The organism is Neorhizobium sp. NPDC001467 (genome assembly GCF_050275975.1).
GTDB lineage: Bacteria > Pseudomonadota > Alphaproteobacteria > Rhizobiales > Rhizobiaceae > Neorhizobium.
The window spans coordinates 166,805-224,318 of sequence record NZ_JBNNPS010000001.1; the positions used below are offsets into that span (position 1 = coordinate 166,805).

General features: G+C 61.2%; 50 protein-coding genes and 1 tRNA gene (1 of these 51 only partly in view). 23 read left to right on the forward strand and 28 right to left on the reverse strand.

The genetic code is table 11. The features are described 5' to 3' along the window. Positions 1-92 precede the first annotated feature (92 nt). Positions 93-1,259, forward strand: a complete 1,167-nt coding sequence (locus tag ACQKKX_RS00850) for a GGDEF domain-containing protein (protein ID WP_427567905.1) — start codon at positions 93-95, stop codon at positions 1,257-1,259. 39 nt (positions 1,260-1,298) lie between these two features. On the opposite strand, the gene ACQKKX_RS00855 is transcribed toward ACQKKX_RS00850, so the two are convergent. The 5 genes from ACQKKX_RS00855 to ACQKKX_RS00875 all read right to left on the reverse strand — a co-directional run bounded on the left by ACQKKX_RS00855 (position 1,299) and on the right by ACQKKX_RS00875 (position 5,167). Further along, positions 1,299-2,285, reverse strand: a complete 987-nt coding sequence (locus tag ACQKKX_RS00855) for a WD40 repeat domain-containing protein (protein WP_427567907.1) — start codon at positions 2,283-2,285, stop codon at positions 1,299-1,301. A gap of 59 nt (positions 2,286-2,344) precedes the next feature. Further along, entirely contained in the window at positions 2,345-3,502 is a 1,158-nt protein-coding gene (locus ACQKKX_RS00860) for a CobW family GTP-binding protein (protein WP_427567909.1), read from the reverse strand. Positions 3,503-3,644: 142 nt separating this feature from the next. Next, positions 3,645-4,049, reverse strand: coding sequence for a PIN domain-containing protein (locus ACQKKX_RS00865; RefSeq protein ID WP_427567911.1), 405 nt, complete (start codon positions 4,047-4,049; stop codon positions 3,645-3,647). Next, on the reverse strand, positions 4,049-4,300 hold the full coding sequence (locus ACQKKX_RS00870) for a type II toxin-antitoxin system VapB family antitoxin (RefSeq protein WP_427567913.1): 252 nt from the start codon (positions 4,298-4,300) through the stop codon (positions 4,049-4,051). Before ACQKKX_RS00870 ends, ACQKKX_RS00865 begins: the two co-directional genes overlap by 1 nt. A gap of 51 nt (positions 4,301-4,351) precedes the next feature. Then, on the reverse strand, positions 4,352-5,167 hold the full coding sequence (locus ACQKKX_RS00875) for a creatininase family protein (RefSeq protein ID WP_427567914.1): 816 nt from the start codon (positions 5,165-5,167) through the stop codon (positions 4,352-4,354). A 133-nt stretch (positions 5,168-5,300) separates the two neighbouring features. Between ACQKKX_RS00875 and ACQKKX_RS00880 the strand changes: the two genes are divergently transcribed. The 3 genes from ACQKKX_RS00880 to ACQKKX_RS00890 all read left to right on the forward strand — a co-directional run bounded on the left by ACQKKX_RS00880 (position 5,301) and on the right by ACQKKX_RS00890 (position 7,920). Next, on the forward strand, positions 5,301-5,783 hold the full coding sequence (locus ACQKKX_RS00880) for a MarR family winged helix-turn-helix transcriptional regulator (protein WP_427567916.1): 483 nt from the start codon (positions 5,301-5,303) through the stop codon (positions 5,781-5,783). Between the two features lie 111 nt (positions 5,784-5,894). Continuing rightward, entirely contained in the window at positions 5,895-6,914 is a 1,020-nt protein-coding gene (locus ACQKKX_RS00885) for a LacI family DNA-binding transcriptional regulator (protein ID WP_427567918.1), read from the forward strand. A 40-nt stretch (positions 6,915-6,954) separates the two neighbouring features. Further along, positions 6,955-7,920 (forward strand): 2-hydroxyacid dehydrogenase, encoded by a 966-nt coding sequence (locus ACQKKX_RS00890; RefSeq protein WP_427567920.1) that lies wholly within the window; start codon positions 6,955-6,957, stop codon positions 7,918-7,920. 47 nt (positions 7,921-7,967) lie between these two features. On the opposite strand, the gene ACQKKX_RS00895 is transcribed toward ACQKKX_RS00890, so the two are convergent. Further along, positions 7,968-8,753 carry a gamma-glutamyl-gamma-aminobutyrate hydrolase family protein gene (locus ACQKKX_RS00895; protein WP_427567922.1) on the reverse strand — a complete coding sequence of 262 codons (786 nt, stop codon included), beginning with the start codon at positions 8,751-8,753 and terminating at the stop codon, positions 7,968-7,970. Positions 8,754-9,059: 306 nt separating this feature from the next. Between ACQKKX_RS00895 and ACQKKX_RS00900 the strand changes: the two genes are divergently transcribed. Continuing rightward, a complete protein-coding gene (locus tag ACQKKX_RS00900; RefSeq protein ID WP_427567924.1) occupies positions 9,060-10,166 on the forward strand; it encodes a TRAP transporter substrate-binding protein in 1,107 nt (368 codons plus the stop codon). Positions 10,167-10,561: 395 nt separating this feature from the next. Here the strand turns inward: ACQKKX_RS00900 and ACQKKX_RS00905 are convergent, their stop codons facing one another. Both ACQKKX_RS00905 and ACQKKX_RS00910 read right to left on the reverse strand, forming a co-directional pair. Beyond that, complete coding sequence (locus ACQKKX_RS00905; protein ID WP_427567926.1) at positions 10,562-12,073, reverse strand: TRAP transporter large permease; 1,512 nt, start codon at positions 12,071-12,073, stop codon at positions 10,562-10,564. 20 nt (positions 12,074-12,093) lie between these two features. Further along, positions 12,094-12,633, reverse strand: a complete 540-nt coding sequence (locus ACQKKX_RS00910) for a TRAP transporter small permease subunit (protein ID WP_427567928.1) — start codon at positions 12,631-12,633, stop codon at positions 12,094-12,096. A gap of 244 nt (positions 12,634-12,877) precedes the next feature. Between ACQKKX_RS00910 and ACQKKX_RS00915 the strand changes: the two genes are divergently transcribed. Next, entirely contained in the window at positions 12,878-13,102 is a 225-nt protein-coding gene (locus tag ACQKKX_RS00915) for an aa3-type cytochrome c oxidase subunit IV (protein WP_427567930.1), read from the forward strand. Positions 13,103-13,183: 81 nt separating this feature from the next. Here ACQKKX_RS00915 and ACQKKX_RS00920 read toward each other — a convergent pair whose 3' ends face one another. Then, complete coding sequence (locus ACQKKX_RS00920; protein ID WP_427569311.1) at positions 13,184-14,059, reverse strand: tetratricopeptide repeat protein; 876 nt, start codon at positions 14,057-14,059, stop codon at positions 13,184-13,186. A 146-nt stretch (positions 14,060-14,205) separates the two neighbouring features. Next, on the reverse strand, positions 14,206-14,445 hold the full coding sequence (gene rpsU, locus ACQKKX_RS00925; RefSeq protein ID WP_112728665.1) for a 30S ribosomal protein S21: 240 nt from the start codon (positions 14,443-14,445) through the stop codon (positions 14,206-14,208). Between the two features lie 273 nt (positions 14,446-14,718). Between rpsU and ACQKKX_RS00930 the strand changes: the two genes are divergently transcribed. The 6 genes from ACQKKX_RS00930 to ACQKKX_RS00955 all read left to right on the forward strand — a co-directional run bounded on the left by ACQKKX_RS00930 (position 14,719) and on the right by ACQKKX_RS00955 (position 21,996). Continuing rightward, entirely contained in the window at positions 14,719-15,693 is a 975-nt protein-coding gene (locus tag ACQKKX_RS00930) for a zinc-binding dehydrogenase (RefSeq protein ID WP_427567932.1), read from the forward strand. A 190-nt stretch (positions 15,694-15,883) separates the two neighbouring features. Then, positions 15,884-16,630: a hypothetical protein gene (locus tag ACQKKX_RS00935; protein WP_427567934.1), complete on the forward strand. Its 747-nt coding sequence runs from the start codon at positions 15,884-15,886 to the stop codon at positions 16,628-16,630. A gap of 166 nt (positions 16,631-16,796) precedes the next feature. After that, positions 16,797-18,050: a sarcosine oxidase subunit beta family protein gene (locus ACQKKX_RS00940; protein WP_427567936.1), complete on the forward strand. Its 1,254-nt coding sequence runs from the start codon at positions 16,797-16,799 to the stop codon at positions 18,048-18,050. A 19-nt stretch (positions 18,051-18,069) separates the two neighbouring features. Beyond that, on the forward strand, positions 18,070-18,426 hold the full coding sequence (locus ACQKKX_RS00945; RefSeq protein WP_427567938.1) for a sarcosine oxidase subunit delta: 357 nt from the start codon (positions 18,070-18,072) through the stop codon (positions 18,424-18,426). Beyond that, on the forward strand, positions 18,423-21,431 hold the full coding sequence (locus ACQKKX_RS00950) for a sarcosine oxidase subunit alpha (RefSeq protein ID WP_427567940.1): 3,009 nt from the start codon (positions 18,423-18,425) through the stop codon (positions 21,429-21,431). Before ACQKKX_RS00945 ends, ACQKKX_RS00950 begins: the two co-directional genes overlap by 4 nt. Beyond that, positions 21,424-21,996: a sarcosine oxidase subunit gamma gene (locus ACQKKX_RS00955; RefSeq protein WP_427567942.1), complete on the forward strand. Its 573-nt coding sequence runs from the start codon at positions 21,424-21,426 to the stop codon at positions 21,994-21,996. The genes ACQKKX_RS00950 and ACQKKX_RS00955 overlap by 8 nt, the downstream gene beginning before the upstream one ends. Positions 21,997-22,029: 33 nt before the next feature. Here ACQKKX_RS00955 and ACQKKX_RS00960 read toward each other — a convergent pair whose 3' ends face one another. From ACQKKX_RS00960 to cpdR1, 15 genes are all read right to left on the reverse strand, one after another. Beyond that, positions 22,030-23,271 (reverse strand): class I SAM-dependent methyltransferase, encoded by a 1,242-nt coding sequence (locus tag ACQKKX_RS00960; protein ID WP_427567943.1) that lies wholly within the window; start codon positions 23,269-23,271, stop codon positions 22,030-22,032. Between the two features lie 94 nt (positions 23,272-23,365). Next, complete coding sequence (locus ACQKKX_RS00965) at positions 23,366-23,854, reverse strand: MaoC family dehydratase (RefSeq protein WP_427567945.1); 489 nt, start codon at positions 23,852-23,854, stop codon at positions 23,366-23,368. Positions 23,855-23,959: 105 nt separating this feature from the next. Next, positions 23,960-25,900, reverse strand: a complete 1,941-nt coding sequence (gene glgX, locus ACQKKX_RS00970; RefSeq protein WP_427567947.1) for a glycogen debranching protein GlgX — start codon at positions 25,898-25,900, stop codon at positions 23,960-23,962. Further along, positions 25,897-26,304, reverse strand: coding sequence for a GFA family protein (locus ACQKKX_RS00975; RefSeq protein WP_427567949.1), 408 nt, complete (start codon positions 26,302-26,304; stop codon positions 25,897-25,899). Before ACQKKX_RS00975 ends, glgX begins: the two co-directional genes overlap by 4 nt. 26 nt (positions 26,305-26,330) lie before the next feature. Further along, positions 26,331-27,959 carry an alpha-D-glucose phosphate-specific phosphoglucomutase gene (locus ACQKKX_RS00980; RefSeq protein WP_427567951.1) on the reverse strand — a complete coding sequence of 543 codons (1,629 nt, stop codon included), beginning with the start codon at positions 27,957-27,959 and terminating at the stop codon, positions 26,331-26,333. Between the two features lie 2 nt (positions 27,960-27,961). Beyond that, on the reverse strand, positions 27,962-29,404 hold the full coding sequence (gene glgA, locus ACQKKX_RS00985) for a glycogen synthase GlgA (protein WP_427567953.1): 1,443 nt from the start codon (positions 29,402-29,404) through the stop codon (positions 27,962-27,964). A gap of 24 nt (positions 29,405-29,428) precedes the next feature. Then, positions 29,429-30,691: a glucose-1-phosphate adenylyltransferase gene (gene glgC, locus ACQKKX_RS00990; RefSeq protein ID WP_427567955.1), complete on the reverse strand. Its 1,263-nt coding sequence runs from the start codon at positions 30,689-30,691 to the stop codon at positions 29,429-29,431. Positions 30,692-30,725: 34 nt separating this feature from the next. Then, complete coding sequence (glgB, locus tag ACQKKX_RS00995) at positions 30,726-33,005, reverse strand: 1,4-alpha-glucan branching protein GlgB (protein WP_427567957.1); 2,280 nt, start codon at positions 33,003-33,005, stop codon at positions 30,726-30,728. After that, positions 33,002-35,467, reverse strand: a complete 2,466-nt coding sequence (locus ACQKKX_RS01000; protein ID WP_427567959.1) for a glycogen/starch/alpha-glucan phosphorylase — start codon at positions 35,465-35,467, stop codon at positions 33,002-33,004. Before ACQKKX_RS01000 ends, glgB begins: the two co-directional genes overlap by 4 nt. Before the next feature lie 219 nt (positions 35,468-35,686). Beyond that, positions 35,687-36,934 carry a vWA domain-containing protein gene (locus ACQKKX_RS01005; RefSeq protein WP_427567961.1) on the reverse strand — a complete coding sequence of 416 codons (1,248 nt, stop codon included), beginning with the start codon at positions 36,932-36,934 and terminating at the stop codon, positions 35,687-35,689. Positions 36,935-37,143: 209 nt separating this feature from the next. After that, positions 37,144-38,331 carry a vWA domain-containing protein gene (locus ACQKKX_RS01010; RefSeq protein WP_427567963.1) on the reverse strand — a complete coding sequence of 396 codons (1,188 nt, stop codon included), beginning with the start codon at positions 38,329-38,331 and terminating at the stop codon, positions 37,144-37,146. Between the two features lie 117 nt (positions 38,332-38,448). Beyond that, a complete protein-coding gene (locus tag ACQKKX_RS01015) occupies positions 38,449-39,327 on the reverse strand; it encodes a transglutaminase family protein (RefSeq protein ID WP_427567965.1) in 879 nt (292 codons plus the stop codon). 21 nt (positions 39,328-39,348) lie between these two features. Then, positions 39,349-41,763, reverse strand: coding sequence for a circularly permuted type 2 ATP-grasp protein (locus ACQKKX_RS01020; protein WP_427567967.1), 2,415 nt, complete (start codon positions 41,761-41,763; stop codon positions 39,349-39,351). 324 nt (positions 41,764-42,087) lie between these two features. After that, positions 42,088-42,162 (reverse strand) — tRNA-Val (locus tag ACQKKX_RS01025). A gap of 102 nt (positions 42,163-42,264) precedes the next feature. Further along, a complete protein-coding gene (cpdR1, locus tag ACQKKX_RS01030) occupies positions 42,265-42,627 on the reverse strand; it encodes a response regulator CpdR1 (RefSeq protein WP_153357686.1) in 363 nt (120 codons plus the stop codon). Positions 42,628-42,828: 201 nt separating this feature from the next. Between cpdR1 and ACQKKX_RS01035 the strand changes: the two genes are divergently transcribed. Together ACQKKX_RS01035 and hisN are read left to right on the forward strand one after the other, a co-directional pair. Continuing rightward, positions 42,829-43,713 carry an N-formylglutamate amidohydrolase gene (locus ACQKKX_RS01035; protein ID WP_427567969.1) on the forward strand — a complete coding sequence of 295 codons (885 nt, stop codon included), beginning with the start codon at positions 42,829-42,831 and terminating at the stop codon, positions 43,711-43,713. A 285-nt stretch (positions 43,714-43,998) separates the two neighbouring features. Beyond that, positions 43,999-44,772 carry a histidinol-phosphatase gene (gene hisN / locus ACQKKX_RS01040; RefSeq protein WP_427567971.1) on the forward strand — a complete coding sequence of 258 codons (774 nt, stop codon included), beginning with the start codon at positions 43,999-44,001 and terminating at the stop codon, positions 44,770-44,772. A 9-nt stretch (positions 44,773-44,781) separates the two neighbouring features. Here hisN and ACQKKX_RS01045 read toward each other — a convergent pair whose 3' ends face one another. Beyond that, positions 44,782-45,774: an alpha/beta fold hydrolase gene (locus ACQKKX_RS01045; RefSeq protein WP_427567973.1), complete on the reverse strand. Its 993-nt coding sequence runs from the start codon at positions 45,772-45,774 to the stop codon at positions 44,782-44,784. A gap of 752 nt (positions 45,775-46,526) precedes the next feature. On the opposite strand from ACQKKX_RS01045, the gene ACQKKX_RS01050 reads away from it, so the two are divergent. Genes ACQKKX_RS01050 through mazF form a run of 3 tightly spaced genes read left to right on the forward strand, consistent with a single transcriptional unit; the run spans position 46,527 to position 47,732 of the window. Beyond that, positions 46,527-47,012 carry an Hsp20 family protein gene (locus ACQKKX_RS01050; protein ID WP_427567975.1) on the forward strand — a complete coding sequence of 162 codons (486 nt, stop codon included), beginning with the start codon at positions 46,527-46,529 and terminating at the stop codon, positions 47,010-47,012. Positions 47,013-47,052: 40 nt separating this feature from the next. Next, positions 47,053-47,406, forward strand: coding sequence for an AbrB/MazE/SpoVT family DNA-binding domain-containing protein (locus tag ACQKKX_RS01055; protein WP_427567977.1), 354 nt, complete (start codon positions 47,053-47,055; stop codon positions 47,404-47,406). Further along, positions 47,406-47,732, forward strand: coding sequence for an endoribonuclease MazF (gene mazF / locus ACQKKX_RS01060; protein WP_427567978.1), 327 nt, complete (start codon positions 47,406-47,408; stop codon positions 47,730-47,732). The genes ACQKKX_RS01055 and mazF overlap by 1 nt, the downstream gene beginning before the upstream one ends. Positions 47,733-47,753: 21 nt before the next feature. On the opposite strand, the gene ACQKKX_RS01065 is transcribed toward mazF, so the two are convergent. After that, complete coding sequence (locus ACQKKX_RS01065) at positions 47,754-48,752, reverse strand: bile acid:sodium symporter family protein (RefSeq protein ID WP_427567980.1); 999 nt, start codon at positions 48,750-48,752, stop codon at positions 47,754-47,756. Positions 48,753-48,851: 99 nt separating this feature from the next. On the opposite strand from ACQKKX_RS01065, the gene ACQKKX_RS01070 reads away from it, so the two are divergent. Next, positions 48,852-49,694, forward strand: a complete 843-nt coding sequence (locus ACQKKX_RS01070) for a LysR family transcriptional regulator (RefSeq protein WP_427567982.1) — start codon at positions 48,852-48,854, stop codon at positions 49,692-49,694. Positions 49,695-49,958: 264 nt separating this feature from the next. Here the strand turns inward: ACQKKX_RS01070 and ACQKKX_RS01075 are convergent, their stop codons facing one another. Then, on the reverse strand, positions 49,959-51,011 hold the full coding sequence (locus tag ACQKKX_RS01075) for a low specificity L-threonine aldolase (RefSeq protein ID WP_427567984.1): 1,053 nt from the start codon (positions 51,009-51,011) through the stop codon (positions 49,959-49,961). A 517-nt stretch (positions 51,012-51,528) separates the two neighbouring features. Here ACQKKX_RS01075 and gltB point away from each other — a divergent pair. The 5 genes in view from gltB to ACQKKX_RS01100 are tightly spaced (at most 58 nt apart) and all read left to right on the forward strand, a layout consistent with a single transcriptional unit that may run on beyond the window. Further along, positions 51,529-56,229, forward strand: coding sequence for a glutamate synthase large subunit (gltB, locus tag ACQKKX_RS01080; RefSeq protein ID WP_427569312.1), 4,701 nt, complete (start codon positions 51,529-51,531; stop codon positions 56,227-56,229). Between the two features lie 58 nt (positions 56,230-56,287). Further along, positions 56,288-56,560: an antitoxin gene (locus tag ACQKKX_RS01085; protein ID WP_427567986.1), complete on the forward strand. Its 273-nt coding sequence runs from the start codon at positions 56,288-56,290 to the stop codon at positions 56,558-56,560. Continuing rightward, positions 56,560-56,955 carry a type II toxin-antitoxin system VapC family toxin gene (locus ACQKKX_RS01090; RefSeq protein WP_427567988.1) on the forward strand — a complete coding sequence of 132 codons (396 nt, stop codon included), beginning with the start codon at positions 56,560-56,562 and terminating at the stop codon, positions 56,953-56,955. Before ACQKKX_RS01085 ends, ACQKKX_RS01090 begins: the two co-directional genes overlap by 1 nt. Before the next feature lie 20 nt (positions 56,956-56,975). Next, positions 56,976-57,134, forward strand: coding sequence for a hypothetical protein (locus ACQKKX_RS01095; protein ID WP_427567990.1), 159 nt, complete (start codon positions 56,976-56,978; stop codon positions 57,132-57,134). A 13-nt stretch (positions 57,135-57,147) separates the two neighbouring features. Beyond that, positions 57,148-57,514, forward strand: partial view of a glutamate synthase subunit beta gene (locus ACQKKX_RS01100; protein WP_427567992.1) — the 5' end (the start) only. It continues 1,088 nt past the right edge of the window; 367 of the gene's 1,455 nt are visible here — the first part of the coding sequence; the start codon lies at positions 57,148-57,150; the stop codon falls past the right edge of the window.

The window sequence follows — 57,514 nt, forward strand, 5'->3', positions numbered from 1 at the left end:
CAATCGATAATTGCTCGCATTAAGCGAGTTAGTGTCATCTTTTGTAAAGGACAGGTTGCCTACACTTTGCGGCCGGAAGCTGGGGTGACGGAATGGAATTCGATCTACGTACGATCTACGCGATGACGGGACTGGCCTGTGTGATCATGGGCACGGTGCAGGCCGCCGCGTTTCTGACCCGCCGCTTCGGCCGCTGGCTGGCATGGTGGAGCGCCAACAATATCCTGCTGGGGCTCGCTTCCTTTCTAATCGTGCTGCGCGAGATCGCTCCCGACATCCTGTCCATCTCGGTCGGCAACATGATGACCATTGTCGGCAGCGCGTTGCTGCCGGTGGCGATCCGCGAATTTGCAGGGCGCAAGACCAGTCCCTGCATCGTGCTGCTGATGGCAGGCCTGCCCAGCCTGCCCTATTTCCTGATCTTTACCGATCCCTCGCAATCCATGCCCCGCATCGTGTTCTGCTCGGCAATCTGCGCGCTGTTCGACATGGCGGTGGCCTGGGAGGCGCGGCGGATGGCGCGCGAGGAGCGGCTTTATTCAGCCGAGCTGGCTTCAGGGCTGTTTGCCCTGACGGCCACGCTGTATGGTGCGCGTGCGATGATGGGCTGGTGGGGCAGTCTCGGCGGTGGTCCCTTGTTCCATAACGGCGATCAATTGCATGCCACGCTCGGGCTCGTCGCCATGCTGCTTCTGACGCTGCGCTGCATGGTGATCATGATGATGGCGACCGAGCGGACGCAGATACAGCTTGCCAATGCGGCCTATCACGACCCGCTGACCGGCGTTCTCAACCGGGCCGGCATGAGCCGTGCCTTCAGCGCGCTGCCGAAGCAGCCGATCGCGGTGCTTTTGATCGATGTCGATAATTTCAAGCAGCTGAACGACAGTCTGGGTCATGCCACAGGCGACGACGTTCTTGGTGCCTTCGCCTCGGCGGCGACAGGAGCAACGGGCGCTGATGACCTGATCGCACGCTATGGCGGCGACGAATTCGTCGTCGTCCTGCCGGGTCGGACATTGGCGGAGGCGGCCGCCATGGCACAGGCGATCCGCGAGGCCTTCCGTGCCGCAGTGGTGGACCTGGTCACGGGCACAAGCCCCCGACCGACGCTCAGCATCGGCGTTGCGACCGGACACAAGGCCGAGGCAGAAACGCTGCAGGCTATTCTGCACAAGGCAGATCAGGCGCTCTACCGGCGCAAGCGCGATGGCCGTGACGGTGTCGACGTGTTCGACGAGCCGTTGCAGGCCGCTTAGGCAGTCTTTCGGATGTCGCACCCCTGACCACGGAAGGGATCAGGCCGAGATGTCCACCACGCCGCAATCGCCGGCCTCGGACGCGAAGGCGAGGCGCTTGCCGTCGGCACTCCAGCTGAAGCCGGTAATGCCGCCCTTGCCGGGACGGCGCAGCAGCGCTTCCTTGCCATCAGCCAGCCGCACGCCGAGAATCATGCCGTCGATGAAGCCGATCGCCAGCACTTCCTCTGCCGGGTGAAAGGCTACCTGCGTGACCATGATGTTGGCACGCGTGCCGAGTTCCTGCGGTGCCTTGCCCATCGGGCCGTCCTTGCCGGCAAACGGCCAGACGATGGCAGCCGGCGCACCGGATGATGCGAGCCATTTGCCCTTGGGCGACCACGACAGTGATTTCACCTTGGCCGGATAGCCGGTCATGCGCATGTGGCGGGCGTCCCCAGCCTTGCCGTCGAGCTTCCAGCCGTGCAGGGCGTTTTCGACCATCATGGTGACGAGGAAACGGCCATCCGGCGAGAAGGTGACGCCGGTATGGGCACCTTTCCATTCCAGATCCTGCGCCGGCGCATTGGTGCCGACCCAGTGCATGGACACGCCGTTATACCGGGCGGCCGCGATGCGCATGCCTTTCGGTGCAAAGGCAATCGCCTCGACGCTGCGTTCCTCGGTAAATTCCTTGGTCGTGCCATCGGCGAGCGTGACGAAGCTGGACTTGCCATAGGCGTAGGCCACCGCCTTCTGCGGGCCGCCGGCCACGACATTGATCCATTTGCGCGGCGCTTCGGCCACCAGCGTCGTCGAACCATCCGGCGCAATGCGCAGAACCTTGCCGTCCTCGCCGCCCGTCAGCAGCGTGTTGCTGAACGGATCGCGCACGAAGGTGATCAGCCCCTGGTGGGCTTCCTCGACCTTTTCGCCGCCATCAAGGCGGTGGATCGTGCCGCTCGCGGTGGCGAAGAATGGAGTGTCGCCGAGGAAGTGAACCCCGACGACATGGCCTTCAAGATCAAGCGGTGCAACGGTCGGCATCAGTATTTCGTTCTTTCATGCATGGATTTCGTCGATGACCGCTTGGTCGATCCGGGTAATCAGGCCGGTGTCTTTTCCGTCGCCTGGCAGGCGAGGAAGCTTTGCTCGATCTTGGCGAAATCGAGATTGCGGCCGATGAAGACGAGGCGGCTTTCGCGCTTTTCGCCATCCTTCCACGGGCGCTGGTGATCGCCTTCCACGATCATGTGCACGCCCTGGACGACATAACGCTCCTCGTCACCCTTGAAGGCGATGATGCCCTTGAGGCGCAGAATGTTGGGGCCTTCCGTCTGCGTGATCTTCTGGATCCAGGGGAAGAAGCGCTCCGGGTTCATCTCGCCGCCGCGCAACGAGATCGACTTGACCGTCAGGTCGTGGATCGCCGCAACCGCGCCCTGCGAATGGTGGTGGTGATGGCCGTGGTCATGGTGGTGATGATCGTGGCCGCAATCTGGACCGCAGGTGTGGTCGTGCCCATGATCGTGATCGTGATGATGATGGTGCCCATGATCATGGTCATGATCGCAATCCGGGCCGCAGACATGATCCTCATGGCCATGCTCGAGGAAATGCGGATCGTTTTCCAGCGCGCGCTCGAGGTTGAAAGCGCCCTGGTTGAGGACGGCGCTCAGATCGACGCGCGAACGGTTGGTCTTGTGGGTGCGGGCTGTCGGGTTGATGGCGCGCACGATTTCTTCAATTACGGACAGTTCTTCCGCCGTGACGAGATCGGTTTTGTTGATGATGACGACATCGGCAAAGGCGATCTGGTCTTCGGCTTCGCGCGAATCCTTCAGGCGCAGCGGCAGATGCTTGGCGTCGACGAGAGCCACGACCGCGTCGAGTTCGGTCTTGGAGCGAACGTCGTCATCCATGAAGAAGGTCTGCGCAACCGGGACAGGATCGGCAAGGCCGGTGGTCTCGACGATGATGCCGTCGAAACGGCCGGGGCGGCGCATCAGGCCTTCCACGACGCGGATCAGGTCGCCGCGCACGGTGCAGCAGACGCAGCCATTGTTCATTTCGTAGATTTCTTCGTCCGACTCGACGATCAGGTCGTTATCGATGCCGATCTCGCCGAATTCGTTGACGATGACGGCGTATTTCTTGCCGTGGCTTTCGGAGAGAATGCGGTTGAGGAGCGTCGTCTTGCCGGCGCCGAGATAGCCGGTCAGCACGGTAACGGGAACGGGCTTAGCGGTGGCTGCTTCGGTCATGGAAACCTCGAGAGATTTTGGGGCGCTGATCGCGCGGAATTTTGGGACCCGGACATCCGGTCCGCCCCATATAAGAGCAAGCCGGGAGGAGTTCAAAGGGTTTAATGTTATAAGATGACGGTGGGGTGATCCGAGTGGGTTTTCATGGAAGAACCTCCGCATCGGTTACCCGCAGCAATTTGTCCATCGTCAAGAGCGGTCTCTGGGTCGTTTTGGCGTAGGCGTAGTGGAAGCAATCGAAATTACTAAGATGACGTTTTCCGATGCCGTGTTTTCCAGCCACCTTAACGGCATATCTCAGCAATTCGCGCGGAAGGCCGGACTCCCTTATTTCTATCCCGCGCGCGTCCAGCCATTCGAAGACAACGTCGGCTGATTGTTCGTAGCTGCAATCCAACTGATCGGCGCGTGCCAGAACGATGATTGCTTCCCAGGCGGCGAGTGGCGATATGTATGACGAGGAAGCCGCTGACAAAGCCTCTTCATAATCCGCAGCGGTATCTTCACCTGCCATTATCCAGATGACAGCGCAGGCGTCGATAAACATCAGCTTTTGCCCATGTCGTGGTCGAGGTCGTGGTAGGCACTCGGCGGGACCGGTCTACGGCCGTGTTTGAACGACAGGCCGTGTTCCTGCAGAATCCGGCGGGCGGTTTCTGTCGGCCTCTCGTGAAAGTTCCGCCGGTTCAAAGCTTCCTGCAGGGCGACAATAACTGCCTGGGTGACAGAAGTTCCATCTATCCTTGCCAGTTCCTGCGCAAGAGCATCTGCTTTTTCACTGCTAATATTCAGCGTCATCGGTCTGACCTCAGGGAAATGCTGCATTCTCTCATATCGGACCGTTGGCGACTACATTAAAACGGAGGGGTCAAACCGCGCCACATCCTCCAGCAACTCGATGATCCCGGTCACCGCATGCGCCACCAGATGCTCACCGCGTTCGGCGGTGGCGGCCCTCGCGTCGCCGGCCGCGCCCTGTGCGTTGAGGTCACTCATCTTCCACCCAAAGGCATGTGGTCCGTAGGCGCGCAGGTGCCTGTAATCACGGATAAACTCGGCCTGCCGCGAGGCGAACTTTTCCGCCTTTGCCATGTTCACCTTGTCCGGCCACAGAGCCAGCATGACCGAGGTTTCGATATCGCCGCCATGGATATCGATCGCCTTGTCAGCGGGCGCAATCCAGCCGTCCGGCTGGCCGAAACGGGTCCAGCTTGTCGCCACCGCCAGCATGTCGAAGCGTATGCGCGCTTCCGTTGCCACGATGGTGAGAAGCGGAGAATTGCCGCCATGGGCGTTCAGCATCACGAATTTGCGGATGCCTTGTTTGTGCAGATCCTGGGCAATGCCGAGCCACCGGTCGATCGCCTGCGCATAGGCGAGCGTTTTTGTGCCCGTCACATCCATGTGCTCTATGGAATAACCAACCGGTTCGACCGGCAGAAAGGTCACCGGCAGGTCTTGCGGCAATTTTAGGATGACACGCTCCACTAGACCTTCAGCAATCAGCGCATCGGTTTCGAAGGGCAAATGCGGGCCGTGCTGTTCATGGGCGCCGAGCGGCAGGACGGCGATCCAGTCGCGCCGCGCCTCTGCCGAAAGCCCCGGATCGTTTTCGGCAAAGCGGGGTGCTGGAGGACGGGCGGGGGAAGACTGGATACTGGACATCTGGCGATGGTTCCCGGCTTTCGCTATGGATGAGCTTCCTATATCGGCAAGCCATCGCCGTGGCAAAGTCCGGCGAGAGAGGGCCAAGCTGCCAAGCTTCGGGCGGGTCGGAAAAGCAGGGTGGATCAGGCGAATGAGCAAGAAGAAGACGGACAAGAAGACCAAGCCGCCGAAGAAGAAGGGCGCCTATGAGGCTGTCGACATCGCTCCCGCGATCACCCAGGCGGCGCGCTCGATGCGCACGGCGCTCAGCCACATGTTGTCGGAAAGCGGGCTTTATGCCGGGCAGGACGGCGTCATCACGCTGCTTGCCGACGAGGACGGGTTGACGCCCGGACATCTGGCCGAAAAGCTCGGGGTCAAGGCGCCCACCATGACCCGCACGATCGGTCGCATGGAGGCACAGGGTTTTCTGCAGCGCCGTGCCGACGACAGGGACGGGCGGCTCGCCAAGGTGCATCTGACCGATCTTGGCCGCGAAAGCGTCGAACAGATCAGGCGCTCCGCCGCCGGTTGCGGCGAACGCGCGGCAAAGGGCCTTTCCGACAAGGACGTCAAGACGTTGATCAAGCTTCTGCGCACGGTCGACGAAAACCTGCAGCCGCGTGAGGAATGACCCGGCTGTCACGAAACGGATTTCAACTCTTGCGAATGGGAATTAAACTGTTTTAAGAATTTAATTCCTGATTGCGCCTCCTGTCTGGTGCGCTTAAGCCCCGGAGGACATGTGGCCCAAAAGATAAAACTGTCGACCATTGCCGAAAGCCTCGGGCTTTCTACCGCCACGATTTCCCTGGCCCTGCGTGACAGCCCGCTCGTCGCGGCCGATACCCGGGAAAAGATCAAGGAACAGGCGCGCGCGCTGGGCTATATCTACAACCGCAGAGCTGCCAGCCTGCGCACGTCGCGCTCCGGCATTATCGGCGTCGTGGTGCATGACATCATGAACCCGTTCTACGGCGAAATCCTGAAAGCCATCGAGACCGAACTCGACCGCAACCGCCAGACCTTCATCCTTTCCAACCATTACGATTCGGTCGAAAAGCAGCGCAATTTCATCGAGACGCTGCTGCAGCTCGGCGGAGACGGCGTCATCATGTCGCCGGCGATCGGAACGCCGATCGAGGATGTCCGGCTTGCGGAAACCAACGGCATGCCGCTCATTCTGGTCGCGCGTTCGCTGGAAGGCACGGCATTGCCGACCTATCGCGGTGATGACAGCTACGGCATTTCTCTGGCCACCAACCATCTGATCGGGCTTGGCCATCGGTCGATCGCCATGATCGGCGGCACCGACCAGACGTCGACCGGCCGCGACCGGTATCATGGCTATGTCAACGCGCTGCGCAAGGCTGGTATCGAGGTCGATCCGGACCTGCGTATTCCGGGCCCGCGCTCGATGCAGGGCGGTTTCGAGGCAGCGGTGAATTTCCTGTCGCTGCCGCAAAAGCCGACCGCCGCCGTCTGCTGGAACGATCTTGTCGCCATCGGCCTGATGAACGGCATTGCCCGTGCCGGTCTCGTGGTCGGGCAGGATATCTCGGTCACCGGCTATGACGATCTCGAACAGGCCTCGATCGCGCTGCCGGCGCTGACCACGGTTTCCAACCAGCAGGCGGAAGTCGGGCGGCTGGCGGCGCGCGCGCTGCTCGATCGCCTGGCCGGGAGCCACGAGCCGGATGGCATCCACCTGATCAAGCCGGAAATGCGCATTCGCCAGTCCACGGGGCCGCACCGGCCGCGCTGACATCTTTTGCCTTTCATCGAACCAGCACAGGAAGAACAGCATGACCGACAAATCCGTCACCGTCCTCATTCCCGGCCGCATTCATCCGCGCGTGCTGGAGCGGCTGGAACGCGATTTCGACATCGTCCGGGTGCCGGAGCAGGGCGGCGAACTGGAACTGGACGAAGCCACACGCGCGAAAGTGCGCGGCGTTGCCGTGAGCGGGACCTTGCAGAGAGCCTGGATGGACGCGCTGCCCAATCTCGAGATCGTCTCGAATTTCGGTGTCGGCTACGATGGCGTCGATGCGGACCATGCGGCAACCAAAGGCATTATCGTCACGCATACGCCGGATGTGCTGAACGACGAGGTGGCCGATACCACGATCGGTCTTCTGCTCAACACGGTGCGGCGCCTGCCGCGGGCCGAGGCATGGCTGCGCGACGGCCGCTGGAAATCGGAGGGGGCGTTTGCGCTTTCGCCGCTGTCGCTGAAGGGGCGCCATGTCGGCCTGCTCGGTCTCGGCCGCATCGGGCTGGAGATCGCGCACCGCCTGGAAGCCTTCAAGCTGAAGGTCAGCTATCATACGCGCACGCCGCGCAGCGACGTATCCTACACCCATTATTCATCGTTGCGGGAAATGGCGCAGGCGGTCGACACGCTGATCTGCATCGTGCCGGGCACGGCCGCAACGCACAAGATCATCAATGCCGAGATCCTGTCCGCTCTCGGTCCGAACGGCGTATTCATCAATGTCGGGCGCGGTTCGAGCGTCGATGAAGCGGCGTTGGAAGCTGCGCTGCGCAGCGGCACGATCGCCGCGGCCGGTCTCGACGTGTTCTATGAGGAGCCGACAACGGCTTCGGCTTTCCTCGATCTCGACAACGTCTCGTTGCTGCCGCATGTCGCCTCCGCCTCGGTGCCGACCCGTAACGCGATGGCCGATCTGGTTGTGGACAATCTGATCGGCTGGTTCACTGACAAGACGGTCATCTCCCCGGTGCCGGAAACGCCGGTCAAGAAATGAGGTTCTCGACTGACCGGCGGCGGACCTTGCCTTACCGGGCCGCAGGATCAGCCGGTGGCGCGGTCGTAAGAGGGGCGGGCCTGATCTTTCTGCGCTGCATAGGTCCGCACCGCCTCGCCGAACGCCTCGAACAGATGCCGTGAAGGCCTGTCCGTGGCGGCCCAGTATTCCGGATGCCACTGTACGCCGACGGCGAAGTTCTTGGCGCCAATGACGGAAACGGCCTCGATCGTGCCGTCTGCGGCCGTCGCCTCGACCTGAAGCGCCGGGGCGGTTCTGGCGATGGCCTGCCGGTGCAGCGAATTGACCTGAATTTCGCCGGCGGTGCCGAGATAGGCTGCGATACAGGACCCTTCCCTGACGAAGACCGGCTGACGGATCGAATACATCACGTCGCGATCGCCCTCGGGCTTGCGGTGGTCCCACATGCCCTCAGCCTCTTGTATCTCGCTGGCAAGCGTGCCGCCCAGCGCAACATTCAGTTCCTGGATGCCACGGCAGATGGCAAGGAGCGGAATGCCGCGGTCGATCGACCGGCGGATCAGTTCCAGTGAGGTGGCGTCGCGGGCCAGATCGAAGAGGCCGTCCGCGTCCGTCGCCTGCCGGCCGTAACGCGATGGATGGACGTTGCTGGCCGCGCCCGAGATCAGCACGCCGTCGACGCGGTCAAGCAGCGTGTCGATATCGTTGCCATCCTCGAAGGCGGGCACGATGATCGGCATGGCCGCTGCGACATCGAGCGCCGCCCTTGCATATTGATTGGGCGTGGCATGCCAAAGCGCGCCTTCGATCTCCTTGATGTCGGCGGGAATGGCGACGATCGGCTTGGGCATGCGGGAGGCTCCGAAAGGCTGCATGGAATGCGCCTTTTTGGCTTTGCCGACGGACGGAAGTCAAGGAGCGATGTCGCGGGCGCGGCATCGCCACCGGGTCTTTGACGGATGTGCACGCCGGCCAAGGCGCCGCTGGCCGGCGTTTACGACGAAAGTCTCATAGGGCCCCTCGCGTTCGAAGCGTCAAAATCATGGTCGCGCGCTTGCCAGCGTTCAAACGTCATGGTTGTCTCGCCCGTGGCAGCGGAAACGGGAGAATTCCGCAGCCATTGGTCGATTCGACGCATGAGCCAACGGGAGGTGAACATGGATCGTCGTACATTTTTCAGGAAAGCGGCTGTAACGGGCACGGGTGCTGCCGCCGCAGGTCTTCTTGCGGCGCCTGCCATCGCGCAGGAAAATCCCAAGGTCAACTGGCGTCTGACATCGTCGTTTCCGAAATCGCTGGATACGATCTACGGCGGTGCCGATGATGTGGTGAAACACGTGGCCGAGGCCACCGACGGCAAATTCACCATCCAGCCGTTTGCGGCGGGCGAAATCGTGCCCGGCCTGCAGGCTCTCGATGCCGTGACCAACGGCACCGTGGAAATGGCCCATACCTGCGCCTACTATTTCGTCGGCAAGGACCCGACCTTTGCGATCGGCAGCGCCATCCCCTTCGGTCTCAATGCACGTCTCACCAATGCCTGGTTCTATCAGGGCAATGGCAACACGCTGATGAACGAATTTTTCGCCAAGCATAACGTTTACGGCCTGCTGGCGGGCAATACCGGCGCGCAGATGGGCGGCTGGTTCCGCAAGGAAATCAATACGGTGGACGATTTCAAGGGCGTGAAGATGCGCATTGCCGGCTTGGCCGGCCAGGTTCTCGAAAAGCTCGGCGCGGTGCCGCAGCAGATCGCCGGCGGCGACATCTACCCTGCGCTGGAAAAAGGCACGATCGACGCCGCGGAATGGATCGGCCCCTATGACGATCACAAGCTCGGTTTCTACAAGGTTGCCAAATACTACTATTACCCGGCCTTCTGGGAAGGCGGTCTGGCGATCCATTCGCTGGTCAATCTGGAAAAATGGAAGAGCCTGCCGAAAGCCTACCAAGCAGCGCTGACCGATGCCTGCGCCTTCGCCAATACCAACATGATGGCGAAATACGATCTGAAAAACCCGACCGCGATCAAGCAGATCGCAGCGCAGGGAACGACTTTGCGGCCGTTCAGCCAGGAAGTGCTCGAAGCCTGCTACAACGCATCGCTCGAGGTCTACAAGGAAATCTCGGCGACAAATGCCGATTTCAAGAAGATCTACGAGGATCAGGTGGCCTATAAGAAGGAAGCCTATCTCTGGCTGCAACTGTCGGAATACACGTTCGACACGTTCATGATGATCCAGCAGCGCAGCGGCAAACTCTGATCGGATATTGCCGCCGACGTGGTCATGCCCCGGCCGCAAGGTTCGGGGCATTTTTTACGACCTGCAATGCAAGTTATGCGTGTTGTCGGTTGCGTTTTGAACGCCCTGCAATACGGTGTGGATGTTGGAGAGCAGAAGCAGAACGCTCCGAGGCCAGCCGGAGCATCGGTGAAGACGGGCTTCACCGACTTAGGCATAAGCCTTGCTCTCGAACCGGAGGTAGTGCCGATGTGGTTACCACTAAGCATTACACTGCATTTTAGGAAGACCCGGACAGGCTGGTCGGTCTCGTTCCGGATCAACTTCCTCATTAGCTAGTAAATGAGGGCAGAGCTCCAACTCTGCCCTCACTCCGTCAATATACCCTCCGATGTCGTTGCCGACAATAGCAACCCTTACGGGTTTATTTTCGGTGGCTCGCCCAGGTTCGGCATTCCTGGCAAGCCCGGGCCCGGCAATCCGCCGGGTTGCGCCGGTGCGCCATCCATCGGCGGCAGGCCGAAATTGGGCATCTGGTTGCCGCCGCCGTTGCCGAAGCCGGGCACCTCGATCTTGATCGTGTCGAGATCCACTTCCGGCGCCTTGTCGATCCAGTAGGTGACCGATTCCGGCCAGAAGATCACCACGGCCACCAGGATCAGCTGCATCCCGAGCCATGGGATGGCGCCGAGATAGATATCCTTGGTCCTTACAGATTTCGGCGCGATCGAGCGCAGGTAGAACAGCGCGAAGCCGAAGGGCGGATGCATGAAGCTCGTCTGCATGTTGATGCAGATCAGAACGCCGAACCAGATCAGGTCGATGCCGAGCGCGTTGGCGACCGGCACCAGCATCGGAATGACGATGAAGGCGATCTCGAAGAAATCGAGGAAGAAGGCGAGAAAGAAGATGAAAATATTGACGAAGATCAGAAAGCCCAGCGCCCCGCCGGGGACGTGAGACAGCAGATGCTCGATCCACAGGCCGCCGTTCATGCCCTGGAAGACCAGGCTGAAACATGTGGCGCCGACGAGAATGAAGACCACCATGGAGGTGATCTGCATGGTCGTGTGCATGCCCTGGCGGGTCAGGTCCCAGGTCAGGCGGCCATGCAGGGCGGCAATCCCCATGGCGCCGACGACGCCAAGCGCGCCGGCTTCCGTCGGCGTGGCAAGGCCGAGAAAGATCGTGCCGAGCACGAGGAAGATCAGAACGATCGAGGGGATCATGCCCCAGAGCACGCGCATGATCAGCGCGGCATTCATCTCGCCGCGGGCCTCGGGGGGCAGGGCGGGGACATCCTTGGGCCGGAGGATGGAGAGCGCCAGAATGAACAGCAGGAAGATGGTGACCTGCAGGATCGAAGGGCCGATTGCCCCCAGATACATGTCGCCGACCGAACGACCGAGCTGGTCGGCCAGAACGATCAGCACCAGCGAGGGCGGGATGACCTGGGTGATCGTGCCGGAGGCGGCGATAACGCCGGTGGCAAGGCGCGGGTTATAGCCATATTTCAGCATGATCGGCAGCGAGATCACGCCCATGGTGATGACAGAGGCAGCGACCGTGCCGGTAATGGCGCCAAGAATGGCGCCGACCACGATGACCGCATAGGCAAGGCCGCCCGGAACGGCACCGAACAATTTGCCAGTGCCTTCCAGCAGGTCTTCCGCCAGCCCGCATCGCTCGAGGATCGCCCCCATGAAGGTGAAGAAAGGGATGGCCAGCAACAGGTCGTTGGAGACGATGCCGAACACGCGGAAGGGCAGGGCCTGCAGGAAGACCTGCTCGAAATGGCCGGTGAAAACCCCCAGCACGCCGAAGAACAGACCGACTGCCGCAAGTGAAAAGGCGACGGGAAAACCGTAGAGCATGAATATGATCATGCCGACGAACATGAGGGGCGGCATTACACCGTAAGCGAACATGGTCTCTCTCCCGGGATGCCTTATTGCAGCGGTTTTTCGTAGGTCGTGTCGACGGCGGCCAGCCCCATCAGCGCGGCAATGCGCTTGAACAGTTCCGACAGACCCTGAAGCACGAGCAGAGCGAAACCGGAAAAGATGATCAGCTTGACCGGCCAGCGGATCAGCCCGCCCGCATTGGAAGAGACTTCACCCTGAACCCATGACAGCCAGAAGAACGGAAAGCAGATCCAGGCGAGATAGGTGCAGGCCGGGATCAGGAAGACGACGAGGCCGATCACGTCGATCCACAGCCGCTTGCGTTCCGATACCGCGCCGTAGACGAGGTCGACGCGCACATGCTCGTTCAGGCGCAGCGTATGGGCCGCGCCCATAAGCACGATGAAGGCGAACATGTACCACTGGATTTCCAGCCAGCCGTTCGAACTGATGTTGAACGTATAGCGAATGAGCGCATTGCCGGCGCTGACGAGGCAGCACAGCAAAACCAGATAGCCCGAGAATTTCCCAAGAATTTCGCTCAGCCTGTCGACCAGGCTGCTGATCCGAAGCAGTATCGCCATTCGTCCCCCCGGATGGACTCCTCCTCCATCCTTTTCCTCTTCTGGCGATGTAACAAAACGATCATCAAATTGAAAGACGGTGCTTATGCAACTTTCGTTGCTGCGGCGGCAAGGACACACCGCAGAGGGCCAACGGGCGCATACGCCGCTCTTGACAGGAGTTCGCCTTGCATCGGACAAATGAATGATCGAACCGGGCACCGCAGCAACGACCGGTCGTCCGGCTTGTCTTGGAGGAGTGGGCATGGAACATCACGATAACGCACCGGTCGAAACCGGCGCGCCGATGGATTACCGCGAGCACGAAAAGACCTATGATTTCTTCCTCAACGGCACCAAATGGTCCGTGATGGTAATCGTCGTCCTGCTGCTGGCCATGGCCACGGGCTTCTTCACGAGCGCCGGCCTCATCGGCGCCGCGTTCGTCTTCATCGTTCTCAACGCCGCCGGCGTTTTCCTCCTGCGATAACGGCGACGGTCGCGCCAAACGAATTCGGCCCCGCCTGTGCGGGGCCGTGAAGCCTCATGCCAAAAATTGAACGTCGGCCGATCAGGCGCCGCCGCGGGTGCGCGCCAGGCCGTCCTTGGCCGGCTTGTAGTTCGGGTCGAGACGAGCAGCATGCGAATAGGATTTCGCGGCGCGCGCCTTGTCGCCCCGACGCTCGTAGACCAGCGCCTGGTTGGCCCAGGATTCCGCAAGCTTGTCGTCAAGCTCGATCGCGTGATTGAAATCCGCAAAGGCGTTTTCGTCGTCGTTGAGCGCCACGTAGGAAACGCCGCGGCCGTTATATGGTTCGGCTGATGTCGACGACATCGAGATCGCCTTGGAGAAATCCTCGATCGCCTGGGCGTGCTGGCCACGGCTTTGCAGAATGAGGCCACGGCCATGATAGGCGCGACCGTCCGTCGTCTCGAGCTGGATGGCGCGGGAGAAGTCGTTGAAGGCTTCATTGGAACGGCCGGCCTGGCGATAGATATTGCCGCGGCCGATATAGGCGGCATCGTAACTCGGATTGATCTGCAGGGCGGCGTTGTAATCGTTGGCGGCTTCCACCGGCTTGCCCATGTTGCGATAGACCAGCGCGCGATTGGCATAGGCCTGGTAGAATTGCGGGTTCAGCTGCAGGGCACGGTTGAAATCGTCAAGCGCGCGGCGGAAATCGCCGGCGCGGCCGTACGCGGAGCCGCGGACGTTATAGCCCTCGGGGTCCTGCGGGTTGGCATTGATGACCGATGTCAGGGACGCGATGTTCTGCTCCGAGCCCTGGGCGCGATCGACGCGGATCGTATCCATCGAGGTCACGCTCGACTGGCAGGCCGTCAAGGCGCTGGCAGCGAGAAGAAGGAGGGCAACGGGAGCGATGCCGCTGCGGCGACGGCCTTGGGAATGCGAAACACCATGCGAAATGGAATCAGCGGCAGTCATGGCAGCCATCAGGCGCTTGTCCTCATATAAGCAGGGATATCGGCCGGAGATCAGTCCCGGGATTATCCAGACGAAATCAAAAAGCGACGGCGTCCGTCAGGTCGCCGCCGCTCTTAAGCATGAGAAAACGTCGAAAAGACGACAGATCAGCGAGCCGGACGTGCCGGGCGCGGGGTCTGCGGCAGCAGGCCTTCGCGCTGCATGCGCTTGCGAGCCAGCTTGCGAACGCGACGAACAGCTTCAGCCTTTTCGCGAGCGCGCTTTTCAGAAGGCTTTTCGTAGCTTTCGCGCATCTTCATTTCGCGGAAAACGCCTTCGCGCTGCAGCTTCTTCTTGAGAGCGCGGAGAGCCTGATCAACGTTGTTGTCGCGGACTAGTACCTGCACGTGAAATCCCGATCCTTTGGTTCTGGTTGGTAGCCCGATCCCCTTGGATTCAAGGCCAAAACAATGCGTCCGCCCGGGGTAAGCCGTGCGATTGGTGGGTGCAGATAACAGAGAGACGGGGGAAAGTCCAGCGCGATAGCGCCGGGACCGGCAAAAATGCCCGGCAAAACCCGGTTAAAACCGCCGGCCGGTCCTCTATATCCGTCAGGAAGAGGGATTTTATCTCAGCCCGACGTGTGACGATCGTCGGCCAACAACGAATGGAGACCACAGATGCGCACCACTGTTTATTCCCGTTACGGCGATCCGGCCGAGGTCCTGGCGATTCAGGAGGCACCGGTTCCGCAGCCGGGCCCTGGCGAGGTGCGTATTCGCATGGTGATGGCATCGATCCACAATCATGACCTGCTGACGATCCGGGGCGAATATGGGACGAAGCCGGATCTGCCGGCTGTGGCCGGCACCGAAGCGACCGGCATTGTCGATGCGCTGGGCGATGGCGTCAGTCACCTCAAGATCGGCCAGCGGGTGGCGGCATCGGGCAAGGGAACGTGGTCGGACCACTATCTCGCCCAGGCATCCTCTGTCGTTCCGCTGCCGGACCAGATCCCCGACAGCGCCGCGGCGCAGCTGGTCTCGATGCCGCTCAGCGCCCTGGTCCTTCTGGATTTCATTGGTGTGGAAAAGGGCGACTGGATCATCCAGAACGCCGCCAATGGCGCCGTTGGGACAGCGCTTGCGATGTTTGCTCGCCGTCGGGGCGTCAACGTCGTCAATCTGGTGCGTCGCGACGAAGCCGTGAAGGAGATGGCCGAACTCGGTATCGAAAACGTGGTTTCCACCGCGCAGGAAGACTGGCGCGAGGCGGTCGCGAAGCTCGCCGGTGGTGCGCCGATCCGCGCCGGCGTCGATGGGGTTGGCGGTCCGGCCTCCGGCGATCTGTTGTCCACGCTCGGTGAAGGTGGGCAGGTGGTCTCCTTCGGCTTGATGTCGGGCAAGCCGATGCAGCTTTCGGCAAGCGACATGGTGTTCAAGCAGGCCGTGGTCAAAGGTTTCTGGCTGGCCAAGATCGCCCCGCAGATCGCCCCCGACAGGATGAAGGCGATGATCGGCGAAATCGTCGAGGCGGTTGCGGCCGGCAACGTGTCACTGTCCGTTTCGGAGGTCTTCGATCTTGCCGATGTCGCAAAGGCAGCTGCGGCCGCCGGCGGCTCGGGGCGCAAGGGCAAGGTCCTGCTGCGCGGCTGACGGGCGTCGATTTTTGCGTCTGTGCCAGTCGCTATAAGTATCTCTGGGTGTAATCCGCCGAAATATAACTAGCGATTGCATTTTAATGAACCCTCGTGCAGATTGAAACTGCGCGGGGGCGCCTCCCGAACTGCATGCGTTTTCAATTGTGCTTGAAACGGATCCGGCAATGCCGGTGGAGGGGCGAACTATGTTGGAGATACTTGTCGCGATGTCTTTGGCTGTCGGATTGGTGGGATGCAACTCCGCCAATAGCGAGGTATCGCATGTTGAATTCGGTCACAGCAAAGGCATAGTGACGACGGGAAATATCCGCCTCGTCACCGAGCGCGTGAGGCGTGGCCATCCGATCGTGTGTACCGAGCCAAGTCCCGACTACCTTATTGCTTTCGGCAATAAATCCGGACTGAAGCAGAGTACGCCGACGGCGGCGGGCGCGCGCAGCCTCGAAGTCAACATCGACAAGACGGAAACGGGGTCGGAGGGGGAAGGCCGTGAGGCGGGCGTGCTGGCGCTTCGTGATGGTCTTTATACCGCCTGTCAGAATTACGCCAACGGCGTCATCGGGCAGGATGCCTATTCCATCATCCTCAGCCAATACGGAAATCTGCTGGTTGCCCTCGTCGGCAAGGATGCAGCGGCAGCCAATATCGAAGTCTCCGGTCCGCAGGCGGCGCTGTCCGCGATGACGGTCGGCTGCATAAGCAGCTATGACACGACCCGCTCTGCCCACCAGTCCAATCTGCTGCTGACACGGACATTCTGCTCGCAATTGTTGAAAGACGTCGCAACACGCGGGCTTGCGTCCAAACCCCGAACGGCTGCCGCAGGGGGAGCGGCCAAGAAAGCTCAAGTCGTCAAACCTGCTCCGGTTGTCGCCCAGGCGAGCGGATCGAACGTCACCACAACAACGACAACCAATACGGTTGTGAAGTGAGCGAAAGCCGGCTGGCGTTTCCGCGCTCGTGGAAGCTTTCGCATCGCTTGTCGAAACAATCCTCTCCCGCGTCGCAATGTGGCCATTGCGACGCTTATTGATTTGCGATGGCTATGGTTCTACCCATTCGGGGCAGTCCCGGGTCCCGCCAAGGAAGAGAGGCCAGATGCGCAGATATTCGGTTTTCGCCATTGCCCGCGAGGCAATGCGGGCCCACAAGGGCTGGGAGCAGCAATGGACCTCCCCGGAGCCGCGTTCCGCCTACGATGTCGTTATCGTCGGTGCCGGCGGCCATGGACTGGGTGCCGCCTATTACCTCGCCAAGGAACATGGCATCACCAATATCGCGGTGATCGAAAAGGGCTGGCTCGGCGGCGGCAATACCGGCCGCAATACCACCATCATCCGCTCCAACTATCTCTATGAAGAGAGCATGGACATCTACGAGCATTCCCTGAAACTGTGGGAAGGTCTCAGCCAGGATCTCAACTACAATACCATGTATTCGCCGCGCGGCGTAATGATGCTGTCGCACAACATCCACGACCGGCAGTCGTTCAAGCGGCATATCAACGCCAACCGGCTTTACGGCATCGACAACGAATGGCTGACGCCGGAACAGGCCAAGGCCTTCGTGCCGGTGCTCGATATTTCGCAGACGGCCCGTTACCCGATCAATGGCGCTGCCCTGCAACGACGCGGCGGCACCGCCCGTCACGATGCGGTCGCCTGGGGTTATGCCCGTGCCGCCGCCGATCGCGGCGTGCATATCATCCAGAATTGCGAAGTTACCGGCATCCGTCGCGGACCGGGCGGCGAAGTGCAGGGTGTCGAAACCTCCAGGGGCTTTATCGGCGCCAAGAAGATCGGGGTCTCCGCTGCGGGCCATTCCTCTGTGGTTATGGAGATGGCGGGTGTGCGCGTGCCTCTCCACAGCAACCCGTTGCAGGCGCTGGTGTCGGAACCGCTGAAACCGATCTTTCCCTGCGTGGTGATGTCCAACACCGTGCATGCCTATATCTCGCAGTCCGACAAGGGCGAGCTGGTGATCGGCGCCGGCACCGACCAGTACAATTCCTACAGCCAGACCGGTGGCTTGCAGATCATCACCCATACGCTGGATGCCATCTGCGAACTCTTCCCGATCTTCCGCCGCGTGAAGATGATGCGCCAATGGGGTGGCATTACCGACAATACGCCCGACCGCTCGCCGATCCAGGGCGTGACACCGGTTCCCGGCCTTTTCGTGAACTGTGGCTGGGGCACAGGCGGTTTCAAGGCAACGCCGGGTTCCGCCAACCTGTTCGCGCATCTGATCGCGCGTGGCGAACCGCATCGTCTGGCCACCGGCCTGACGCTCGACCGTTTCCGCACCGGACGTCTGATCGACGAAGCGGCCGCCGCCGCCGTCGCGCATTGACCATATAGGGGAAGACCAGATGCTTTTGATCCACTGCCCCTATTGCGAGGAAACCCGCTCCGAGCTGGAATTCCGCTGGGCCGGCGAGGCGCATATCGCCCGGCCGGAAAACATCGCCGCAATTTCGGACGAGGAATTTGCCGAATACTTTTTCCTGCGCAACAACGAGAAGGGCCTCACCTACGAACGGTGGCGGCATATCCATGGCTGCGGTCGCTTCTTCAACGCGGCGCGGGACACTGTGAGCGACCGGTTCCTGATGACCTACAAGGCCGGCCTTCCGAAACAACCGATCCCGGCTGCCGCAGAAGCTGAAGCGATCGCCGAGGAAAAGACCGTCGAGACGTGGGAAGCGACCGAAGGAGACGCACGATGAGCGCTTCCTCCAACAGCGGTGCATTCCGCATCAAGGGTGCCGGTCGCCTGACGCCCGCGCGCACCGCCCGTTTCACCTTCGACGGCAAGACCTATACGGCGCTCGAGGGCGATACGGTGGCCTCGGCGCTTCTGGCGCATGGCGTGCATCTTCTCGGCCGTTCGTTCAAGTATCATCGCCCGCGCGGCATCCTGTCTGCCGGACCGGAGGAGCCGAATGCGCTGCTCGACGTCTCGCGCGACGCCGCCCGCCGTCAGCCGAACGTGCGCGCCACCGTTCAGGAAGTTTTTGACGGCGCCAGGATCGCCTCGCAGAACCGCTGGCCGTCGCTGAAACACGATATCGGCGCCTTCAACGATCTTCTGTCGCCGTTTTTTGCCGCTGGTTTCTACTACAAGACCTTCATGTGGCCGAGGGAAGCCTGGCATAAGCTGTACGAGCCGATCATCCGTCGCGCCGCCGGTCTTGGCGAAGCGCCGAAGGAAGCCGATCCGGATCATTACGCCAGCCGCTACGCCCATTGCGACGTGCTGATCGCCGGTGCCGGCGTGGCCGGGCTGACGGCAGCGCTGTCTGCGGCTGCGACCGGCGCCAAGGTCATTCTGGTCGATGAACAGCCGGAAGTGGGCGGTGCGCTGCATTTCGACACATCGACCGCGATCAACGGGCAAAACGGCTATGACTGGGCGCAGGCCACGGCGCAAAAACTGAAGGCGATGCCCAACGTGACGGTGCTCAACCGCACCACCGTGTTCGGCTATTACAACCACAATTTCCTGGGCCTTGTGGAGCGCGTCACCGACCATATGGCGCTGCCGTCCCGCGATCTGCCGCGCGAACGGCTGTGGCAGGTGCGGGCGAAAAAGGTCATCCTCGCCACCGGCTCGATCGAACGCCATATGGTGTTTGCCAATAACGATCGTCCCGGCATCATGCTGGCTTCGGCGGCGCGGACCTTTCTCAACCATCACGGCGTGGCCGTCGGTCGCGCGGTCGCGGTCTATACCGCACATGACAGTGCCTACGAGGCCGCCTTCGATCTGAAGCGTGCCGGTGTTTCGGTGGTCGCCATCGTCGATATCCGCACGCAGCCCGGCGAGGCGGTGCTGGCGCAAGCCCGTTCGCTTGGGCTCGAGGTTCTTACCGGCCATTGCGTGCTCGACACGGCCGGCCGTCACCGCGTCTCCTCCATCACCGTTGCCCGCAACGGCGAGAAGAATAGCCGCAAAATGAAGGTCGATGCGCTGCTCGTCTCGGCGGGCTGGACTCCGTCCGTGCATCTGTTTTCGCAATCGCGCGGAAAGCTGCGATTCGATGCGGAGAATGACCGCTTTCTGCCGGATGTCTACGCGCAGGATTGCATTTCGGTCGGCGCCTGCAACGGCACCGACGACCTGTCGGCTCTGATCGGCGAGGCGCTTGCCGCCGGGGCCGAAATGGCCGGAGAGAAGGGGGCTGACAGCACCGATGCCATCGCCTTTGCCGGCTCCAATCTCTACGAATGGACCGGCGGCATGATCGGTGCCGCTGAAGGCGCGGGGCCCGATACGGTGGTGAAGGCCTTCGTGGATTTTCAGCATGACGTGACCGCCAAGGACATCCGCCTCGCGGTGCGCGAAGGCATGCATTCGATCGAGCATATCAAGCGCTTCACCACCAACGGCATGGCGTCGGATCAGGGCAAGCTTTCCAACATGCATGGCCTTGCCATCGCCTCGGAAATGCTCGGACGGCCAATCCCGCAGGTGGGGCTGACGACCTTCCGCGCCCCCTATACGCCGGTGACTTACGGCACGCTGGTGGGCCATTCGCGCGCAAACCTGTTCGATCCGGCCCGCAGGACGCCGATGCACGATCTTGAAGCGGCCGAAGGCGCAGCCTTCGAGGATGTCGGCAACTGGAAGCGGGCCTGGTATTTTCCAAGACGCGGCGAGGACATGGCAGCCGCCGTCAACCGCGAATGCAAAACGGTACGTGAGGTCGGCGGCGTGTTCGATGCCTCGACGCTGGGCAAGATCGAGGTGGTGGGCCCGGATGCGGCTCAATTCCTGAACCTCCTCTACACCAACGCATGGGACACACTCAGACCCGGCAAGTGCCGCTACGGCATCATGACCCGCGAGGACGGTTTCATTTATGACGACGGTGTTGTCGGGCGTCTGGCCGAGGATCGTTTCCATGTAACCACCACGACCGGCGGTGCGCCGCGCGTCTTGCAGCATATGGAAGACTATCTGCAGACGGAATTTCCGCATCTGAGAGTATGGCTGACCTCGACCACCGAGCAATGGGCGGTGATTGCCGTTCAGGGGCCGCAGGCGCGCGACATCATCGCCCCGTTTGTCGAAGGGCTCGACATTTCCAATGAGGCGTTCCCGCATATGTCGGTTGCCGAATGCACGGTCATGGGCGTGCCCGCACGTCTGTTCCGCGTCTCCTTCACGGGTGAAGTCGGTTTCGAAGTCAACGTGCCGGCGGATTTCGGTCCGGCGGTTTGGAAGGCGATATGGGAAAGGGCGCAGAGTTTGGGCGCCTGCCTTTACGGCACCGAGACCATGCACGTGCTTCGCGCCGAAAAGGGCTATCTTATCGTTGGCCAGGATACCGATGGCACGGTTACCCCGGACGATGCCGGTTATGGCTGGGCGGTTTCCAGGAAGAAGACAGATTTCGTCGGCATCCGGGGCCTGAAACGCCCCGACCTCGTGCGCGAGGGCCGCAAGCAACTGGTCGGCCTGCTGACGACGGATCCGAACGAGGTTCTGGAAGAAGGCGGCCAGATCGTCGCCGATCCGGACCAGCCGAAACCGATGACCATGCTGGGGCACGTCACCTCGTCCTACTGGTCGCAAAATTTCGGCCGCTCGATCGCCATGGCTCTTGTCGCCGGTGGTCGGGCCCGGATTGGTGAAACGCTTTACGTGCCGATGAGAGACAAGGTCATCGCCGTCGAAGTGACCGATGTCGTGTTCGTCGACAAGGAAGGAGGCCGCATCAATGGCTGATCTTGGTATTGAAGCCGCAACCAGAACCCTTCCACTGTCCGGCGTGCATGGCGGCTCGTCCGTCGTGCGGCTTGAACCGGCAGCACCGGCCGAGCGCATTTCGCTGCGTCTGGCGGCGGCCGATATTGTCGCCATGTCGGCGGCGCTCGGTGTGGATCTGCCGACCAAGCCGAAAACATCGACCTGCGCCGACGGCCGAACCGCCCTGTGGCTGGGGCCGGATGAATGGCTGGTGATCGCGGACGATATGGGCGAGATCGGCACTGGCCTCACCGCCTCCGCGGCCAAGGCGACGGTGCCGCATTCGGCAACCGATGTTTCCCACCGCAACACGGCGATCCTGGTGTCCGGGCCCGGTGCAGCGACCGCCATCAATACCGGTTGCCCGCAGGACCTGTCGCTGAATGCGTTTCCTGTCGGGGCCTGCTCGCGCACCATCTTTGGCAAGGTGGAGATCGTGCTGCTGCGGACGGCGGAAGATGCGTTCCGGGTGGAAGTGTGGCGGTCGTTTTCGGATTATGCCTTTGGGCTTCTCGCCGAAGGCGCGAGGGATGCGGCGTTCTGAGGGCGCCGCTAGCCGTTATTCGCCCTCCCTCGGTCAGATCGACAGGTTCAGCTGCTTTTCCCGTTCGATATACGCGCGCTGCCGGTCGGTAATGTAATCGCGCACGATCGGCGCGGCATCGCGCTTGCGTGACAGCTGCATGTGAAACACCAGCTGGCTGCCGGTGCGGAACATCATTTCGGCGCTGATCAGATAAAATTCCCACATACGGGCGAACCGCTCGTCGTAAAGTTCGATCACCTTGTCGCGGTTTGCCTGAAACCTTTCGTTCCAATGAGCGAGCGTCGTGGCGTAATGGACGCGCAGGAATTCCAGATCGGTCACCCACAGGCTGTTCTGCTCGACGACTTCGAACACTTCCGAGAGGGCGGGGGAATAGGCTCCCGGAAAAATGTATTTGCGCAGCCACGGGCTGGCCATGCCGGGCGGGCTCATATGGCCGATCGAATGCAGAACCATGACGCCGTCATCCGGCATCAGCGTGTTGATCTTCGCGAAAAACTCGTCGTAGTGATGCACGCCGACATGTTCGAACATGCCGACCGAAACGATACGGTCGAATTTATCGGTGACGTCGCGGTAATCCCGAAGCTCGAACGTGACGCGGTCAGCCAATCCGGCCTTCTGCGCACGTTCAGTGGCGAGCGCCTGCTGTTCTTTCGACAGCGTCACGCCCAGAACCTGAACGTCTTCAAGGCTAGCGAGATAGAGCGCCAGATCCCCCCAGCCGCAGCCGATATCGAGCACTTTCATGCCCGGTTTGAGGCCAAGCTTTGCCGCCAGCAGCCGCAGCTTGTTGCGCTGCGCCTGTTCCAGCGTTTCGCCTTCCTCGCGAAAATAGGCGCAGGAATAGAGCATGTTGTCATCGAGGAAGAGCCTGTAGAATGCATTGCCGAGATCGTAGTGATGAGCAACGTTCTGCTGGGCCTGACCCTTGCGGTTGGATTGCTGGCGCTTGCGGAACCGCATCTTGATCGCCCGCAGCACCTTTTGCAGCGGATAGGAGCCGAGCGACAGCCGGTTTACCGAAAACAGGGTGAGAAAGTCCTTCAGCGTCGAGCCGTCCTCGAACCGCATCGTGCCGTCCATATAGGCTTCGCCAGCGGCGAGTTCGGGATTGAAGACGAGGCTCTTGTAGAGTTTCGGGTCGGTCAGCCGCATGGTGACCTCGAGGCCCGGCGTGCCGGAAAAGACGTGGCGTTTGCCGTCGGCATCGATGACGGTGAGTTTGCCCTTGCGGATAAAGGATTTCATCATATGCGAGAGAGGAAACATGCGGCCTCCGAGAGCGGGGATGAATGTCTCCAGCCTAGCATCAAAGGCGTGACAATCATCAGGAAATTGCCACTGCTGGACGAAACTCTTGCGTCTATGCGTCCTCGGGTCGGTCCTTGGGGTCGAATTGCACGATCGTCGTCCAGGAACCCGTCAGCGCCGGCTTCTTCTCGTTCTCGATCTCGATCGAGATATCATAGGTGGTCATCAGCATGGCGGCGCCGCGGAAACGCGCTTCCTTGAGCACGAAATGTCCGCGGATGCGGCAGCCGGTCTTGACCGGCGAGCCGAACCGGATGTGGTCGAAACCGTAATTGAGGCCCATCGTCTGTTCGCGAATGACGGGCAGGCTTTCGTAATTCATGGCCGACAGCAGCGACAGGGTGAGAAAGCCATGGGCGATCGTGCCGCCGAACGGGCTTTCGGCTGCGGCGCGTTCCGGGTCCACGTGAATGAACTGATGGTCGTCGGTGGCATCCGCAAACGTGTCGATCATTTTCTGGTCGACGGTTATCCAGTTCGAAACACCGATTTCGGTCCCGACCAGATCCTTGACGTCGCTTAGCGAAATCTCACGCGGCATATCGGCCTCTCTCGAACGGATATTGATGATCGACAGGTCATGTCAGGCTGTTCGAAACATTCCCGGAGTGAGACTTGCCGCGAACGGATTGAAAAACGGCTCCGGTCAGATCTCGATGCAGAAGCTGACGGAGCGTGGCGGGAGCATGATTGTACCGATTGCGTCGTCAGAGGCCAGCGTCTGCCAGTTGTCGCCCGGCAAACGCGCCGGGACAGGATCGTGGCTGCGGTTGAACAGGATGGCGACGCGAACCTCGCGTCCGCTCCTGTGGTCGGGGGTGGAAAGGACCATGGTCAGCGGAGCGGCGTCGGCGCGTTCCCAATCTTCGACGGTCATCGTCTCGCCGCTTGCTGACAGCCATTCGACATCGCCTCGGCCGGTGAGAAAAGTGGTGTCCGCAAAGGCCGGGAACCGCTTCCTGAAATCAGCCAGAAATGCCGTATGGGCAATGATGGCGGGGTCGAGCCTATGCCAGTCGAGCCAGGTAATGGCATTGTCCTGGCAATAGGCATTGTTGTTGCCCCTCTGGGAACGCCCGCCTTCGTCGCCTGCCGTGAGCATTACCGTGCCGCGGGAGACAAACAGCGTGGAAAGAAGCGCAATGACGTCGCGGCGGCGGTTTTCGATAACCGTCGGGTCGTCGCTCGCGCCTTCAACGCCGTTGTTCCAGGACAGGTTGTCGTTGTGACCGTCTCGGTTGTTCTCGCCGTTCGCTTCATTGTGCTTGTGTTGGTGGGAGACGAGATCCATCAGCGTGAAACCGTCATGGGCGGCCAGGAAATTGACGCTGCGGGTTTCGATGAGGCCATGGGCTGAAAACAGGCTGGATGTGCCCGCAAGCGCGCCTGCCAGCGTGCCGGTCAGGCCCGGGTCGCCGCGCCAGTAGCGACGCAGGCCATCGCGGGCACGGTCGTTCCACTCCAGGAAAGGCGCTGGAAAATTGCCAAGCTGATAGCCGCCCGGACCGATATCCCAGGGCTCGGCGATCATGACGCGGTCAGCCAGCACATCGTCTGCGAGGATGGCTGACAGCGTGCCGCCATCGCGGACGAAACCGCTGGCGCTGCGGCCGATAACGGGGGCGAGGTCGAAACGGAAACCGTCGATACCGGCTTCCAGAACGAAATGGCGCAGCGTGTCGATGATCAGGCGTCGCACCACGGGGTGATCGCAGGCCACGGTATTGCCGGTGCCGGTATCGTTGACCAGAACGTCGGGCGCATCCGGCAGGTGACGGTAATAGGAAAGATTGTCGATGCCGCGCATGGAAAGCGTCGCGCCGTAGCGGTCGCTTTCGCCGGTATGGTTGAAGACGAGATCGAGAATCGTGCCGATGCCGGCCTCGTGCAGTTTCGCTACCGTCTCGCGCAGTTCCATCATGCCGCCGGGGCAGAGGCGCGGATCGAGCGCCATGAGGGCGATGGGGTTGTAACCCCAGCCATTGGTGAGGCCGAGCGGCGGCAGATGACGTTCATCGATCCAGGCGGTGATCGGCATGAGTTCGATGGCGTCGACGCCGATCTTTTTCAGATGGGCGATGATCGAGGGATGAGCGAGTGCCGCGATGGTGCCGCGCTGGGCTTCAGGCACGTCCGGATGCAGCATGGTGAAGGGGCGAACCGCGACTTCGTAGATGAAACCGCCCGGCTTGGTTTTGGGTGCGGTGACAGCGGTTTTGGTCTGCGCTGTGACGATGGTCTTGGGCACGATATCGGCCGTGTCCTCGCCAAACCGCATCAGCCGGACATCGTGACGGAAGGGGCGGTCGAGTTCGCGGGCGTAAGGATCGACCAGCAGTTTGGAAGGATCGAACCACAGGCCGCGATCGGGATCGTATGTGCCTTGAGCGCGAAATCCGTACCGTTGGCCGGGGGTGATGCCGGGGAGGGTGATGTGGTGGATATCGTCTTTGTCACGGGTCAGCGCATGACGGGCAGTTTCGGTTTTGCCCTCTGCATCAAAGAGGCAGAGCGCGAGTTTCTTGGCGGTTGAAGACCAGATGGCGAAGGTAGCGCCGGTCTCGGAAAGGGTCGCGCCAAGCTTCATGCCGGGTCCCTCTCGTGGATATTCACACCGGCCGGCAGGGTGACCCACGAGTGCCGGCGGCAGTCATAGATGGAATCGCGCGGCGGCGGGAAGCCGGGATCAGTGAAGCAGCCGACTGCGACCGCGACGGAATGATCGTCCGCCCCATCCTCGGTCTGGAAGAGATTGCTGCCGCAGACGGGGCAGAAACGGAAACGAAAACGGGCGCCATGATCGCCCGTTCTCACATATTCACGCGCTTCGCCGCTGACAGCATAGGGTGGTGCGAAGGCGGCAAGGGCAGCAAAAACGCTGCCGGTGCGGCTCTGGCAGGCGAAACAATGGCAGACGCCAACGGCAAGCGGCTCGCCATTCACCGTGATGCGAAGCTGGCCGCAGCCGCAGGATGCCGTTCTCGTCGTCACTGTTTGCCCTTGTTTTGGATGCCAGATCAGGTGATGACCGTCGGGGCATCACGGCCCGAACGCTTTTTCAGCTCGGAAATCTCGTCTGCGACAGCGATCAGGTCGGCCAGCGCCTCCTGCGTTTCGATGGCGTGGCGGGATGCGTCCGGCTCGTAACGTTCGACGTAGAGGCGGATGGTGGCGCCCGAGGTACCGGTGCCCGACAGGCGGAAGACCACGCGGCTGCCGCCTTCGAACAGGACGCGCACGCCCTGGTTCTTCGACACCGAGCCATCGACCGGATCGTTATAGGCAAAGTCGTCGGCCGCCGCGACTTTCAGCGAACCGAATGTCTGGCCAGGCAGGGTGGAGAGCTTTTCGCGCAGCGCCGAAATCATGCCGTTGGCGGCGTCGCTGTCGACTTCTTCGTAATCGTGACGCGAATAGTAGTTACGACCATATTCGGCCCAATGCTTGGTGACGATGTCGTAGGCGCTTTCCTTGCGCACGGCCAGAATGTTCAGCCAGAAGAGCACGGCCCACAAACCATCCTTTTCGCGCACATGGTCGGATCCGGTGCCGAAGCTTTCCTCGCCGCAGATCGTCGCCTTGCCGGCGTCCAAGAGGTTGCCGAAGAATTTCCAGCCGGTCGGGGTCTCGTACATGCCGATGCCCAGTTTTTCCGCCACACGGTCGGCGGCGGCACTGGTCGGCATGGAACGGGCAATGCCGGCGATGCCCTTGGCGTAACCGGGCGCCAGCGTCGCATTGGCGGCGATGATCGCAAGGCTGTCGGAAGGGGTGACGAACATGTTCTTGCCGACCACCATGTTGCGGTCGCCGTCGCCGTCGGAAGCGGCGCCGAAATCAGGGCCTTCGGGGCTCATGACGTCGTCATAGAGTTCCTTGGCGTGAACGAGGTTCGGGTCCGGGTGGTGGCCGCCGAAATCCGGCAGCGGGGTGGAATTGCGCACCGAACCGGCCGGCGCGCCCAGGCGGTTTTCAAGAATCTCCTTCGCATAGGGGCCGGTGACGGCGCCCATCGAATCGATCACGACCTTGAAGCCGTCGGCAATGTAAGCCTTGATGGCCGGGAAATCGAACAGTTCCTCCATCAGCGCGACATAATCGGCGACCGGATCGACCACTTCCACCGTCATGCCGGCGAGATCGAACGTGCCGATCGCATCGAGATCGATATCGGCGACGTCAGCGATCTTGTAGGCGTCGATGACCTGCGTGCGGGCAAAGATGGCGTCGGTGATCTTTTCAGGCGCCGGGCCGCCATTGCCGATATTGTACTTGATGCCAAAGTCTTCGGTCGGGCCGCCGGGATTATGGCTGGCCGACAGGATGATGCCGCCGAACGCCTCGTATTTGCGGATGAGGTTGGAGGCGGCGGGCGTCGACAGAATGCCGCCCTGGCCGACCATGACCTTGCCGAAGCCCGCGGCGGCTGCCATTTTCAGCGCCTTCTGGATGACCTCGCGGTTGTAATATCGGCCATCGCCGCCGATCACCAGCGTCTTGCCTTCAAACCCTTCGAGACTGTCGAAGATCGCTTGGATGAAGTTCTCGGCGTAGTTTTCCTGCTGGAAAACAGGGACCTTCTTGCGCAGGCCCGACGTGCCCGGTTTCTGGTCCTTGTACGGCGTGGTGGTGACGGTCTTGAACATGGTCATCCCTTATTTGCAATGAGTTGGGCATAGAGACCGGCATAAAGGCCGGCGCTCCTGTCCCAGGAGACATCCGATTTCATGCCCTGCTTCTGCATGCCTGACCAGATTTTCGGGTTCCGGTAGAGGCCGACAGTGCGTTTCAGGGCACGGCGAAGGTTGTCGATGGTAACGGCGTTGAAAGAGACGCCGGTTGCCGCGCCGGCCGACAGGGCGGCCGGGTTGGCGTCGATGACGGTATCGTTGAGACCGCCGGTGCGGCTGACCACGGGCACGCAGCCGTAGCGCAGGCCGTAAAGCTGGGTCAGTCCGCAGGGTTCGAAACGGGATGGAATGAGGATGGCATCGCTGCCGGCCTGCATCAGATGCGACAGCGGTTCGTCGTAACCGCGGTTGATGGCGATGCGGCCGGGATGGCGGCCGGCTGCGGCGACAAGTTCGGCTTCCAGCGATGGATCGCCGGTGCCGAGCACGGCAAGGCGAGCACCCATGCCGACGATCTCGTCGGCGAGATCGGCCAGCACGTCCATGCCCTTTTGCAGGGTGAGGCGCGACACGACGCACAACAGCGGGCCATCGCCTTCATCGAGGCCGAAACGCTGCTCGACGACGCGCTTGTTTGCGCTGCGGGCTTTCAGCGTCGCGGCGCTGTAATGGGTGGGAAGGGCAGCATCGGCGCGCGGATCCCAGACATCGGTATCGATGCCGTTGACGATGCCGGACAGGTGTTCGGCGCGGGCTGCGAGCAGTCCCTCGAAGCCCATACCGAATTCCGGTGTGAGGATTTCCTCGGCATAAGTGGGGCTGACGGTGTTGATCGCCCAGCTCGTCTGCAGCCCGGCCTTGAGGTAGCTGATGCCGCCGTAGAACTCGATGCCGTCGATCGCATAGGCATGCGCCGGCAGGCCGATATGGGGCAGGATGCCCGCATCGAAACGGCCCTGGAAGGCGATGTTGTGGATGGTGATCAGGCTCGGCAGTTCCGGTGCCTCACTGTAGCGCATATAGGCCGGCACCAGACCCGCCTGCCAGTCATGCACATGGACCAGATCCGGCCGCCAGCCGTCCATCTCGCCGGCCGCGATGCGCGCCGCCGCCAGCGACAGGGCGGCTAAACGACGCCAGTTGTCGGCATGGTCGGCGCCGGTCGCGTCGGCATAGGGGCCGCCGGAGCGGTCGAACAGTTCCGGGGCGTCGAGGATGAGAAGATCGAGACCGTCGATATGGGTTTCGATGATATCGGCGGAGGCGCCCAGAAGATCGTCGAAATGCAGGCGGATGGTAACGTCGCGCAGCTTGCCGATTACGGCCGGATAACCGGGGATCAGCGTTTTGGTGGAAACGCGATAGTGTTTCAAGGCAAGCGGCAATGCGCCGGCGACATCGGCAAGCCCGCCGGTTTTCACCAGCGGGTAGAGTTCCGATGCAACGGCCAGAACCTGCATGTTTTCAGTCCAACCTCGCGCGTGTCAGATATCGAGCTTGTCGATCATCTTCTGGGTGATCAGGCAGATCCCGCCTTCGCTGTGCCGGAACCGTTTCGCGTCGAGTTCGGGATCCTCGCCGACCACCAGTCCTTCAGGAATGGTTACACCGGCATCGATGACGACATTGCGAAGCTGGGCATGCCGGCCGATGCGCACATTCGGCAGGATTACGGCGCCGTCGAGGCGCGAATAGGAATTGGCGCGCACGCCTGTGAACAACAGGCTGCGGTTCAGCGACGAGCCGGAAATGATGCAGTCGCCCGACACGACCGAGGATATGGCCGAGCCGCGACGGTCCTCGTCGTCATGCACGAATTTCGCCGGCGGCGTGACTTCCTGATAGGTCCAGATCGGCCAGGACTTGTCGTAGATATCGAGCGTGGGAATGACGGCGGTGAGGTCCACATTCGCCTGCCAATAGGCATCGATCGTGCCGACATCGCGCCAATAGGGCTCGCGCTCGAAATCGGAGCGCACGCAGGAACTGGCGAAACGGTGGGCGACGGCTTTGCCGTTGGCGACAATGTAGGGGATGATATCCTTGCCGAAATCGCGGGCGGAATTGGGATCGGCGGCGTCGCGTTTCAGCGCCTCGATCAGGAACTTGGTGTGGAAGACGTAGATGCCCATCGAGGCCAGAGCATGCTCCGGGTCACCCGGAATGCTTGGCGGATCGGCCGGTTTTTCAACGAAATCGATGATCTCGTCGCGCTCGTTGACATGCATGACACCGAAGGCGGTCGCTTCCATGCGCGGCACTTCCAGGCAGCCGACGGTGACGTCGGCACCGGAATCGACGTGCTGCTGCAGCATCAGCTCGTAATCCATCTTGTAGACATGGTCGCCCGCCAAGATGACCATGTATTCGACCGAATAGGCCTCGATGATGTCGATGTTCTGGAACACGGCGTCCGCCGTGCCTTCGTACCACTGCGTTTCCGAAACGCGCTGCGAGGCCGGCAGGATGTCGAAACTCTCGTTACGCTCGGGGCGGAAAAAGTCCCAGCCACGCTGCATGTGGCGGATCAGCGAATGGGCCTTGTATTGTGTCGCGACGCCGATGCGGCGGATACCGGAATTCAGCGCATTGGAGAGCGCGAAATCGATGATCCGTGCCTTGCCACCGAAATAGACGGCGGGCTTGGCGCGGCGGTCGGTCAGTTCCTTCAATCGGCTGCCGCGGCCGCCGGCCAGAACATAGGCCATGGCGTCGCGCGCGAGCGGTTGAACGCGTTTCGTGGTCATTTCATCCTCCCCAAATTCCGACGTTTGCGTACGGTTATTCCAGTTCCAGCATGATCGTCGCCAATGGCGGCAATGTCACCACGGCCGAAATGCTTCCCCCGGCATCCACCGCCTGCACGCGTCCGCCATTGCCCTTGCCGCTGCCGCCATAGATCTCGGCATCGGTATTGAGTATTTCGCGCCAGCGACCGGCATTCGGCAAGGGAATTCGGTAGTTTTCGCGATAGGCCGGCGTGAAATTGCAAATGACCGCCACAGGCTTTTCTCCCGGCGACATGCGCAGCCACGCATAGACGGAATTGTCGTCGTCATCGGCGATCAGCCAGCGGAACCCTTCGCCCTCGCAATCGCGCGCATGCAGCGCCGGTTTCGAGCGGTAGCAGAAGTTCAGATCGCGGATGAGGCGGCGCATGCCCTCGTGCATGTGGTATTGCAAGAGGTTCCAGTCGAGCCCGCGCTCCTCGCTCCATTCGCTCCACTGGGCAAATTCCTGGCCCATGAACAGCAGTTTCTTGCCGGGATAGCCCCACATCAGGCCGTAATAGGCGCGCAGATTGGCAAATTTCTGCCAGTCGTCACCGGCCATCTTGGCGATCATCGAACCCTTGCCATGGACCACTTCGTCATGGCTGATCGGCAGCACGAAGTTCTCGGAAAAGGCGTAGACGAGGCCGAAGGTAATCTCGTTGTGGTGGAATTTCCGGTGCACCGGATCGCGGCCCATATAGGACAGCGTGTCGTGCATGAAACCCATGTTCCACTTGAAGCCGAAACCAAGCCCGCCCTCGTGTACGGGAGCCGATACCTTCGGCCATGAGGTACTTTCTTCGGCGATCGTCATCATGCCGGGATGGGCGCCATAGGACAGCGAATTCATCTTTTGCAGGAAACGCACGGATTCGAGATTTTCGCGGCCGCCATATTCGTTCGGCACCCATTCGCCGTGGCGGCGGGAATAATCGAGATAGAGCATGGAGGCGACGGCATCGACGCGCAAACCGTCGAGGTGGAATTTTTCCGACCAGTAGAGCGCGTTGTTGATGAGGTAGGAGAGAACCTCGACGCGGCCGAAATTGTAGATCGCGGTGTTCCAGTCGGGGTGATAGCCCTGACGCGGATCGGCATGTTCGTAAAGGGCGGTGCCGTCGAAATGGCGAAGCCCGTGCGCGTCGGTCGGGAAATGCGCCGGCACCCAGTCGAGGATGACGCCGAGGCCAACCTTGTGGGCGCCGTTGACGAAACGGGCAAAGCCTTCCGGTTCGCCGAAACGGGCGGAGGGGGCGTAGAGCCCGGTGGTCTGATAACCCCAGGACGGATCATAGGGATGTTCGGTAATGGGCAGGAATTCGATATGGGTAAAGCCCATGTCGGTGCAATAGGGGATCAGCCGGGCGGCAAGCTCGTCCCAGGTGAGGAACGAACCGTCGTTGTGACGCTGCCAGGAGCCGGCATGGACCTCGTAGATCGAGATCGGCTGGCGGCGATGATCGGCTTTTTCCCAGTGCTCGCGGTGGGCGGCGTCATCCCAGACCTGAGCGAGTTCCGGCGTGGTGACGGAAGCCGTGTTTGGCCGCATTTCGGCGCGGCGGGCATAGGGGTCGGCTTTCAGCGGCAAAATCGTGCCATCGGCACCGACAATTTCGTATTTGTAGGCGGCGCCGGCGCGCACATCTGGGGCAAAGATTTCCCAGATGCCGGTGTCCTGCCGAAGCCGCATGACATGGCGGCGGCCGTCCCAGTTGTTGAACTCGCCGACAACCGAGACACGCCGCGCATTCGGCGCCCAGACGGCGAAATGAAACCCTTCGACGCCCTCGTGTTTCAGCGGATGCGCACCCATCTTGTCGAAGAGGCGCAGATGCGAGCCTTCACGCAGGAGATAATCGTCCATCGGCCCGAGCACCGGACCGAAGGAATAGGGGTCGGTGACGGCCCATTCGACATCGCCACGCGCGGCGCGGTAGCGCAGCGGCTGCAGGCCGGTGACCGGCACCATGCCTTCGAAATAGCCGGCCTCGTGGCGACGCTGCAAGGGACTAAGCTCCCTGCCGTCGAGGGTCAGCGCTATGACCTCCTCGGCGCCGGGGATGAAACAACGGACGATAAAGGCCTCGCCGATTTGGTGCGGGCCAAGCACAGCAAAGGGATTGCCATGCTTGCCGTTGATGATGGCGTCGATCTCGGACGGCGGGATTGCGCCCGGAGCCCTGCTGTCGCCGGTCGCAGCGGTCTTGCCGGAAGCGCCACCGTCGGTAGCAATTCCCGTCTCATCCTGAGCCTGCCTGTCGCCGCGCTGTGTGGGCGATTTCGTCATATGGCTCTCCAGATGTCCGTCGCATATTGGCGAATGGTGCGATCGGACGAGAACCAGCCCATTCGGGCCGTGTTGCGGATTGTTTTGGAATACCAGGACGGCTGGTCGGTCCAGATATGGTCGACGTCGCGCTGGGCCTTCGCATAGGCGTCGAAATCCGCAGCCACGAGGAACCAGTCATTGTTGTAGATGCCGTCCATCAGGCCGGTGAAGCGGTTGCGATCGTCCGGCGAGAACACGCCGGAGGAAATGGCAGCCAGCGCCTGCGACAGTTCGCGCGAGCCTTCGATGACTTCGCGCGGATTGTATTCGCTTGCGCGCAGGTTCGAAACCTCTTCCGCCGTCATGCCGAAGATGACGATATTGTCAGCGCCGACATGTTCGCGCATCTCGACATTGGCGCCGTCGAGCGTGCCGATGGTGAGTGCGCCGTTCAGCGCAAATTTCATGTTGCCGGTGCCCGACGCTTCCATGCCGGCCGTCGAGATCTGTTCCGAAAGATCAGCAGCCGGAACCATTGTCTCGGCCAGCGTGACATTGTAATTGGGCACGAAGACCACTTTGAGAAGGCCGCGCACCGCCGGATCGTTGTTGATGACGCGTGCCACGTCATTGGCCAGCTTGATGATGAGCTTGGCGTTGTGATAGCTCGGCGCCGCCTTGCCCGCGAACAGTTTTACGCGCGGGACCCAGTCGAGTTCGGGATGTGAGCGGATCTGGTCGTAGAGGGCAACTGCCTCGACGATGTTCAAGAGCTGGCGCTTGTATTCGTGGATGCGCTTGATCTGGATGTCGAACATTGCCGACGGATCGAGACGGATGCCCATGCGGCTGCCGACGAGATTGGCGAGCGCAACCTTGTTGGCGCGTTTGACCGCGGCGAATTTTTCCTGGAACGCCTTGTCGTCGGCAAACTTGTCGAGCTCCACCAGCGCTTCCGTATCGTCGAGGAACTTGTCGCCGATCGCTTCGCGGATTAGGGCGGTGAGGCCGGGATTGCACTGCATCAGCCATCGACGCGGCGTGATGCCGTTGGTCTTGTTGTTGATGCGGGTCGGATAGAGCGTGTGCAGGTCGGCAAACACCGTTTCCTTCATCAGGTCGGTATGCAGCGCAGAGACACCGTTGACCGAATGCGAACCGATAAAGGCGAGATTGCCCATACGCACGCGCCGATCGCCGCTTTCGTCGATCAGCGAAATGGAGCGGATCTGCGCGTCGCCGAAATTCTTTTCCTTGCGGGCTTCCAAAAGGATCTTGGCATTGATGGCATAGACAAGCTGCATGTGACGCGGCAGGAGCCGTTCGAACAGCGGCACCGGCCAGCTCTCCAGTGCCTCCGGCAGCAACGTGTGGTTGGTATAGGAGAAGGTGTGGCGGGTGATTTCCCAGGCTTCCTCGAATTCCATGCCGTGCACGTCGCAGAGCAGGCGCATCAACTCGCCGATCGAAATCGCCGGATGCGTGTCGTTGAGCTGGATCGAGACTTTCTCATGCAGAGTGGTGAAGTCCGGATATTGCTGCAGGTGGCGGCGCAGGATGTCCTGCAGCGAGGCGGACGAGAAGAAATATTCCTGGCGCAGGCGCAGTTCCTGGCCCGCCGGGTTGGCGTCTGCCGGATAGAGCACGCGGGTCAGCGCTTCCGCCTTGTTGCTCTCGCGCAGCGCGCCGATATGGTCGCCGGCATTGAAGGCGTCGAGCAGGATCGGATCGATCGGCTGGGCCGACCACAGGCGCAGCGTGTTGACGCGTTTGCCGCGCCAGCCGACCACCGGCGTGTCATAGGCCATGGCAATGACGCGCTCGGCCGGCTTCCAGACGTAGCGCGGCACATCGTCGTAACCGCCAACGGTTTCGACAGAGCCGCTGAAACCGATTTCGTAGGAGCTTTCGCGGCGTTCGAATTCCCACGGATTGCCGTGGGCAAGCCAGGTCTCGGGCAGCTCCACCTGCCAGCCATCGGCCATCTGCTGGCGGAACAGGCCGTGCACGTAACGGATGCCATAGCCATAGGCGGGAATTTCCACCGTCGCCATGCTTTCCATGAAACAGGCTGCCAGGCGGCCAAGACCGCCATTGCCGAGCGCGGCGTCCGGCTCGAGACCGGCGATCACCGAGATATCGACACCGAGCGAGGAAAGCGCATCGCGGATTTCCGCCATCAGGCCGAGATTGGAAACGGCATCGCGCATCAGCCGGCCGATCAGGAATTCCAGTGACAGATAATAGACCCGCTTCTGGCCGGTGCTGTAGGCCTGGCGCGTCGATTCCATCCAGCGGTCGATGATCCGATCGCGCACCACGAGAATGGTCGCGGTCAGCCAGTCATGCGGCTTGGCCACCCGCACGTCCTTACCGATGCGATAGGTGAGGCGTTCGATGATCTCCTCGGCCATGATTTCCGGGCGCGACGAGCGCGGGGCGGGATTCGGGAGGTCGTTGGGTGAAAAGGTATTGCTCATGTGATCGCCAACTTTGCTGGAGGAGCGGATGGGGAGGTCGTCCGATTCAGTCGCCTGGCATGCATTAAGCCACAGTTTATGCATTCTTGTGATGGACTGGCAATATCGGCGCGAACCGTCATTCGACAAGGCCGAAAATGGAAATTCGGCAGAAATAACAAAGCCCCCGCTGCGGCGCAGCGAGGGCTTGTCATCGGTATGAGCGGTGATCGCGACGGATCAGTTGGTCAGGCGTGTCGTCGCCTTGGCGGCCTTTTCGGCGATTTCGCCGAAAGCCTTGACCAGATCTTCCATGTCCTCCGGCTCGTAATAGTAGTCGCTGGCGCTGGCGCAGTAGCTCAGGAGCGATTTGCCGGTGTCGGGCGCCATGAAGGCGACGGTGAAGATCTGGATCCCGTCCTTCTTGGCCGTCTCGCATTTGGTGCGGACCGACTTGTCGAGACTGTTGTTGAAATTGGCGCTGTTGCCGGTCATTTCGCCATCGGTCATCAGCACGATATAGCGGCTGACGGAGCCGTTACCCTTTTCCTTCTGAAGGTTTTCTTCAGTCGCCTTCGTCCTGTTGTTTTCGGTGGCATGGCTGCTTTTCAGCGCATTGATCGCAGCCGTCATCGAGCTGTTGGCATCGGTGCCGCCCTCGGGAACCGCCGGAATGGCCGACACATATTTGGCGGCAGCCGTCGTTCCCCATGCGATGGGCGAAACCGCAAAGGTTTCATGGGTATAGGCGGAGGCACCGACGCGCACGAGCGTGGTTTTGGGATCGGCCTTGTTGAGCGCGGCGAACATGGCATTGGCCGCCGTCTTCAGGGCCGCGATCTTGCTGATGTAGCAGGGCTGGGTGGAGGCGACGTTGGGCCATTTCGCCTTGGTGTAGTTGTCGCACTTGTTGCGCGTCGTGTCCTTGGTGCTCGTCACCCACGACATCGAACCGGAACGGTCGAGCGCCAGATACATCGAGATGCCATTGGTGGATTCCGTGGCGCTGACGGCCGTGCTCGATGCGGCAAGCGTCATCGTATTGCCGGTAAGAAGACCGGTCATTGCGTTGACGGGCATCTGGTAGGTCGTGCCGACCGAGATGGAATAGCTCTTGGCGCGGGTGCCGGTATTGGTTTCGCTGATCGATACGCGCAGCGCTGCCCGCTGCTGGGCGATCATGGCGTCGATTTCCGCATCGGTTTCGTTGCCGGTCTTCAGATAGTTGACCATCTGGGCGGCATAGAGCTTCTCGGCCAGTTCCCGGGCTTCGGCCGGCGATTTGCCGCCTTCCGACATGGCGCGTGCCGCAGCAAGCGATGCCGAATCCGCAAGTGCCTGCAACTCGCCCTTGACCTGGATCGCCTGCGTGATGTCGATGGCCATGCCGCCGGCGCCAAGCGCCAGCGGTGTCAGGATGGCCGTCATGATGCCGAAATTACCGCCGCGGTCTTTCAAGAACCGCGTCAAAGGAAGCGAAAGTCTCATTGCCCCAACCCAATCCAGTGGAACCCCAATGGACGGCGGTTTAGCGACGATGCGTAGACAGCCCGCTAAATTATTCCAGCGCATTTTAGCCATGCCGCGGTTTTCGGAAAAACCGCCCTCATTTAGGACAGTTTCCGGTCTCTCGTCAGCATCGATCTATATCGTCGCGCTCTTGGGCCCCTGATCGGAGCAAGGCGCAGACCGTCAGGCTACTGGGTCAATCGCGTGATCCCCTTGGCTGCGGCTTCGCCGATGGACCGAAAGGCAGCAGCCAGTTCGGCGGAGTTTTTGGCATCGAAGTAATGGGCTGATGTCGTGGCGCAATATTTAAGAAGGTTCTGGCCGGCCGTCGGCGCCATGAAGGCGACGGAATAAACGGTGATCTTGTTGGGGGTGTTGTTTCTGGCCCGGTCGCAGGCAGCCTTGGTCACGCCGTCGGCATTGCCGACATTGTTTTCGCCATCGGTCATCAGGATGATGAACTTGCTCGGTATCTGGCCGTTCTTCTTGTAGTGGACGTCGTTTTCCGAGCCGATGCCGGTCGGGGCGAGCGTATCATAGGCCAGTTGCGTGGCTTCGCCGGAATTGGTCGAACCGTCGGCCTTGAGCGCTGCGGCATAAGTGGCGACGGCGCTCGTACCCCAGCCCATGGGTGAGGCCGTCTGCATCTTTTGATTGTAGGAGACCGCGCCGGTGCGGGCATATTTCTTGTCCGGATCGGCTTCGTTGATGACGGCGAGCAAGCCTCCGACCGCCGATTTCAGGGCGTCGATCTTCTTCACATAGCCATAGCCCGTGCATTTGCCCTGCTTGTCGCGCGCCACACACTCCAGCGTGTCGGTATCGTTCTTCATCGACCCGGACTGATCGAGGACAAGATACATGGAAAAAGCGCTCTGGCTTTCGGTGGCGCTGCGGGTCGAGGCCTTGGTGGCCAGCGTGATCGAGGGGCCGGCGACGATCGCCGTCATCGTGTTGACCGGCATGACGTAGCTTGAGCTTACGGAGACGTCGTAGGTCTTGCCGTTGGCGCCGTTGGCCGTGGTCACGATCGTCGTGGTCGTTGCGCTCTTGATGGCTGCGACAAGGGCGGCAAGCTCGTCGTCGGTTTCGGTTCCGGTCTTGCTCATCTGGACGATCTGGGTGGCGTAATAGGTGCTGGCGAAATCGCGCGCCTTGGCTTCGGTGTAATCCTTGCGGTTCGACAGCGAGGTCGCCGCCGCCAGGGCCGCGGCGTCTGCGGCTATCTGCATCCCGGAGCGGATCTCCAGCGCCCGCGCCGCGTCAATGGCAAGCCCGGCTGTGGCGACCACCACCGGAATGATGGCGGCCGTGATGATGCCGAAATTGCCGCCGCGGTCACGGATCAGCCGCGCGAGATATGCCGAAAACCCCATCGTGATCCCCAATCACATTAGCACCCCTATAGCGTGCATAGCGGCAAAGGGATGGACAGAGGATTAAGGGTTTGCGCGGGATTTTACCGAATCTGCAAAAATACGACACAGAATCGCTTAGGGCGCCGGAACGACGTCCACCGACTGTACCATTCGGTGGCTGCCGAATGTTTTCAGGACGCCGATAACGGGTGCGATATCGGCATAATCGCGACCGTAGCCGACGACGATATGATCGCTGCCGACAGCAATATCATTGGTCGGATCGAGTTCGATATAGCCGGTCGTCTCGCCGCACCAGATGCGCACCCAGGCATGCATGGCGTCGGCGCCTTCGAGCCGCGCCTGGCCCGGCGGCGCAATCGTGCGCAGGAAACCGGACACGTAGCCGGCCGGAATGCCGAGGCTGCGCAGACCGACAATCATCACATGCACGAAATCCTGGCAGACGCCGCGCCGCAGCCCGAATGCCTGCTCGGGCGTGGTCTCCACTGTCGTCGCCTGCGGATCATAGGTGAAATCGCGGTGGATACGGCCGCAGAGCGTCGTGGCGATCTCACGCACCGTGTGGCCGGGCTCCACCCCCTCGCGGGCATAGGCGGCGATCCGCAGATCGCTGCGCAGGCGCGGGCTTTCTCCGGTCAGGTGATGCGGCGAGGCGGCCTGGATGGATCTGTATGCCGACAGTTCTTCCGCAAGCCTGTCGAGCGTCGGCGACAGGTCGGCGGTAAGAGCGGGCGTTTCGACCATCACGCGGGCCTGCATGCGGATGTCCAGCCGTTCATGCGGGTTACGCAGGAAGATTGCCGTCGCCTGCTGGCCGAAAAAGTCGACGAAGCTCGTCTTTTCCTCGGGATCAGGCGTCACTGTGAGGGCACCGGCGATCAGTCTCTGGCGATCGGGCAGCGACAAAGGCAGGACCCGCACGACATGACGCGCTGCGGAAGCTGGCGCGTCATAGGCATAGCCCATATGCAGGGAGAGGTCGTAAAGCATTGCGGTTCCCGCCTTCAAGCCTCAATGCAGATAGGTCCGGCCGAGCAGATCGGACAGGGTTTCGAGATCCTGTTGCAGCCGCCCATAGACTGCCCCATCCATCGCCTCGGGCGTCATCACCGCCAGGCCGGAGTAAAGGCGGGTCGCCTCGCGCAGGAAGGGCGACATCTGGCCGTTGATCTTGGCATTGGGCAACTGTTCCACCTCGTTGCGGATCTCGTGCAGCTGGAAAAGGATCGAGCGCGGGTTGTACTGGTCGAGACCGAGCAGGTCGTTGATGGTGAGGCGCGCCGTCGCGACATTGTAGCGGCGGCGATGGGTCATGACGCTGTCGCCGATTTCGAGCAGCATGTCGAGTGCGCCATCCGGCGCGTCCGCGCCGGACATATGGCCGAGCAGGCCGGACATGTGCAGGCCACGTTCGAGATGGCGGCCGATGGAGAGGAACCGCCAGCCGGTGAAACGATACATGTTTTCATGCACGAGGCCGGCAAAGCCCGCAAGTTTTCGAAGAAGGATGGTGGTGGCGTGGGCCGCGTCGTCTCCCGGCCTGACCACGTCGTGGAAACGGCGGGCGGTCTTGGCAAGGTCGGTCAGCGCCAGCCAGCCGTCCGGCGAAAAGCGGTCGCGGATATGGCCGGCAGACGCGATGGCACTGTCGAGATTACGGATCAGCGTCGCGGGGATGGCCTCGTTCGGCATGTCGATCTGCAATTGCCGCATGTAGCGGGTGACATCTGCCAGGAGCGGGCCATTCGGATCGGCGGATTCAGCAAAGCGCACGTTCCAGGAGCGTAAAATGCGCAGCGCCCCTTCGGCGCGTTCGATATACCGGCCGAGCCAGTAGAGATTGTCGGCGGCGCGAGACGGCAGCGAGCCCGGCAGCGTGCGGGTAAAGCTTTCCTCGGGCGGCAGGAGCGTCGGTTTCGGCACCGGCTTGTCGGAGACGATCCAGACGTCGGCGGCCGAGCCGCCGGCCTGCATGGCAATGGCCGCCACATCGTCACCGGCGCCGATGCGCGCAAAGCCCCCGGGCATGATCTGCCAGCCCTTTTCGGTCCGCGCTGCAAAGACCCGCAGCGACATCGGCCGCGGCACCAGCCTGCCGCCGACATAGACGGGCGTGGTCGACAGCGTCACGACCTGCTGACCCACCAGATTGGCGCCCTCGCGGGCAAGCCACGCGCCGAGCGAACCTTCCCTGGTCCGGCGCAGGTCCGAACCGCGCACGGACTGGCCGTTATCCTCGAAGAAAGGCATGCGGGAATAGGCGGGGCCGATCACCATGCTGTCGATATTGTTTGCGACATGCTCGCGTTCCGATGTCTGCCCGCACCACCATGTGGCAACGGATGGCATCAGCGGCTCTTCGCCAAGCAGGCGGCGGCAGGCGGTGGGCATGAACGCCATCAGCGCGCGGGTTTCCAGAATGCCGGAACCGAGCGCATTGACCAGCGTCATCGCGCCGGAGCGCAGCGCCTGCACCATGCCGGGCGTGCCGATCTGTGAATTCTGGTCGAGTTCGAGCGGATCGGCATAGGAGGCATCGAGGCGGCGCCAGAGCACGCCGATCGGTTTCAGCCCCGACACGGTGCGCACCATGACGCGGTTGTCGACGACCGTCAGGTCCTCGCCTTCCAGAAGCATGAAGCCCAGATAGCGGGCAAGATAGGCATGTTCGAAATAGGTCTCGTTGGCAGGCCCCGGCGACAGAACGGCGATGCGATCCTCCGGCTTTTGCCTGTGCGCCTGCAGGGCATCGCGGAAAGCGCCGAAGAAGGAGGCCAGCCGATGCACGTGGCTTTCGGCATAGAGATCGGAAAGGGCGCGGGTGGTGGCGACGCGGTTTTCGAGCGCAAAACCGGCGCCGGAGGGGGCCTGCGTGCGGTCGGCCAGAACCCACCAGTTGCCGTCCGGTCCGCGGCCGATCTCGAAGGAACAGAAATGCAGGTAATGGCCGCCGACCGGTCTGACCCCGACCATCGGGCGCAGGAATTCCGGGTTGTTGGCGATCAGCTGTGGCGGCAGGATGCCGTCCCGGACCAGCGTGTTGTCGCCATGGATATCGGCTATCAGCGCTTCGAGAAGATCGGCACGCTGCACCAGGCCGCGCGAAATGCCCTGCCATTCAAGCTCGTCGATCATGACCGGTACATGGCTGATGGGCCAATTGCGCTCGCCATGGTCCTTGCCGTCATAGGTTCGGTAAAACACGCCGGCATCACGCAGATAGCGGTCGGCGCGGGCGAAACGCGCGTGCAGTTCGCGCGCGGGCATGCGCTCAAGATGGGCGATCAACTTGCGCCAGACCGGCCGAACCGTGCCGTCCCGGTCCAGCATTTCGTCGGCTACGCCGTGCAATGCCGCATAACCGAGAGCAGGCGAGGCCGAGCCCGCATCTTCATTCGCACGTTCGGCTGCCGGTCCGGTGGACATGAGGGTATCGTCAAGCTCCAGATGGCCGGCACGGATCGCGGCTCAGCGAAATTCGGGCCATGGCATCGCGGTTGTCGGCGGGACCTGCCGGCCCGCGATTCGGCACGCGTGCGTTCCATGTCATCGGCCAACGTCTTTCATAATGGCGCCGGCGTGGATGGGCAACACGATATCGGCGGCTGTCGGTTGGGGGAGATGCGTTCGTTTGGAAACGTCGTGGGGAAGTTGCGCGTCGGCAATAGAAACGCGGCTACGGCGAGGATGAAAAGCTTCGGCCGAAAACGCAAAAAGCCCCGTGTGAACAGGGCCTTGCGAAAGTACGGATGGTGGGCGTGACAGGGATTGAACCTGTGACCCCTACGATGTCAACGTAGTGCTCTCCCGCTGAGCTACACGCCCTTCCGTGAGGCGGCATAAACCATATGGCCTTGCCGCCGTCAATCGGTTTTGTGTCGGTTTTTTGAAGTTTTTTCAAACCCCTTGCGACACAGGCCTTTTACCTCAGGCGGCTGCCAGCATCTTGTTCACTTCGTCCACAAGGTCGCGCAGATGGAAGGGTTTGGAGAGGACCTTGGCATCCTTGGGCGCCTTCGAATCCGCGTTGAGCGCAACGGCGGCGAAGCCGGTGATGAACATGACCTTGAGGTCGGGATCGAGTTCGGTGGCGCGACGGGCGAGTTCAATCCCGTCCATTTCCGGCATGACGATATCAGTCAGAAGCAGCGAGAAGGGTTCTTCGCGCAGACGGTCATAGGCGCTGGCGCCGTTGTCGAAGGACGAGACCTTGTAGCCGGCCTTTTCGAGCGCCTTCACGAGGAAGCGGCGCATGTCGTTATCGTCTTCAGCGAGAAGGATTTTTTGCATCGTCTTGGAAAACCGTCAGTGGGTCGCGTTAAAGATGTCGGCTCTTTCTCCTCCAGATGCCTTCGCGCGGTCAAGAACCGTTGAAGCTCTGCAGGATGCCATTGGTGGGTAATACATAGTATGGACTTCATAGCAGGCAACTGGCAACATGACGTTACAAACAAGTTACCTTTATGGTAAAGGCGGCAGCAGGCAGGGCGGATGAACGGAGTGACAGGCGACATCGACCTATTCGAGGTAAGGGAGCCGACGTCGCAGACCATTCCCTTCGTCTTCAATTCCCCCCATAGCGGCCGGCATTATCCGGCGCAGTTTCTGGCCGAATCGCGGCTGGACGAGGTCGAAATCCGTCGCTCCGAAGACCATTATGTCGACGAGCTTTTCGCGCAGGCGCCGAATCTCGGTGCGCCGCTTCTACTGGCGCATTTCCCGCGGGCCTATCTCGACGTGAACCGCGAGCCCTATGAGCTCGATCCACGCATGTTCGACGGCGCATTGCCGCCCTATGTCAATATCGGCTCCATGCGGGTCGCGGGCGGGCTTGGCACCATTCCGCGCATCGTTGCCGAGAACATGGAAATCTATCGCCGCCGCCTCACCGTGGAGGAGGGGCTTTCGCGCATCGAGACGATCTACAAGCCCTATCACGCCTGCCTGCGCCGGCTGATTGCCCGCACGCATGCTGCGTTCGGCATGTCGCTGTTGATCGATTGCCATTCCATGCCCGGCAATATTCGCCTGTCCGGGTCCGATATTCGTCCGGACTTCATCATCGGTGATCGCTACGGCACCAGCGCCGGGGCCGAGCTGTCGCGCGCCGCGATGTATTTCCTGGAAGGTCTCGGTTTTACCGCCGTGCGCAACAAGCCTTATGCCGGTGGTTTCATCACCGAACATTATGGTCGGCCGGTACGCGGCCTGCATGCCCTGCAGATCGAAATCAACCGGGCGATCTATATCGATGAAGTGACGCTGCGCAAACGCCCGGATTTCGACGATCTTGCCCGCGCACTGACCGAGTTCATTGCCTCCATGGCGGATTTTGCCGCCGAGTTCGGTACAAATCCGGCCTTGGCCGCCGAATAAGTTTCGCCCTCTCTCCTGACGAAATTGCCGCCGGCCACGCCGCAGCAAGGTTTTTCCTGCGACCAAAAAAAACCGCGCTTGTGGCGCGGTCAAGTCTAGGGAGGAAACACCCAAGGAGGGCATTACAGTCCGAAAACTGCGATTGAGACCTTATGTCTGATCTGCCCAATCGTCAAGCATGAATGGTAAATGCATAAATTATGTGCATCTGCCTATCGAAGTTGGCAGATTGGCCTTCGGGCGATTTTGTGGTCTATGGGGCACTCACAAAGCGTCAGGGTGACCATGCTTCCGGATCGATCGTTCTTCGACAAACTGGCCGATGCTGCCAAGGCCGAAACGCTCCCGCGTTTTCGTGCCGGCACGTCGGTCACCAACAAGCTCGCACAAGGGTTCGATCCCGTCACGGAAGCGGATCGCGCTGCCGAATCAGCCATTCGGGCACTGATTGCCGAACGGTTTCCCGAACACGGCATTCTCGGCGAAGAGCACGAGAATATCGGCCTCGACCGCCCGCATGTCTGGGTCATCGACCCGATCGACGGCACGCGCGCCTTCATTTCCGGGGTTCCGGTCTGGGGCACGCTGATCGGCCTGCGTTCGAACGGGCGCGCGACGATGGGGATGATGGATCAGCCCTTTACCGGGGAGCGCTATTTTGCCGATGGCAAACAGGCGTGGTATCGCGGCCGGGACGGGGAATATGCGATCCGCACGCGCGATTGCGGCGGGCTGTCAGAGGCGATCCTGTTCACCACCTCGCCGCATATTTTCGAGGGCGATGATCTGGCGGCCTATCGTTCCGTCGAGGACAAGGTGCGGTTGTTCCGCTATGGTACCGATTGCTACGCCTATGCCCTACTGGCCGCAGGCCATGTCGATCTTGTCGTGGAAAACGGTCTGAAACCCTATGATGTCGGAGCGCTGATCCCGATCATCGAACAGGCCGGCGGCATCATCACCACATGGGAGGGCGGCCGTCCGGAAGACGGGGGCAATATCGTCGCGGCCGGCAGCCGGGCCGTTCATGAGCAGGCGCTGGCGCTGCTGGCCCGCTGACGCGGCCGTTCAGGCTGCCGCGTCGCCGGCAACGGGCGATGATGCTTCGTTGCCTGGAATGAAAGCTTCGATCGCGGCCAGCGCCTGGACGCGATAGACATCCGCCTCGCTGAAAAGTTCGTGACGACCGCCGATGATGTTCACCAACTGACCGGCGCGGAAATTGCGCGCGAGTTCCTCCTGGCTTGCATAGGGCACGATACCGTCCCGCATCGGCGCCAGAACCAGGGTGGGAATGGTAATGGCGGTCAGATGCGCCTGCGACGCGACGCGGCGTGCGGCGGCCAGCGTTTCCTTAAGCCAGCGCATGGTCGGCGGGCCGATCATCAGGTCGGGATTGGACGTGCCGATCGCGCCGTTGCGCGCAAACCGTTTCGGGTCCGAGGTCAGCGGATTGCCGGCAAAGGCGCGGCCGTTCTGGTCGGAACCGGCCGAAATCTGTCCAAGCCCGATGACGGTCAGCGCTCCGGCGATGAAACGGATCATGCCTTGCGAAAGCGCCTGTCCGGTCAGGCCGACAAAAGGCGCCGCCAGCGCCATGCGCTCGATGCGGTTGGCGAGACGCGGGGCGGCCGACAGCGCGATCAGGGCACCGGTGGAATGGGCGACCAGGAAGAAGGGCAGGCGGGTGTCCGGCAGCACGATCTGTTCGAGAAACAAGTCGAGATCGCGCTCGTAATCGGAGAAGCGCCGCAGATGACCCTTTTTCGGCTTTTTCAGCAGCCGGTCCGAACCGCCCTGTCCACGTAGGTCATAGGTGGCGACCCACAGACCCATGGCGTTGAAGTCGCGGATCGTCTCGTAATATTTCTCGATGGATTCGCTGCGGCCATGGAGCAGCACGATCGTGCCGCGCGCCGGCGACATTTCGCATCGAAACACCGCGTAGCGCAGCCTTGCGCCGCGATGGCCGGTGAAAAAACCGGCAAAATGATTTGGCGGCACCGGATTGTCAGGTGTCGACCGGAGGATGTCGGAAGGGGTGGCTTCTGTTTCGCTCATGACCACAAGCGATAGGCGGAACGGGACCCGGGTCAAGAAGAAAAAGTTTCCCTGCCGGTTTCGTTTCTATCGATGGGGCGCGGGACTATCATGGTGATGCAGTGCTGGCGGGGCGGCGGCATCGGTCGGATGCGGGTGGTCGGGGTCGGGGCCATGGGCGGTGCGGTGGAGGGGCGCCACGTTGTGTTTGGTTCCGTAGAACGCGAGGTGCGGTCCCAGTAGGAGGGTGGCGCTGATCGGCTGCGGCGACGCGCCGACAATAGGGTGCGAACCATTTGACATGGGCGGCGGCAGGTCCGGCGGTGATTAGGAAAATGGCGATAAGTAGCCGGGGGAGGACCAGCCGTCCGGCCCGATACGCGGGATACGTTGCGAGCTTCCTATGGAAATCGCGGCGCCTGTCAGGCGAGTGAATCCCGCCAGGCCATGGCGCGATGGTGCAACGCACTCTTTCTGGCTCGTTGTTGGTTTTGTCAGTCTCGATTCGGACATAGATGAACCACCGCGACAAACGGTCCTTCCCACGTTCTAAGCCTCGACACGAAGCCGTCATTCGACCGGGCGCCAAGCCATCGGGTCGTCCGCAAAAAATCATGCGGGCCGGAATCAAAAAAAGGTCTTGAAGCCGGAAAAAGCAATTCCCATCTTGGTCCTGCGGACGCCGATATCGGGTCCGCGAACACGGGCCAGGCATCGCCAATACGGGATGCCGCCTTACAGAACCGCAACACGTCGCTTCATGAGAGGACACCATGCGTCACGTCGATTTTTCCCCCCTTTACCGTTCCACCGTCGGTTTCGACCGCCTGTTCACCATGCTGGACAGCCTTGGCCAGCCCGACCAGGCACAAACCTATCCGCCCTACAATATCGAGCGGACCGGCGAGAACACCTATCGCATCACCATGGCCGTCGCCGGTTTCGATGAAAAGGAACTGAGCATCGAGGCCCGTGCGCATGTGCTGCACGTGAAAGGCGAAAAGAGCGAGGATGAGGCCGCTTCCAAGAGCGAGTTTCTGCATCGCGGCATTGCCAAGCGTGCCTTCGAGCGCCGGTTCCAGCTTGCCGATCACGTCGAGGTACAGACCGCGCAGCTGAAGAACGGCCTGCTGCACATCGACCTTCTGCGGACGATCCCGGAAGCCATGAAGCCGCGCCGCATCGCGATCGCCGCAGAGCCCGTCGATACGCCGCGCACGATCGAGGCCCAGGTTTCTGAACCGCAGCAGATCAACTAAACTTCCAAGGCCAATCCTCCCAAGACGACCTCCACGTCACATGGCCAACGACGCGCCCTCTTCCAGCCGGAAGGGGGCGTTTCTGTTTGGATGGTTTGACGGGATCGGAGGGCTATTCTACTATAAGGAAGACTTCAGTCGCGAGGCTGTCATGCGTGTGACCGTAAAAAAAATGGGCGGCAGCGCCTCTATTCCAATACCCGACGAAATCATGGAAGCTGCCAATCTTGCGGTCGACGCAGAGGTTGAGGTCAGCGAGCAAAACGGCCGTGTGATCGTCGAGTTACCCCGGGAGGGTGATCAAAGCCTTGACGAGATGATCGCTCGTATCACGCCGGATAATGCGCACGACAACATCGATTTTGGGGTGTCTGTCGGCCGAGAGCTGCTCTGATGCCGGCTGCCGGCTATGTTCCCGACGCGGGCGACATTGTCTGGCTAAATTTTTCGCCCCAGGCAGGACACGAGCAAGCCGGGCGTCGTCCCGCACTGGTTTTGACGCCCGCCAGCTACAATCGTTTCGGTCTTATATTATGCTGCCCCATGACAACGAGGCGGAAGGGCTATCCTTTCGAAGTCGTTCTTGAAGAGGGCAGCATTGCGTTGGCCGACCAGATCAAAAGCCTGGACTGGAGAGGCCGGAACGCCCAGCCGAAGGGGCGGGCGTCGGATATCGCTTTGAAACAGGTCCGGGCCATGGCGACCAAACTGATCGGTTGACCCAAAAGGTCTCCCTGTATCTCACGCCGCAGCCGTCGCCTTGTCTTCCACCTTCACTTTGCGCTGCGCATATTTCTGCGCCAGCACGGCGCAGACCATCAACTGGATCTGGTGAAACAACATGATCGGCAGGACGATGGCGCCGATGGCGGAGGATTGGCCGGCGAAGATGGCGTTGGCCATCGGCACGCCCGAGGCCAGCGACTTTTTCGAACCGCAGAAGGTGATGGCGATCTCGTCTTCCTTGGAGAAGCCGAGCAGGCGGCTGCCATACATGGTGATGACCATGACGACCGCCAGCAGAACCATGTCCGTCACGATGACGGCGGCAATATCGGTGACGGAGAATGTGCGCCAGATGCCTTCGATAACGGCTGTCGAGAAGGCCAGATAAACCACCATCAGGATGCCGCCACGATCGACCGGCGCCAGCAGTTTTTTGCGCGCACGGATCCAGTTGCCGATGAAGGGCTGCAGAAGCTGGCCGATGACGAAGGGAGCAAGAAGCTGCAGCGCGATCTTTTCAATGGCATCGGCGGAAACGCCGCCGCCTTCACCCGTGGTGGACATGACGAGGCTGGCCAGAAGTGGCGTCAGGAACATGCCGAACAGATTGGAGCCGGAGGCGGAAACGATCGCCGCCGGCACATTGCCGTTGGCCATCGAGGTGAACGCGATCGATGACTGCACGGTGGAGGGGAGAACGCAGAGGAAAAGGATGCCGGCGTAAAGCGGCGCGGGCAAAATGCTTTCCGGCAGAAAACCGATGGCGAGGCCCAGCAGCGGGAAGATAACGAAGGTGGTGGCAAGAATGGTCAGGTGCAGACGCCAGTGCAACAGGCCGCCTACCACGACTTCGCGCGACAGGCGGGCGCCATGGAGGAAGAACAAGAGGCCGATAGCGATGTCGGTGGCGATGCCGAACCAGTAGGCGGGTTGACCGTAGATCGGCAGGAAGGAGGCGAGAATGACCGCGCAGACCAGCATGATGGTGAAGCGGTCCGGCATGAAGCGGCTCATGGGCATGTCCTGAAACTGATTTTACTTCGGTTGCGAAGCGTCTTCCCTTATCATGATCCGCGATGCAAGAATTAACAGTTATCACGAAGCAGGATAAGGATGCTCAATCTCCATCATCTCGAAAGCTTCGTGATGTTGCAACAGGCCGGCAGTTTTACCGCTGCCGCCGAGCGGCTCGGGATCGGCCAATCGACGATCAGCCAGCATATCCAGCGGCTTGAAAAGTCGCTTGGGCGTCAACTGGTGCAACGGGATACACATCAGGTGCGGCTGACGGCAGATGGCGAGGCGCTGCTGGGATATGCACGCGGCATGCTGGATTTAAATGGCAAGGTGGTAACGCTGTTCGGCGAAAGCCGTTTGCGCGGTCGTTTGCGGCTGGGTGTTTCGGAAGATGTCGTCGCCAACCGGCTGACCTCCATTCTGGAGGATTTCACCCGGCTTCATCCCTGGGTGGATCTGGAACTCACCGTGGCGTTGAGCGGCGTGCTGTTTCAGATGCAGGAGGCGGGCGAGCTCGATCTGGTTCTCGCCAAGCGGCATATTGGCGAAACGCATGGACGGCTGCTCTATCGCGAACCGCTGGTTTGGCTCGCGCGCGACGCGGATGTTCTGTTGCGTGACGAAACCGTGCCCCTGATCGCTTTCCCACCGCCGAGCATCACGCGAAAAGTGGCGCAGCAGGCGCTTGACGGGAAGAAGATCGCCTGGCGGATCGTCTGCACCTGCGGCAGTCTTTCCGGCCTCACGGCGGCGGCACGGGCCGGCATGGGCGTGCTGGTGCAGCCGCGCAGCATGGCGCCGGCGGGCTTGCGCGAGATCGCACCGGGACGTCTCCCGGATCTGGAGGACATCGAATTCGTGCTGGTGCCGCGGCGCGGCGCGGATGCGGCGCTGGTGGAGGCGGTGTCGAGTTTGATCACGGCGCGGATCGTGCCGTGAGTGGAAGCCATTCACGTGGAAAATCCAGAACTTAGCCGAAGGCTCTTCGGTTTGCGGGTAACGGTCGAAAAACTCTTCGTCGTCATCCTCGGCCTTGTGCCGAGGATCTGCAATGGCCTGATTGCATTGGCGTGGTTAGATCCTAGGGACAAGCCCTAGGATGACGAAATCGCCGATTGGAAGGTTTGTCAGCAGCCTGTCTCAGGCAGAGGCCAGTTGTTTGAACGCAGGTGATGGGCATTTTTGCCCAGCCACCCATCGGGTTCAAGCTGAAGCGCAGATCGACAGGAACTGGTCGACGTCTTCTTCCGTCGTGGCAAAACTCGTCACCATGCGGATCAGCACTTCGTCGCCCGATACCTTTTCCGGCATGTCGCGCGGCTCCAGCCAGTCGTAGAATTTCGCACCCTTTTCCTGCGCCGCTTTTGCCGAGGATTTTGGCAGGATGGCGAACACTTCGTTGGCTTGCGTCGGCCAGGCGAGGCGGGCGCTGTTGAGCGAGCCGAAGCCGGCGCGCAGACGGTTGGCCATGTCGTTGGCGTGGCCGGCAAGGCCCAGCCACAGGTCGTCCTTCAGATAGGCATCGAACTGGGCGGCGATGAAACGCGACTTGGAAAACAGCTGGGCGGTGCGCTTGCGCAGGAAGGCAAAATCCTTGGCCAGGTCCGGATCGAAAAACACGATGGCTTCGGCGCACCAGCAGCCATTCTTGGTGCCGCCGAAGGAGAGAACATCGACGCCACGCTTCCAGGTCATCTCGGCGGGCGTCGTGCCAAGCGCCATCAGCGCGTTGGCGAAGCGCGCGCCATCCATATGCAGCGGCAGGCCGTTCTCCCTGGCGATCCTTGCAATCGCGTCGATTTCGTCGAGCGTATAGACGGTACCGGCCTCGGTTGCCTGCGTCATCGAGATGGCGGCGGCACGGCCGTGATGGATGGCATCCTGCGGGTAGCGGGCGATGCGGCTGACGAGATTTTCCGGCAGCATCTTGCCGTCGGGACCTTCGACCGCGACCATGCGCATGCCGGAAAAGAAGTCCGGCGCGCCGCATTCGTCCTCGATGATATGCGCTTCCGAATGACAGAAGGTGAGGCCGCCGGCACGCGCGATGCTGGCCAGCGACAGGGAATTGGCGGCAGTGCCGGTGGCAACGAAAAAGACGGCAACTTCGCGCTCGAAAATCTCGTTGAAGCGGAGCTCGATCGACTTGTCGAGATCGCTGGAGCCATAGGCTGCGGCGAAGCGGGTGGATTCCCTGGAGAGCCGTTCGTTGATGGCAGGATGGGCGCCGGCCCAGTTGTCGGAAGCGAAGAACATGTGAGGTCCTGTGATGGGTATGCAGCGTGTCGGAGGTGGGCAGACCTTAAGCCATTTGCCGTGTCGTTCAACGAAAAAGCCGGCTGCTCACAACGGCCCTATCGATCTCGCAACGAAACCTGCAATCGCCAGTTCACCGCGTAATTAAATTGCGCTCCCTGCCGACTTTTTTCGGAATTCTGTCGCGGGACACGAGTGAATTGCCGATTCTCCCCTTGTCGCCTGTTAACATCTATGGCATACAAAAGCGGAAATAGGTCAGAATTGTTGTCCTATTTCCATGAGATCGAACCCGCGACGGGTTGGTTTCGCGGCTGACGGCGATGTTCATCCGGGCTATGCTGACTTCCGAAGAAGTCGTGCTTTGCCTGGGCGTCGCAGGCGCGGGCTGTAAGACTGTCGTAGAGTTTTGGGATGATGTGCGACACCGCATGGCGTTCTGACGAAGTAACCGATGCCACCTTGCCGCCTTTCGCGGCCAACAGGAGGAATGACGATGACGAAGACGATTGCTGACATGTCCGGTGTGCAGGCCGAAACGCCTTCCGCCACCAAGGACAGCGTGCCTTTTGTCGCCTCGGGCATTCCGGCGGCTCAAGGGCTTTATGATCCGCAAAACGAGCACGATGCCTGCGGCGTCGGCTTCATCGCGCATATGAAGGGCGTCAAGTCGCACCAGATCGTCAAGGACGGCCTGTTCATCCTTGAAAACCTGACGCATCGCGGCGCAGTCGGTGCCGACCCGCTAATGGGCGATGGCGCCGGCATTCTGGTGCAGATCCCCGACCGTTTCTTCCGTGAGGAAATGGCGAAGCAGGGCGTGACCCTGCCGAAGGCCGGCGAATATGCCGTCGGTCATCTGTTCATGCCGCGCAAGCCGGAAGAGATCGAACATTACAAGCAGGTGGTGAAGGATGTCATCGCCGAAGAGGGGCAGCAGTTCCTCGGTTTCCGCGATGTGCCGGTCGACAATTCCTCGCTCTCCAAGGCGCCGGAAATCGCCGCGACGGAACCTTATCACTGTCAGGTCTTTATCGGGGCAGGGCGCGATGCCGCGACCAATCCCGATTTCGAGCGCAAGCTGTTCCTGATCCGCAAGGTCATTTCCAACCGCATCTATGATGCGTTCGGCGGCGTCGACCAGGGTTTTTACCCGGTGTCGCTGTCCTCCACCACCATTGTCTACAAGGGCATGTTCCTGGCCTATCAGGTCGGTGCCTACTACAAGGATCTGTCGGACCCGCGGTTCGAAAGCGCCGTGGCGCTCGTCCACCAGCGCTTTTCGACAAACACGTTCCCGTCGTGGAAGCTGGCGCATCCGTACCGCATGGTCGCCCATAACGGCGAGATCAACACGTTGCGTGGCAACGTCAACTGGATGGCGGCGCGTCAGGCTTCGGTTTCCTCGCCGCTGTTCGGCGATGATATCTCCAAGCTCTGGCCGATCTCCTATGAAGGCCAGTCGGATACGGCCTGTTTCGATAACGCGCTCGAATTCCTGCTGCGCGGCGGCTATTCGCTGGCGCATGCGATGATGATGCTGATCCCGGAAGCCTGGGCCGGCAACCAGTCCATGTCGAAGGAGCGCAAGGCGTTCTACGAATACCATGCCGCCCTGATGGAGCCCTGGGACGGGCCGGCCGCCGTCTGCTTCACCGATGGTCGCCAGATCGGCGCCACGCTCGACCGCAACGGTCTGCGTCCGGCCCGTTATCTCGTCACCGATGATGACCGCATCGTTCTCGCCTCGGAAGCCGGCACGCTGCCGGTGCCGGAAGAAAAGATCGTCAAGAAGTGGCGCCTGCAGCCTGGCAAGATGCTGCTGATCGATATGGAAAAGGGTCAGATCATCTCCGACGAGGAGCTGAAGAGCGAGCTTGCGACTCGTCATCCCTATTCCAAGTGGCTCGACAACACCCAGCTCATTTTGGAAGAACTGAAGCCGGTTGAACCGCGCGCGCTGCGTCGCGACGTGTCGCTGCTCGACCGCCAGCAGGCCTTTGGTTACACCCGCGAAGACACAAAGATCCTGATGTCGCCGATGGCAACCACCGGGCAGGAAGCCGTGGGTTCGATGGGTACCGACACGCCGATCTCGGCCATGTCGGAAAAGTCCAAGCTGCTTTATACCTATTTCAAGCAGAACTTTGCGCAGGTCACCAACCCGCCGATCGATCCGATCCGCGAAGAGCTGGTCATGAGCCTCGTCTCCTTCATCGGCCCGCGCCCGAACATTCTCGATCATACCGGCATGGCCAACGCCAAGCGTCTGGAAGTGCGCCAGCCGATCCTCACCAATGGCGATCTGGAAAAGATCCGCTCGATCGGTCATACGGAAGATCGTTTCGACACCAAGACGCTGGATTTCACCTACGCGATCGAACGCGGCGCAGAAGCCATGCCGGAAATGCTGGACCGTCTGTGCGAGCGTGCGGAAGCGGCAGTGAAGGGCGGCTACAACATCATCGTTCTGTCCGACCGCCAGATCGGTCCGGATCGTGTCGCCATTCCCGCGCTTCTGGCGACGGCTGCCGTGCACCATCACCTGATCCGCAAGGGTCTGCGCACCTCGGTCGGCCTCGTCGTGGAATCGGGCGAGCCGCGCGAAATCCATCACTTCTGCTGTCTTGCCGGTTATGGCGCCGAAGCCATCAACCCCTATCTTGCCTTCGATACGCTGACCGACATGCATATGCGCGGCGAATTCCCAAAGGAAGTCGATGCGCAGGAAGTGGTCTATCGCTATATCAAGGCCGTGGGGAAGGGCATCCTCAAGGTCATGTCCAAGATGGGCATTTCCACCTACCAGTCCTATTGCGGCGCGCAGATTTTTGACGCCGTCGGCCTGTCGTCCGAACTGGTCGAGCAATATTTCTTCGGCACGGCCTCCTCGATCGGCGGCATCGGCCTCGACGAAATCGCCCGCGAAACCACCGAGCGCCACACGTCCGCTTTCGGCAAGGACCCGGTTCTCGCCTCGACGCTCGATATCGGTGGCGAATATGCCTATCGCATGCGTGGCGAAAGCCATGCCTGGACGCCGGATGTCGTGGCCACGCTGCAGCACGCCGTGCGTGGCAACAGCCAGGACCGCTACCGCGAGTTTGCCGAAATCGTCAACGACAGCGCCGTGCGGATGAACACCATCCGTGGCCTGTTCAAGATCAAGTCGGCGCAAGAGCTGGGCCGCAAGCCGGTCTCGATCGACGAGGTCGAGCCGGCTGTCGATATCGTCAAGCGTTTCTCCACGGGCGCCATGTCCTTCGGTTCGATTTCGCGCGAAGCCCATACGACGCTGGCGATCGCCATGAACAGGATCGGCGGCAAGTCGAACACCGGTGAAGGCGGCGAAGAGAGCGATCGTTACCTGCCGCGCCGCGACGGTTCGATGAACCCGGAACGGTCGGCCATCAAGCAGATCGCCTCCGGCCGCTTTGGCGTCACCACCGAATATCTGGTCAATGCCGACATGCTGCAGATCAAGGTGGCGCAGGGTGCAAAGCCCGGCGAAGGCGGCCAGCTGCCCGGCCACAAGGTGGATGCGACGGTTGCCAAGACGCGTCACTCGACGCCGGGTGTCGGCCTGATTTCGCCGCCGCCGCACCATGACATCTATTCGATCGAAGATCTGGCGCAGCTGATCTACGACCTGAAGAACGTCAACCCGACCTCCGACATTTCCGTCAAGCTGGTGTCCGAAGTCGGCGTTGGCACGGTTGCCGCCGGTGTCGCCAAGGCGCGCGCCGACCATATCACCGTCTCCGGTTTCGACGGCGGCACGGGCGCTTCGCCGCTCACATCGCTGAAACATGCCGGTTCGCCTTGGGAAATCGGCCTTGCCGAAACCCAGCAGACGCTGGTGCTGAACGGCCTGCGTTCGCGCATTGCGCTGCAGGTGGATGGCGGCCTGAAGACCGGCCGCGATGTCATCATCGGTGCGCTTCTGGGTGCCGATGAGTTCGGTTTCGCCACCGCTCCGGTTATCGCGGCAGGCTGCATCATGATGCGCAAGTGCCATCTCAACACCTGCCCCGTCGGCGTCGCGACGCAGGATCCGGTCTTACGCAAGCGCTTCAAGGGTACGCCGGAACATGTCATCAACTATTTCTTCTTTGTCGCCGAAGAAGTCCGCGAAATCCTGGCCTCGCTCGGCTTCACCCGGCTCGACGAGATCATCGGTTCCTCGGACTTCCTGTCCAAGGACGATATGCTCGACCACTGGAAGTCCAAGGGTCTCGATTTCTCGAAAATCTTCCACAAGGTGGAAGCGCCCAAGGAAGCCACCTACTGGACCGAACGCCAAAACCACCCGATCGACGACATTCTCGATCGCAAGCTGATCGAAAAGGCCATGCCGGCGCTCGAAAACAAGGAGCCGGTGGTTTTCGAAGCCTCGATCAAGAACGTCGACCGTTCGGCCGGCGCCATGCTTTCGGGCGAACTGGCCAAGCGCTGGAACGAGAAGGGTCTGAAGGACGACACGATCCGCGTGACCCTGACCGGCACCGCTGGTCAGTCGTTCGGTGCTTTCCTGGCGCGCGGCATCACTTTCGATCTGGTTGGTGACGGCAACGACTATGTCGGCAAGGGACTTTCGGGTGGCCGCATCATCGTGCGCCCGCCGGAAAATTCGAAGATCGTGGCGGAAAACTCGATCATCGTCGGGAACACCGTGCTCTACGGCGCGACCTCGGGCGAGTGCTATTTCCGCGGCGTTGCTGGTGAACGTTTTTCCGTTCGCAACTCGGGTGCGATCGCCGTCGTTGAGGGTGTGGGTGACCACGGCTGCGAATACATGACCGGCGGCATCGTCGTCGTGCTCGGCGAAACCGGCCGCAACTTTGCAGCCGGCATGTCGGGTGGCGTCGCCTACGTGCTGGATGAAGAAGGCACGTTCGCCAAGCGTTGCAACATGGCCATGGTCGAGCTGGAACCGGTTCCCGAAGAAGACGACATGCTGGAAAAGCTGCACCATCGCGGCGGCGACATCCAGCACAAGGGCCGTGTCGACGTGTCGGAAGACATGACCCGCCACGACGAGGAGCGTCTCTATCAGCTGATCTCCAACCACATGCACTATACCGGCTCCACCCGCGCCAAGGAAATCCTGGATCGCTGGGGCGAGTACCGTCCAAAGTTCCGCAAGGTCATGCCGGTGGAATACCGCCGTGCGCTGGAAGAGATGGAACGCATGCGGATGGGCGTGGCTGCGGAGTAGTTTAACAAGCCTCATCGCTGTGATATGCTGTTGGCATATGGCAGCGATGGAGCGGAACATGAACGAGCATGTGAAGGAAACGCCGGAAGGTGGCGAAGTCGCGGTCGCCATCTTCAAGAACGGTCGAAGCCGGGCAGTGCGCATACCGAAAGAGTTCGACATCGAAGGCGATCGCGTCGTCATGGTGAAGCAGCCGGACGGGTCGATCCTGATGCGAACCGCGGTGACTGCCGGCCTGATCGACTACCTCAGGCAGGCGGAGGCCTGGCGTGGCGAAGACTTTGTCTCTGGCGACGAGGATCTGGCACCGCTTCGTGAGGTCGAGTTCTGATGCAGTTCATGCTCGATACGAACATCGTCTCGGCCATCGTGAGGGACCCGCGCGGCAAGACATTCGAACGTTTGCTCGAGGTGGGAGAAGAGAACGTCTTCATCAGCATCATCACCCATGGTGAGATCTGGTACGGCGTGAAGAAAAATGGCTCGGAGGAGTTGGCCAAAAAGGTGGCCGCGATCACGCGGCGGCTTTTCGTGGCACCGCTCCAGCTGCCGAGTGATCAACGCTATGCCGATGCCCGGCTGGCGTTGAGGCAAGGCAAGAATATCGGGGCCAATGATCTCTGGATCGCAGCCCATGCTCTGGCTATGGATGTGGTCCTCGTGACCGACAATGAAGGTGAGTTTTCCCGGGTTCCGGGTTTGAAGATCGAAAACTGGCTGCGATAGCCGCCGCGAAGGAGGGATGGATGCGAAAGACGCATACGGCAGTTTCCTTGGCGATAGGCGCACTGGTTCCAGTTGCGGGTTATCTGATCAACGGCACGATCGGATTGGAGTTTGTCATGCTGGGGGCGGTTATCGGTGTCGCCTACTGGTATTGGGGGCCACTTGGCCTTCCGTTTTGAAGAGGACTAAGACATGGGCAAGGTAACGGGTTTCATGGAAATCGACCGGCAGGTGGCAAAGTACCAGCCGGCCTCCGATCGCATTCGTCATTTCCGCGAATTCACCATTCCCATGTCGGATGCCGAGGTCACCAAACAGGCGGCCCGTTGCATGGACTGTGGCATCCCCTATTGCCACGGCCCGACCGGCTGTCCCGTGCACAACCAGATCCCCGACTGGAACGATCTGGTCTATAACAACAAGTGGGAAGAGGCGATCCGCAACCTCCATTCCACCAACAATTTTCCCGAATTCACCGGCCGCGTCTGCCCGGCCCCTTGCGAGGAAGCCTGCACGCTTAACCTCGAGGATGCGCCGGTCGCCATCAAGACCGTCGAGC

Coding starts and splice junctions, on each gene's coding strand:
- ACQKKX_RS00960 (WP_427567943.1), bottom strand. CDS start 23,271: ATGTTTCCTCTCTCGCATATGATGAAATCCTTTATCCGCAAGGGCAAA.
- ACQKKX_RS00900 (WP_427567924.1), top strand. CDS start 9,060: ATGGATCGTCGTACATTTTTCAGGAAAGCGGCTGTAACGGGCACGGGT.
- ACQKKX_RS00895 (WP_427567922.1), bottom strand. CDS start 8,753: ATGCCCAAGCCGATCGTCGCCATTCCCGCCGACATCAAGGAGATCGAA.
- ACQKKX_RS00920 (WP_427569311.1), bottom strand. CDS start 14,059: ATGACTGCCGCTGATTCCATTTCGCATGGTGTTTCGCATTCCCAAGGC.
- cpdR1 (WP_153357686.1), bottom strand. CDS start 42,627: ATGCAAAAAATCCTTCTCGCTGAAGACGATAACGACATGCGCCGCTTC.
- ACQKKX_RS01050 (WP_427567975.1), top strand. CDS start 46,527: ATGCGTCACGTCGATTTTTCCCCCCTTTACCGTTCCACCGTCGGTTTC.
- ACQKKX_RS00865 (WP_427567911.1), bottom strand. CDS start 4,049: ATGTTTATCGACGCCTGCGCTGTCATCTGGATAATGGCAGGTGAAGAT.
- glgA (WP_427567953.1), bottom strand. CDS start 29,404: ATGCAGGTTCTGGCCGTTGCATCGGAACTCTACCCGCTGGTGAAAACC.
- ACQKKX_RS00935 (WP_427567934.1), top strand. CDS start 15,884: ATGTTGGAGATACTTGTCGCGATGTCTTTGGCTGTCGGATTGGTGGGA.
- hisN (WP_427567971.1), top strand. CDS start 43,999: ATGCTTCCGGATCGATCGTTCTTCGACAAACTGGCCGATGCTGCCAAG.
- ACQKKX_RS01065 (WP_427567980.1), bottom strand. CDS start 48,752: ATGAGCCGCTTCATGCCGGACCGCTTCACCATCATGCTGGTCTGCGCG.
- ACQKKX_RS00870 (WP_427567913.1), bottom strand. CDS start 4,300: ATGACGCTGAATATTAGCAGTGAAAAAGCAGATGCTCTTGCGCAGGAA.
- ACQKKX_RS01035 (WP_427567969.1), top strand. CDS start 42,829: ATGAACGGAGTGACAGGCGACATCGACCTATTCGAGGTAAGGGAGCCG.
- mazF (WP_427567978.1), top strand. CDS start 47,406: ATGCCGGCTGCCGGCTATGTTCCCGACGCGGGCGACATTGTCTGGCTA.
- ACQKKX_RS01000 (WP_427567959.1), bottom strand. CDS start 35,467: ATGAGCAATACCTTTTCACCCAACGACCTCCCGAATCCCGCCCCGCGC.
- glgX (WP_427567947.1), bottom strand. CDS start 25,900: ATGAAGCTTGGCGCGACCCTTTCCGAGACCGGCGCTACCTTCGCCATC.
- ACQKKX_RS01020 (WP_427567967.1), bottom strand. CDS start 41,763: ATGTCCACCGGACCGGCAGCCGAACGTGCGAATGAAGATGCGGGCTCG.
- ACQKKX_RS00910 (WP_427567928.1), bottom strand. CDS start 12,633: ATGGCGATACTGCTTCGGATCAGCAGCCTGGTCGACAGGCTGAGCGAA.
- ACQKKX_RS00950 (WP_427567940.1), top strand. CDS start 18,423: ATGAGCGCTTCCTCCAACAGCGGTGCATTCCGCATCAAGGGTGCCGGT.
- ACQKKX_RS00915 (WP_427567930.1), top strand. CDS start 12,878: ATGGAACATCACGATAACGCACCGGTCGAAACCGGCGCGCCGATGGAT.
- ACQKKX_RS00940 (WP_427567936.1), top strand. CDS start 16,797: ATGCGCAGATATTCGGTTTTCGCCATTGCCCGCGAGGCAATGCGGGCC.
- ACQKKX_RS00890 (WP_427567920.1), top strand. CDS start 6,955: ATGACCGACAAATCCGTCACCGTCCTCATTCCCGGCCGCATTCATCCG.
- ACQKKX_RS00905 (WP_427567926.1), bottom strand. CDS start 12,073: ATGTTCGCTTACGGTGTAATGCCGCCCCTCATGTTCGTCGGCATGATC.
- ACQKKX_RS01070 (WP_427567982.1), top strand. CDS start 48,852: ATGCTCAATCTCCATCATCTCGAAAGCTTCGTGATGTTGCAACAGGCC.
- glgC (WP_427567955.1), bottom strand. CDS start 30,691: ATGACCACGAAACGCGTTCAACCGCTCGCGCGCGACGCCATGGCCTAT.
- ACQKKX_RS01075 (WP_427567984.1), bottom strand. CDS start 51,011: ATGTTCTTCGCTTCCGACAACTGGGCCGGCGCCCATCCTGCCATCAAC.
- ACQKKX_RS00980 (WP_427567951.1), bottom strand. CDS start 27,959: ATGTTCAAGACCGTCACCACCACGCCGTACAAGGACCAGAAACCGGGC.
- ACQKKX_RS01095 (WP_427567990.1), top strand. CDS start 56,976: ATGCGAAAGACGCATACGGCAGTTTCCTTGGCGATAGGCGCACTGGTT.
- ACQKKX_RS01010 (WP_427567963.1), bottom strand. CDS start 38,331: ATGGGGTTTTCGGCATATCTCGCGCGGCTGATCCGTGACCGCGGCGGC.
- ACQKKX_RS00965 (WP_427567945.1), bottom strand. CDS start 23,854: ATGCCGCGTGAGATTTCGCTAAGCGACGTCAAGGATCTGGTCGGGACC.
- glgB (WP_427567957.1), bottom strand. CDS start 33,005: ATGACGAAATCGCCCACACAGCGCGGCGACAGGCAGGCTCAGGATGAG.
- ACQKKX_RS00860 (WP_427567909.1), bottom strand. CDS start 3,502: ATGACCGAAGCAGCCACCGCTAAGCCCGTTCCCGTTACCGTGCTGACC.
- ACQKKX_RS00855 (WP_427567907.1), bottom strand. CDS start 2,285: ATGCCGACCGTTGCACCGCTTGATCTTGAAGGCCATGTCGTCGGGGTT.
- ACQKKX_RS01005 (WP_427567961.1), bottom strand. CDS start 36,934: ATGAGACTTTCGCTTCCTTTGACGCGGTTCTTGAAAGACCGCGGCGGT.
- ACQKKX_RS00945 (WP_427567938.1), top strand. CDS start 18,070: ATGCTTTTGATCCACTGCCCCTATTGCGAGGAAACCCGCTCCGAGCTG.
- ACQKKX_RS01090 (WP_427567988.1), top strand. CDS start 56,560: ATGCAGTTCATGCTCGATACGAACATCGTCTCGGCCATCGTGAGGGAC.
- ACQKKX_RS00955 (WP_427567942.1), top strand. CDS start 21,424: ATGGCTGATCTTGGTATTGAAGCCGCAACCAGAACCCTTCCACTGTCC.
- ACQKKX_RS01055 (WP_427567977.1), top strand. CDS start 47,053: ATGGCCAACGACGCGCCCTCTTCCAGCCGGAAGGGGGCGTTTCTGTTT.
- ACQKKX_RS00850 (WP_427567905.1), top strand. CDS start 93: ATGGAATTCGATCTACGTACGATCTACGCGATGACGGGACTGGCCTGT.
- ACQKKX_RS00875 (WP_427567914.1), bottom strand. CDS start 5,167: ATGTCCAGTATCCAGTCTTCCCCCGCCCGTCCTCCAGCACCCCGCTTT.
- gltB (WP_427569312.1), top strand. CDS start 51,529: ATGTCCGGTGTGCAGGCCGAAACGCCTTCCGCCACCAAGGACAGCGTG.
- ACQKKX_RS01045 (WP_427567973.1), bottom strand. CDS start 45,774: ATGAGCGAAACAGAAGCCACCCCTTCCGACATCCTCCGGTCGACACCT.
- ACQKKX_RS00930 (WP_427567932.1), top strand. CDS start 14,719: ATGCGCACCACTGTTTATTCCCGTTACGGCGATCCGGCCGAGGTCCTG.
- ACQKKX_RS01015 (WP_427567965.1), bottom strand. CDS start 39,327: ATGCTTTACGACCTCTCCCTGCATATGGGCTATGCCTATGACGCGCCA.
- ACQKKX_RS01085 (WP_427567986.1), top strand. CDS start 56,288: ATGAACGAGCATGTGAAGGAAACGCCGGAAGGTGGCGAAGTCGCGGTC.
- ACQKKX_RS00880 (WP_427567916.1), top strand. CDS start 5,301: ATGAGCAAGAAGAAGACGGACAAGAAGACCAAGCCGCCGAAGAAGAAG.